The 57,671-nt window shown below is 58.2% G+C and carries 50 protein-coding genes and 1 pseudogene (1 of these 51 cut by a window edge); 25 read left to right on the forward strand and 26 right to left on the reverse strand.

Translation table 11 applies throughout. From position 1 onward, the window contains the following. Positions 1-102 precede the first annotated feature (102 nt). Together ISN39_RS18970 and ISN39_RS18975 are read right to left on the reverse strand one after the other, a co-directional pair. Positions 103-2,013: a propionyl-CoA synthetase gene (locus ISN39_RS18970; protein WP_194728502.1), complete on the reverse strand. Its 1,911-nt coding sequence runs from the start codon at positions 2,011-2,013 to the stop codon at positions 103-105. 83 nt (positions 2,014-2,096) lie between these two features. Further along, entirely contained in the window at positions 2,097-2,756 is a 660-nt protein-coding gene (locus tag ISN39_RS18975) for a YggS family pyridoxal phosphate-dependent enzyme (RefSeq protein ID WP_194728503.1), read from the reverse strand. A gap of 198 nt (positions 2,757-2,954) precedes the next feature. Here ISN39_RS18975 and leuS point away from each other — a divergent pair, with 198 nt between their 5' ends. The 3 genes from leuS to holA are packed head-to-tail and all read left to right on the forward strand — an operon-like array spanning position 2,955 to position 7,144. Beyond that, the gene (leuS, locus tag ISN39_RS18980; protein ID WP_194728504.1) at positions 2,955-5,585 is read left to right on the forward strand and encodes a leucine--tRNA ligase; all 2,631 of its coding nucleotides are present in this window, start codon (positions 2,955-2,957) and stop codon (positions 5,583-5,585) included. Further along, on the forward strand, positions 5,575-6,096 hold the full coding sequence (gene lptE / locus ISN39_RS18985) for an LPS assembly lipoprotein LptE (RefSeq protein WP_194728505.1): 522 nt from the start codon (positions 5,575-5,577) through the stop codon (positions 6,094-6,096). Before leuS ends, lptE begins: the two co-directional genes overlap by 11 nt. Positions 6,097-6,106: 10 nt before the next feature. After that, complete coding sequence (gene holA / locus ISN39_RS18990) at positions 6,107-7,144, forward strand: DNA polymerase III subunit delta (protein ID WP_074070093.1); 1,038 nt, start codon at positions 6,107-6,109, stop codon at positions 7,142-7,144. A 3-nt stretch (positions 7,145-7,147) separates the two neighbouring features. On the opposite strand, the gene ISN39_RS18995 is transcribed toward holA, so the two are convergent. From ISN39_RS18995 to hemE, 8 genes are all read right to left on the reverse strand, one after another. After that, positions 7,148-8,032 carry a ParB/RepB/Spo0J family partition protein gene (locus ISN39_RS18995; protein WP_194728506.1) on the reverse strand — a complete coding sequence of 295 codons (885 nt, stop codon included), beginning with the start codon at positions 8,030-8,032 and terminating at the stop codon, positions 7,148-7,150. Positions 8,033-8,051: 19 nt separating this feature from the next. After that, on the reverse strand, positions 8,052-8,846 hold the full coding sequence (locus ISN39_RS19000) for a ParA family protein (protein WP_194728507.1): 795 nt from the start codon (positions 8,844-8,846) through the stop codon (positions 8,052-8,054). Between the two features lie 19 nt (positions 8,847-8,865). After that, complete coding sequence (rsmG, locus tag ISN39_RS19005) at positions 8,866-9,483, reverse strand: 16S rRNA (guanine(527)-N(7))-methyltransferase RsmG (protein WP_194728508.1); 618 nt, start codon at positions 9,481-9,483, stop codon at positions 8,866-8,868. Between the two features lie 21 nt (positions 9,484-9,504). Then, on the reverse strand, positions 9,505-11,379 hold the full coding sequence (gene mnmG, locus ISN39_RS19010) for a tRNA uridine-5-carboxymethylaminomethyl(34) synthesis enzyme MnmG (protein WP_194728509.1): 1,875 nt from the start codon (positions 11,377-11,379) through the stop codon (positions 9,505-9,507). Positions 11,380-11,416: 37 nt separating this feature from the next. Next, positions 11,417-12,733: a tRNA uridine-5-carboxymethylaminomethyl(34) synthesis GTPase MnmE gene (gene mnmE / locus ISN39_RS19015; protein ID WP_194728510.1), complete on the reverse strand. Its 1,317-nt coding sequence runs from the start codon at positions 12,731-12,733 to the stop codon at positions 11,417-11,419. A gap of 90 nt (positions 12,734-12,823) precedes the next feature. Then, the gene (rho, locus tag ISN39_RS19020; RefSeq protein WP_022718404.1) at positions 12,824-14,089 is read right to left on the reverse strand and encodes a transcription termination factor Rho; all 1,266 of its coding nucleotides are present in this window, start codon (positions 14,087-14,089) and stop codon (positions 12,824-12,826) included. Positions 14,090-14,282: 193 nt separating this feature from the next. Then, positions 14,283-14,819, reverse strand: coding sequence for a protoporphyrinogen oxidase HemJ (gene hemJ, locus ISN39_RS19025; RefSeq protein ID WP_074070477.1), 537 nt, complete (start codon positions 14,817-14,819; stop codon positions 14,283-14,285). Positions 14,820-14,822: 3 nt separating this feature from the next. Next, the gene (gene hemE / locus ISN39_RS19030) at positions 14,823-15,857 is read right to left on the reverse strand and encodes a uroporphyrinogen decarboxylase (RefSeq protein WP_194728511.1); all 1,035 of its coding nucleotides are present in this window, start codon (positions 15,855-15,857) and stop codon (positions 14,823-14,825) included. Between the two features lie 402 nt (positions 15,858-16,259). Here hemE and ISN39_RS19035 point away from each other — a divergent pair, with 402 nt between their 5' ends. From ISN39_RS19035 to dnaQ, 5 genes are read left to right on the forward strand one after another with little or no spacing between them, the layout of a single operon-like run. Beyond that, positions 16,260-17,081 carry a pyruvate, water dikinase regulatory protein gene (locus ISN39_RS19035; RefSeq protein WP_074066108.1) on the forward strand — a complete coding sequence of 274 codons (822 nt, stop codon included), beginning with the start codon at positions 16,260-16,262 and terminating at the stop codon, positions 17,079-17,081. A 34-nt stretch (positions 17,082-17,115) separates the two neighbouring features. Beyond that, positions 17,116-17,715: a Maf-like protein gene (locus ISN39_RS19040; RefSeq protein WP_194728512.1), complete on the forward strand. Its 600-nt coding sequence runs from the start codon at positions 17,116-17,118 to the stop codon at positions 17,713-17,715. Beyond that, the gene (locus ISN39_RS19045) at positions 17,708-18,568 is read left to right on the forward strand and encodes a shikimate dehydrogenase (RefSeq protein WP_074066110.1); all 861 of its coding nucleotides are present in this window, start codon (positions 17,708-17,710) and stop codon (positions 18,566-18,568) included. The genes ISN39_RS19040 and ISN39_RS19045 overlap by 8 nt, the downstream gene beginning before the upstream one ends. Beyond that, complete coding sequence (gene coaE / locus ISN39_RS19050; RefSeq protein WP_194728513.1) at positions 18,565-19,176, forward strand: dephospho-CoA kinase; 612 nt, start codon at positions 18,565-18,567, stop codon at positions 19,174-19,176. Before ISN39_RS19045 ends, coaE begins: the two co-directional genes overlap by 4 nt. Further along, the gene (dnaQ, locus tag ISN39_RS19055) at positions 19,169-19,882 is read left to right on the forward strand and encodes a DNA polymerase III subunit epsilon (protein WP_074066112.1); all 714 of its coding nucleotides are present in this window, start codon (positions 19,169-19,171) and stop codon (positions 19,880-19,882) included. The genes coaE and dnaQ overlap by 8 nt, the downstream gene beginning before the upstream one ends. A gap of 50 nt (positions 19,883-19,932) precedes the next feature. On the opposite strand, the gene secB is transcribed toward dnaQ, so the two are convergent. Together secB and ISN39_RS19065 are read right to left on the reverse strand one after the other, a co-directional pair. Then, positions 19,933-20,409 carry a protein-export chaperone SecB gene (gene secB, locus ISN39_RS19060; RefSeq protein ID WP_074066113.1) on the reverse strand — a complete coding sequence of 159 codons (477 nt, stop codon included), beginning with the start codon at positions 20,407-20,409 and terminating at the stop codon, positions 19,933-19,935. An 81-nt stretch (positions 20,410-20,490) separates the two neighbouring features. Continuing rightward, positions 20,491-21,000, reverse strand: a complete 510-nt coding sequence (locus ISN39_RS19065) for an FxsA family protein (RefSeq protein ID WP_074066114.1) — start codon at positions 20,998-21,000, stop codon at positions 20,491-20,493. A 126-nt stretch (positions 21,001-21,126) separates the two neighbouring features. On the opposite strand from ISN39_RS19065, the gene ISN39_RS19070 reads away from it, so the two are divergent. The 5 genes from ISN39_RS19070 to gyrB all read left to right on the forward strand — a co-directional run bounded on the left by ISN39_RS19070 (position 21,127) and on the right by gyrB (position 26,449). Next, a complete protein-coding gene (locus ISN39_RS19070; RefSeq protein WP_028740146.1) occupies positions 21,127-21,828 on the forward strand; it encodes a Tim44/TimA family putative adaptor protein in 702 nt (233 codons plus the stop codon). After that, positions 21,825-22,946, forward strand: coding sequence for a murein transglycosylase A (locus ISN39_RS19075; protein WP_194728514.1), 1,122 nt, complete (start codon positions 21,825-21,827; stop codon positions 22,944-22,946). The genes ISN39_RS19070 and ISN39_RS19075 overlap by 4 nt, the downstream gene beginning before the upstream one ends. After that, on the forward strand, positions 22,943-23,506 hold the full coding sequence (locus ISN39_RS19080; protein WP_194728515.1) for a Smr/MutS family protein: 564 nt from the start codon (positions 22,943-22,945) through the stop codon (positions 23,504-23,506). The genes ISN39_RS19075 and ISN39_RS19080 overlap by 4 nt, the downstream gene beginning before the upstream one ends. Continuing rightward, positions 23,503-23,880 carry a helix-turn-helix domain-containing protein gene (locus ISN39_RS19085; RefSeq protein ID WP_194728516.1) on the forward strand — a complete coding sequence of 126 codons (378 nt, stop codon included), beginning with the start codon at positions 23,503-23,505 and terminating at the stop codon, positions 23,878-23,880. The genes ISN39_RS19080 and ISN39_RS19085 overlap by 4 nt, the downstream gene beginning before the upstream one ends. A 133-nt stretch (positions 23,881-24,013) precedes the next feature. Then, entirely contained in the window at positions 24,014-26,449 is a 2,436-nt protein-coding gene (gene gyrB / locus ISN39_RS19090) for a DNA topoisomerase (ATP-hydrolyzing) subunit B (RefSeq protein ID WP_194728517.1), read from the forward strand. 53 nt (positions 26,450-26,502) lie between these two features. Here gyrB and ISN39_RS19095 read toward each other — a convergent pair whose 3' ends face one another. Further along, positions 26,503-27,096, reverse strand: coding sequence for a nitroreductase family protein (locus tag ISN39_RS19095; protein WP_074066118.1), 594 nt, complete (start codon positions 27,094-27,096; stop codon positions 26,503-26,505). 233 nt (positions 27,097-27,329) lie between these two features. Between ISN39_RS19095 and ISN39_RS19100 the strand changes: the two genes are divergently transcribed. From ISN39_RS19100 to ISN39_RS19140, 9 genes are all read left to right on the forward strand, one after another. Beyond that, positions 27,330-28,172: a fumarylacetoacetate hydrolase family protein gene (locus ISN39_RS19100; RefSeq protein ID WP_194728518.1), complete on the forward strand. Its 843-nt coding sequence runs from the start codon at positions 27,330-27,332 to the stop codon at positions 28,170-28,172. Between the two features lie 206 nt (positions 28,173-28,378). Further along, complete coding sequence (gene phaZ, locus ISN39_RS19105) at positions 28,379-29,650, forward strand: polyhydroxyalkanoate depolymerase (RefSeq protein ID WP_194728519.1); 1,272 nt, start codon at positions 28,379-28,381, stop codon at positions 29,648-29,650. A gap of 144 nt (positions 29,651-29,794) precedes the next feature. Further along, positions 29,795-30,229 (forward strand): DUF2852 domain-containing protein, encoded by a 435-nt coding sequence (locus ISN39_RS19110; protein ID WP_074066121.1) that lies wholly within the window; start codon positions 29,795-29,797, stop codon positions 30,227-30,229. Between the two features lie 88 nt (positions 30,230-30,317). Beyond that, on the forward strand, positions 30,318-31,082 hold the full coding sequence (locus ISN39_RS19115) for a SprT family zinc-dependent metalloprotease (RefSeq protein ID WP_194728520.1): 765 nt from the start codon (positions 30,318-30,320) through the stop codon (positions 31,080-31,082). A 76-nt stretch (positions 31,083-31,158) separates the two neighbouring features. Next, positions 31,159-31,827 carry a phosphoribosylanthranilate isomerase gene (locus ISN39_RS19120; RefSeq protein WP_194728521.1) on the forward strand — a complete coding sequence of 223 codons (669 nt, stop codon included), beginning with the start codon at positions 31,159-31,161 and terminating at the stop codon, positions 31,825-31,827. A gap of 2 nt (positions 31,828-31,829) precedes the next feature. Next, positions 31,830-33,050: a tryptophan synthase subunit beta gene (gene trpB / locus ISN39_RS19125; protein WP_194728522.1), complete on the forward strand. Its 1,221-nt coding sequence runs from the start codon at positions 31,830-31,832 to the stop codon at positions 33,048-33,050. A 3-nt stretch (positions 33,051-33,053) separates the two neighbouring features. Continuing rightward, complete coding sequence (trpA, locus tag ISN39_RS19130; protein WP_074066124.1) at positions 33,054-33,893, forward strand: tryptophan synthase subunit alpha; 840 nt, start codon at positions 33,054-33,056, stop codon at positions 33,891-33,893. A gap of 39 nt (positions 33,894-33,932) precedes the next feature. Continuing rightward, a complete protein-coding gene (gene accD / locus ISN39_RS19135; protein ID WP_074066125.1) occupies positions 33,933-34,835 on the forward strand; it encodes an acetyl-CoA carboxylase, carboxyltransferase subunit beta in 903 nt (300 codons plus the stop codon). Between the two features lie 31 nt (positions 34,836-34,866). Beyond that, complete coding sequence (locus ISN39_RS19140) at positions 34,867-36,219, forward strand: folylpolyglutamate synthase/dihydrofolate synthase family protein (protein ID WP_194728523.1); 1,353 nt, start codon at positions 34,867-34,869, stop codon at positions 36,217-36,219. 151 nt (positions 36,220-36,370) lie between these two features. Here the strand turns inward: ISN39_RS19140 and ISN39_RS19145 are convergent, their stop codons facing one another. Further along, positions 36,371-37,837, reverse strand: coding sequence for an MFS transporter (locus ISN39_RS19145; protein WP_194728524.1), 1,467 nt, complete (start codon positions 37,835-37,837; stop codon positions 36,371-36,373). 128 nt (positions 37,838-37,965) lie between these two features. Between ISN39_RS19145 and ISN39_RS19150 the strand changes: the two genes are divergently transcribed. After that, positions 37,966-38,583: a TetR/AcrR family transcriptional regulator gene (locus ISN39_RS19150; protein ID WP_194728525.1), complete on the forward strand. Its 618-nt coding sequence runs from the start codon at positions 37,966-37,968 to the stop codon at positions 38,581-38,583. Between the two features lie 59 nt (positions 38,584-38,642). Then, positions 38,643-39,046, forward strand: a pseudogene (locus ISN39_RS19155) (hypothetical protein); the annotation flags it as partial. A 47-nt stretch (positions 39,047-39,093) separates the two neighbouring features. Here ISN39_RS19155 and trxA read toward each other — a convergent pair. From trxA to ISN39_RS19215, 12 genes are all read right to left on the reverse strand, one after another. Continuing rightward, positions 39,094-39,414: a thioredoxin gene (gene trxA, locus ISN39_RS19160; protein ID WP_022718427.1), complete on the reverse strand. Its 321-nt coding sequence runs from the start codon at positions 39,412-39,414 to the stop codon at positions 39,094-39,096. A gap of 75 nt (positions 39,415-39,489) precedes the next feature. Then, on the reverse strand, positions 39,490-43,041 hold the full coding sequence (gene addA, locus ISN39_RS19165; RefSeq protein ID WP_194728526.1) for a double-strand break repair helicase AddA: 3,552 nt from the start codon (positions 43,039-43,041) through the stop codon (positions 39,490-39,492). After that, entirely contained in the window at positions 43,034-46,228 is a 3,195-nt protein-coding gene (gene addB, locus ISN39_RS19170) for a double-strand break repair protein AddB (RefSeq protein ID WP_194728527.1), read from the reverse strand. Before addB ends, addA begins: the two co-directional genes overlap by 8 nt. 3 nt (positions 46,229-46,231) lie before the next feature. After that, the gene (locus ISN39_RS19175) at positions 46,232-46,966 is read right to left on the reverse strand and encodes a nucleotidyltransferase family protein (protein WP_194728528.1); all 735 of its coding nucleotides are present in this window, start codon (positions 46,964-46,966) and stop codon (positions 46,232-46,234) included. A gap of 24 nt (positions 46,967-46,990) precedes the next feature. Continuing rightward, entirely contained in the window at positions 46,991-48,493 is a 1,503-nt protein-coding gene (gene tsaE / locus ISN39_RS19180; RefSeq protein ID WP_194728529.1) for a tRNA (adenosine(37)-N6)-threonylcarbamoyltransferase complex ATPase subunit type 1 TsaE, read from the reverse strand. Then, positions 48,490-51,069 (reverse strand): PAS domain-containing sensor histidine kinase, encoded by a 2,580-nt coding sequence (locus ISN39_RS19185; RefSeq protein WP_194728530.1) that lies wholly within the window; start codon positions 51,067-51,069, stop codon positions 48,490-48,492. The genes tsaE and ISN39_RS19185 overlap by 4 nt, the downstream gene beginning before the upstream one ends. A 202-nt stretch (positions 51,070-51,271) precedes the next feature. After that, positions 51,272-52,672 carry an adenosylhomocysteinase gene (ahcY, locus tag ISN39_RS19190; RefSeq protein ID WP_194728531.1) on the reverse strand — a complete coding sequence of 467 codons (1,401 nt, stop codon included), beginning with the start codon at positions 52,670-52,672 and terminating at the stop codon, positions 51,272-51,274. A 164-nt stretch (positions 52,673-52,836) separates the two neighbouring features. Next, complete coding sequence (locus ISN39_RS19195; protein ID WP_194730256.1) at positions 52,837-53,112, reverse strand: HPr family phosphocarrier protein; 276 nt, start codon at positions 53,110-53,112, stop codon at positions 52,837-52,839. A 17-nt stretch (positions 53,113-53,129) separates the two neighbouring features. Then, positions 53,130-53,531 carry a PTS sugar transporter subunit IIA gene (locus tag ISN39_RS19200; protein WP_074066135.1) on the reverse strand — a complete coding sequence of 134 codons (402 nt, stop codon included), beginning with the start codon at positions 53,529-53,531 and terminating at the stop codon, positions 53,130-53,132. A 152-nt stretch (positions 53,532-53,683) separates the two neighbouring features. Further along, on the reverse strand, positions 53,684-54,136 hold the full coding sequence (locus tag ISN39_RS19205; protein ID WP_194728532.1) for a serine/threonine protein kinase: 453 nt from the start codon (positions 54,134-54,136) through the stop codon (positions 53,684-53,686). Continuing rightward, a complete protein-coding gene (locus tag ISN39_RS19210) occupies positions 54,133-55,926 on the reverse strand; it encodes a sensor histidine kinase (RefSeq protein ID WP_074066137.1) in 1,794 nt (597 codons plus the stop codon). The genes ISN39_RS19205 and ISN39_RS19210 overlap by 4 nt, the downstream gene beginning before the upstream one ends. A gap of 77 nt (positions 55,927-56,003) precedes the next feature. Further along, positions 56,004-56,735 carry a response regulator transcription factor gene (locus tag ISN39_RS19215; protein WP_194730257.1) on the reverse strand — a complete coding sequence of 244 codons (732 nt, stop codon included), beginning with the start codon at positions 56,733-56,735 and terminating at the stop codon, positions 56,004-56,006. A 342-nt stretch (positions 56,736-57,077) separates the two neighbouring features. Here ISN39_RS19215 and ISN39_RS19220 point away from each other — a divergent pair, with 342 nt between their 5' ends. Then, on the forward strand, positions 57,078-57,671 hold the 5' portion of the coding sequence (locus ISN39_RS19220) for a phosphoenolpyruvate carboxykinase (RefSeq protein WP_194728533.1). The gene runs 1,017 nt beyond the window's last position; the window shows 594 of its 1,611 coding nt (coding positions 1-594); it begins with the start codon at positions 57,078-57,080; its stop codon lies off the right edge, out of view.

Genomic DNA, 57,671 nt, shown 5'->3' on the forward strand with positions numbered 1-57,671 from the left:
CCTGCAACAGGTGTCCGTGCGCCGAACCTAGCGAAAACATGGTTAACAACTCGTCAACGCTGGTTACATCTCGTCAACGAATCTTACCGAATAGGTAATTTCCTACATTGGAAGCGAGCCAAAACCCCTGCTGCGCAAGGCCTCCGCGATTTCATGCAGAATGGCCGGATCGTCGATGGTCGCCGGCATTTTCCATGGTTCGCCGTCCGCGATCTTCTGCATTGTGCCACGCAGGATCTTGCCCGAACGGGTCTTCGGCAGACGTTTGACGACAATCGCCGTCTTGAATGCGGCCACCGGACCGATCTGGTCGCGAATCAGTTTGACGACCTCTGCTTCAATCGTTGCCTTCGCCTTCGTGACGTTCTTCTTGAGCACAAGGAAGCCGCAAGGCACCTGCCCCTTGAGCGGATCGGCAATACCGACGACGGCGCACTCTGCAACATCCGGATGCTTTGCGCAGACCTCTTCCATTGCTCCTGTCGAAAGCCTGTGGCCCGCACAATTGATGATGTCGTCCGTGCGCGACATGATGAACAGATAGCCGTCGTCATCCACATAACCGGCGTCCGCTGTCTTGTAGTATCCCGGAAATTCCTCGAGATATGCCGTGCGAAAACGCTCGTCTGCCTTCCAGAGTGTCGGCAGACAGCCCGGCGGCAAGGGCAGCTTGGCGACGATGTTGCCGAGCGTGCCGGGTGGCACCTGATGTCCTGCGTCGTCGAGAACCTGGATCTCGTAACCAGGCACCGGCACGGACGCTGATCCGTGCTTTACTGGAAGCCCACCGAGACCGAGTGGATTTGCAGCGACCGGCCAGCCGGTTTCCGTCTGCCACCAATGATCGACGACGGGAACCTTAAGCATCTTTTCCGCCCATTTGAGAGTTTCGGGATCGGCTCGCTCACCCGCAAGAAAAAGCGCCCGGAAATGCGGGTTCGAATAGTGGCGCACGAACTCGCCATCGGCATCTTCCCGGCGAATTGCGCGGAAGGCTGTCGGAGCGGTAAAGAGAACACGCACATCGTATTCGCAAATCACGCGCCAGAACGCGCCGGCGTCGGGTGTGCCGACGGGTTTGCCCTCAAAGATTACAGTCGCCACACCCGCAAGCAACGGCGCATAGACGATATAGGAATGACCAACCACCCAGCCGATATCGGAGGCTGCCCAGAAAACTTCGCCGGGTTTCATTGCGTAGATGTTCGCCATCGACCAGTGCAGCGCGACCATATGCCCGCCATTGTCGCGGACGACGCCTTTCGGCTGACCGGTGGTGCCGGATGTGTAAAGGATATAGAGCGGATCGATCGCTTTGACGGCTACGCAAGGAATGCTCCTGCCATGGTGAAGCGCTACGGCCTCTTGGAAAGCATGATCGCGCCCAGGCACAAGTTCGGCCGTCAGTTGCGGCCTTTGCAGAACGAGGCAATGTGCGGGCTTTGATTTCGCCGCAGCGATGGCCTGATCGACAAGCGGCTTGTAAGCCACGACACGGCCGGGCTCCAATCCGCAGCTGGCAGTGACCACGAGCTTTGCGCCTGAATCATCGATGCGAGCCGCAAGTTCGTTGGCAGCAAACCCTCCAAAAACCACGGAGTGGATGGCGCCGATGCGAGCGCAGGCAAGCATGGAGAAAATGGCTTCGGGCACCATCGGCATGTAGATGATGACACGATCGCCTTTGCCGATGCCGAACGCTTGAAAGGTCGCCGCGATTGCCTGCACTTCGCCAAGCGCTTCCTCGTAACTAAAACGTGCCTTGGCGCCACTCATGGCACTGTCGAAGATGATGGCTGTTTCCGTGCCGCGGCCTGCCAACACATGGCGGTCCAGGCAATTGTAACAGGTGTTGGTCTCACCGTCTGCGAACCAGCGGCCGTAAACGCCCTGTGATGGCGAGAAGACCCGCTGCGGCTCCTTGAACCAGGTGATCGCTCTTGAAGCATCGCGCCAGAATGCTTCCGGATCGCTCTTCCAGCTCGCATAGACCTGATGATAGCTGCTCTGCATTTGCTCCTCCCCAGGACATGCACGCCGTGTGGCGAGTTTAGGCGAGGGGAGGCTGGACCGGAAGCCCGACGAAAGCAGAAGGACTAACGCGCGCCGAAAATGGCGGACCCGACGCGCACGCTCGTCGCACCGAAGGCCACGGCCGTTTCGTAGTCCCCGGACATGCCCATGGAGAGTTTTTCTACACCGCATTTTCCTGCGATCTTAGCCAGCAGAGCAAAATGCGGACCGGGATTTTCCTCGGCTGGGGGAATGCACATCAGGCCTTCGATCGAAAGGCCGAGCTCATTCCGGCAGAAATCGACGAATGCGGGTGTATCGGCGGGCGCAATACCGGCCTTTTGCGGTTCTAAACCGCTATTAACCTGGACATAGAGCCGAACGGTCTTGCCTTGCCGTTTCATTTCCCCGGCGATTGCGCGGGCGATCTTTTCACGATCGACGGTTTCTATGACATCAAAGAGCGCAACGGCATCGGTTGCCTTATTCGATTGCAGCGGCCCGATAAGGTGCAGCTCGATGCCGGGCGTCTCGGTCTTGAGTTCCGGCCATTTGCCTTGGCTTTCCTGAACGCGGTTCTCGCCGAAAATGCGCTGACCAGCCGCAATCGCGGGGCGGATGGCCTCCGCATCGAAGGTCTTCGACACGGCAACGAGTTGAACCGATCCGGCAGGACGCTGAGACTGACGCTCGGCTGCCGAAATGCGCGCGCGAACATCGTTCAACCGCTCTTGAAGTTCCATTATCTTATCCCGACATGTCCGCATAAGGCGGATGGCATGCACTAACCGCGCCTGACATTCTTGCCAAGGCCCTGTCTGCCAAAAAGCAGTTTGCTGCGAGGGAGGGACGCTTGTAGTACCCGCAAAACTTGACGCTACAGCGGTTTCATGGTGAAGGTCACCACCAACCTCCCCTGATTTTCCGGAAATTCGAATACCATGGCTACCGAACGTTATAATCCGCGCGATGCCGAGCCCCGCTGGCAGCAAAAATGGAACGAGGCGAAGGTCTTTGAGACCGACAACGCCGATCCGCGCGAAAAATACTATGTCCTTGAAATGTTTCCCTATCCGTCGGGCCGAATTCACATGGGCCATGTGCGCAACTACGCCATGGGTGACGTCGTGGCCCGTTACAAGCGGGCCCGGGGTTTCAATGTCCTGCACCCGATGGGCTGGGATGCCTTCGGGATGCCGGCGGAAAACGCTGCCATGGAGCGCGGCGTCCATCCGGCGTCCTGGACCTACCAGAATATCGACTCGATGAAATCGCAGTTGAAGGCCATGGGGCTTTCGCTCGATTGGAGCCGGGAATTTGCCACCTGCGACGTGGAATACTACCAGCATCAGCAGCATCTTTTCCTGGATTTCCTGGAGAAAGGCCTGGTCTACCGGAAGCAGTCGAAAGTCAATTGGGACCCGGTCGACAATACCGTGCTTGCCAATGAACAGGTTATCGACGGCCGCGGCTGGCGTTCGGGTGCTCTGGTCGAGCAGCGGGAACTCACGCAGTGGTTCTTCAAGATAACCGATTTCAGCCAGGATCTGCTTGACGCTCTGGATACACTCGACCAGTGGCCCGAGAAAGTTCGTCTGATGCAGAAGAACTGGATCGGCCGCTCCGAGGGTCTGATGATCCGCTGGGAAATCGTGCCGCAGACGGCGCCTGCCGGCGAAACCGAGGTGACGGTTTATACCACACGTCCCGACACGCTGTTTGGCGCCTCGTTCCTTGCGATCGCAGCTGACCACCCCCTGGCAAAGGATGCTGCCGCGGCAAATCCAGCTCTCGAAGCCTTCTGCGAAGAATGCCGCCGGGCTGGCACCTCGCTGGCAGCTCTTGAGACGGCCGAGAAGAAGGGCATGGATACCGGTATCCGGGTCAAACATCCGCTTGATTCATCGTGGGAACTTCCGGTCTATATCGCGAATTTCGTGCTGATGGACTATGGCACGGGCGCTATTTTCGGCTGCCCGTCCGGCGACCAGCGAGACCTCGATTTCGCGCGCAAATATGGTTTGCCCATTGTTCCGGTGGTCATGCCGAAGGACGGCGATGCCGCAACCTTCACGATCGGTGACACCGCCTACGACGGCGACGGCGTGATGATCAACTCCCGCTTCCTTGACGGCAAACCGACGGACGAAGCCTTCAGGATCGTTGCCGACCGCCTGTCGGGCACGATGCTCGGCAATGTGCCACAGGGCGAACGCAAGGTGAATTTCCGCCTGCGCGACTGGGGCATTTCGCGCCAGCGCTATTGGGGCTGCCCGATCCCGGTCATCCATTGCGATGCCTGCGGTGTCGTGCCGGTTCCGAAGAAGGACCTGCCCGTGAAGCTGCCGGCAGACGTAACCTTCGATCAGCCAGGCAATCCGCTCGACCGCCACCCGACCTGGCGGCATGTCGCCTGCCCAACCTGCGGCAAGGACGCACGGCGCGAAACGGACACGATGGACACCTTCGTCGATTCGAGTTGGTACTTCACGCGCTTTACGGCACCTTGGGAAGGTGTCCCCTCCAATCCGGCCGTCGCAAACCGTTGGCTTCCCGTCGATCAGTATATCGGCGGCATCGAACATGCCATTCTGCATCTGCTCTATTCGCGTTTCTTCACGCGTGCGATGCGCGAGACCGGCCATGTTGACGTCAAGGAGCCATTCAAGGGCCTCTTTACCCAGGGCATGGTCGTCCATGAGACTTACAGCCGCGGTTCGGGCATGATCCGCGACTGGGTGGCGCCTGCAGATATCCGTATCGAAGAGATCGAGGGCAAACGTCGCGCCTTCCTGCTGGAAGGGGGCGAGGAGGTCTCAATTGGATCGATCGAGAAAATGTCGAAGTCCAAGAAGAACGTCGTCGATCCGGATGACATCATAGCTTCCTACGGCGCTGACACGGCGCGGTTCTTCGTTCTCTCGGATTCACCGCCCGAGCGTGATGTGATCTGGTCAGAAGCAGGTGTCGAAGGGGCACATCGCTTCACGCAGCGCCTCTGGCGCTTGATTTCCGAAGCATCCGAAGCCCTGGCTTCCATATCGCCGAATCCGGCTAAGGATGGAGATGCGCTTTCGATCTCCCAGGCAGCCCATAAAACCTTGAAGGCTGTCCAGAACGACTACGACAAGCTTTGGTTCAACAAGGCCGTCGCGCGCATCTATGAACTCGTGAATATTTTGTCAGGCCCGCTGGCGAAAGTAGCCGCAGGCGAGGGCGACGTCGCCTATTGCGCCGCTGTTCGTAACGCGGCGGAAATTCTGGTTCAGCTCGTTGCACCCATGACGCCGCACCTGGCGGAAGAATGCTGGGCGGCGCTTGGCAACAGCGAGATGCTCGCCCGCACCCCTTGGCCCGTCTATGACGAAGCTCTGGTCGTGGAGAATGACGTCGTGTTGCCGGTCCAGATCAATGGCAAGAAACGCGCCGAATTGACAATTTCTAAAGACGCAGATCAGAATGCCGTGACACAGGCGGTCTTGAAACTCGACGCCGTCATCAATGCGATGAACGGTCAGGCGCCGAAGAAAATTATTGTGGTTCCGCAAAGGATTGTGAACATTGTCGTTTGATATCGCTCCCAGGCTCGCACGCGGCGCCGCAATCACCGCCGTCCTTGCGTTTGCGGCCTTGCTCTCCGCCTGCCAGGTTCGTCCCCTTTACTCGGAAACGTCAGGAGTTGCCGGGAAGCTCGCTTCCGTCGGTTTTTCGGACGCAACGACTCGTGTCGAACAGGAAGTTCGCAACCGACTGATCTTCCTTGCTACGCGCGGCGCCGGCGAGCCCGTCAAGCCGGCCTACGAGGTAGAGCTTCATGTGCGGTCTGATGTCGTTGACGCACTTCTTGTCGAATCTTCCGACGAGTCGCGCGCCGGTCGCGTGACCGTCAGCGTGGATTACACGCTGCAGGCGACGGCGGACGGCCAGGTCATCAAGTCGGGTAACCGCTACGCCACGGCGCTTGTCGATTTCCCGATCCAACAGTTTGCCAAGCAGCGCGCAATCCGCGATGCCGAGAACCGCGCGGCACGCGAGGCTGCCGAGCTTGTCGGCTTGGATATTGCCGGCGCGCTCGGTCGCTGAGGAAAAGGGTGTGGCGGAAATTAAATCTCACGAATTTGAAGGCTTTCTTCAACGTTCGGTTTCCGCCTACCGCATCTTCGTCATCTACGGGCCGGATCGTGGCCTGGTTTCCGAACGGGCGGGGCAAATAGCCGGTAAAAGCAGCGTTGCTCTGGATGATCCTTTTTCGCTTGTCAAACTCGACATCGGCGACCTACAGAAGGATCCCGGGCGCCTGCTGGATGAGGCGGGTACTATCGGGCTTTTCGGAGGAGAAAAACTCCTTTGGGTACGGGGCGCGGCGAATGAAAAATATCTGGTCGACGCCCTCGACCACCTTTCCCAAAAGCCGCTCGACGCAACGTCCATCATCGTCGAAGCCGGAGATCTGAAGAAGGGCTCTCTTCTTCGCAAGCTTGCCGAAGGCACGCGCAGCATCGTTGCGATCCCCTGTTATTCGGATGATGCACGCGCCTTGAATGGTTTGATCGACAATGAGTTGGCATCGGAAGGCCTGCGCATCACGCCTGCCGCACGGCAGGCTTTGATCGGACTAATCGGCGGTGATCGCATCGCTTCACGCAATGAGGTCAGAAAACTCGCCCTCTACTGCCGCGGCATGGAGACGATCGAGGAACATCATGTGACCGAGATTATCGGCGACGCCAGCGCCATTTCGGTCGACGACGCCGTGGACGCCATTTTAAGCGGAAACACCGGGAATTTCCTGCATGCCATGCAGAAGATCACGACATCCAAGACGGCTGTCTTCCTCGTCATCCAAGCTTGCCTGAAACAGTTTCAGCTTCTGGACGCGATGCGCGCAGAAATGGACGAAAAGCGGCTTCAGACAGCTCAGGTTATGCAGACCCATGGTCGCCATCTACATTTCCGGCGCAAACCGATTATCGAACAGGCGCTACGCACCTGGAATGCCGACGCCATCAGCCGTGAAACAAGCAGGCTGCAGTCGGCGATCCTGCAGACAAGAAGGCGTCAGAGCCTGGAGGACAGCATCGCGCTGCAAACATTGCTGTCCACAACGCTTCAAAGCGGGCGAAAAGGCTAAGGTTTACCGCCGCTCAAGGAGCCGGCAGATTTCTTCAAGCTGCTCCAGCGATTTATAGGCAATGCGGATCTGGCCCCCGCTGGACTTGTGATTGATGGTAACATCAAGGCCAAGTGTATCGGAAAGCGTGCGCTCGAGCGCCAGTGTATCAGAATCCTTCTGATCACGTGGAGCAGCCGCACGCTGCGGCTCGGATTGCGCCTTGATATCGTTCTGCGCGAGCTTTTCGGCATCGCGGACGGACATTCCCTTCGAGACGATCGTGCGGGCAAGGGCCGTCGGATCCGATGTTGGAACCAGTGCACGTGCATGCCCCGCCGACAGACTGCCGGCGGCAAGAAAGTCACGGACAGGCTCTGGAAGCTTGAGCAGGCGCAGAGAATTTGCGACATGGCTTCGGCTTTTGCCGATGATCTCGCCCAGGTCGTTCTGAGTATAGCCGTATTCGGCGATAAGCTGCTCGTAACCCAACGCCTCTTCGAGGGGGTTGAGATCCGATCGCTGAACATTCTCGACGATCGCAATCTCTAGCGCCGTCTTGTCGTCGACATCGCGGATGATCACCGGAATTTCGACAAGGCCCGCGAGCTGGGCAGCGCGCCATCTTCTTTCGCCGGCTATTATTTCATATTGGTTTGTTGCAAGCGTACGAACAACGATTGGCTGGACGATGCCATGCTGGCGAATAGAGCTGGCAAGATCGTGCAACTCGCTATCATCAAAAAAGCGCCGCGGATTGCGCGGGTTCCGGCTGACAAATTCGATCGGGATGAGACGGTCTGCACTTACACCGCTCTTTTCACCATCGACAGGCACCGGCTGATCCATTTCGCCGATCAGCGCAGCAAGTCCGCGACCTAAACGTCTCTTCGATATATCGTCATTCATTGCAATACTCACTTGAAGCTTAAGCGGCGAGACGCTGGCGTTCACGCTGGATGACCTCGGAGGCCAGCTGAAGATATGCCTGGCTACCGGCGCATTTCAAATCATAAAGGATCGCAGGCTTACCATATGAGGGCGCTTCGGAAACCCGGACATTGCGCGGGATAAGCGTGTGATAAACTTTCTCGCCGAGATGCGTCCGAACGTCGCTCACCACCTGCTGGGCAAGATTGTTTCGCGCATCGAACATCGTCAGCACGATACCCTGGATTTCCAAACGCGGATTTACCGTTCGCCGCACCTGATCAACCGTCTCCAAGAGCTGACTTAACCCCTCCAATGCGAAGAATTCGCATTGTAACGGAACCAAAACGGAATGTGCCGCAGCCATTGCGTTCATCGTCAACAGGTTGAAAGAAGGCGGGCAGTCCAACAATATATAAGTAAATTCAAAGGCTTGAGGAGTTGTGAGTGCCTTGCGGAGCTTGAATACCCGATCGCTCTGCTGAGCGATTTCCATTTCGATACCGAGCAAATCCATTGTCGATGGCACGATCGAAAGATTTGGGACAGCTGTGGGCAAAGACGCCTCCGTCACCCCGGCCTCGCCAATCAGCAAATCATAAGAAGAGAGTTTGCGATCTTTCCGATCGATCCCGAGACCAGTGCTTGCGTTACCTTGCGGGTCCAGGTCGACGATCAGGACTCGTTCGCCGATGGCAGCCAACGCGGTCGCCAGATTAATGGCGGTGGTCGTCTTTCCAACACCACCTTTTTGATTTGCTATTGTAATAATCCGGTTTCGTTCAAAGGCCATGGCCGCATCATCCGAACTGTTAAACCAAGCGTTGGAGATTGAAGATCTCGAGAATGACCGAATCTCGCTCGACAACGCTTCGGTGTTCTAGCAGATCAAAACGCCATCGACCACGTGCCTTGGCAATTTCAGCAGCGTAATCCCGGCCTTTATGAAAAAATGCACGGGTATTTCTATTGCGAAGCATCCAGGGCTCCGCAAAGTCGCATAGTTTATCGAGATCGGCGAGGGCCCGTGCGGAGATAGCCTCGCAGGACGGGACAATATCCGGTCCATCCTCAATGCGGATCGAATGCACAGAACCGCGTGCGCCCGTCTCGCGAAGGGCCAACCTGAGGAAAGACGCTTTCTTGTTGTTGCTTTCAATAAGATGAGCCCATCCATCACCAAGCTCGGCCAGAAAGATAGCGGTGATCACGCCGGGAAATCCGCCGCCGCTACCCATATCCACCCACCGTTTTGGGCCGGGACTCAATTGAAAGATTTGAGCGCTGTCGGCGACGTGTCTTTGCCATGCATCATTCAACGTCGAGGGAGCGGCGAGATTGATGGATTTGGACCACTTGCTAAAGAGAGCAACAAAATGCTCCAGTCTGTCTTGTGTTTCACGTGAAACACTTTGACCGTTCAACTCCATGGAAGACTCTCAAAACGTGTGTTAGGCGACCGACCGCTGTGCAGCCTCTATCTTTCGCAAATGAACGAGCAGAAGAGAGATAGCCGCGGGCGTCATACCATCAATCTTTGCAGCTTGAGCGACACTGAACGGTCGCTGCCTGCCAAGCTTCTGCTTGAGCTCATTCGAAAGGCCAGCAAGCGTGGAGTAGTCGAAATCGTCTGGGATGAGGCGATTCTCGTCACGTTGGATATCAATAATATCCGAAGACTGCCGGCGCATATAGACGGCATATGAAGCTTCGATCTCAACGGCCCGCGCGATCGGCTTGCTCAACGCTTGAAGTTCGGGCCATACATTTGACAGCAGCCCCATGTCGAAATCGGGGTAGGCGAGGAGCTCGTAGGCCGAACGCCTCTGCCCATCCAAATTGATCTTCAAGCCATACTGCCGGGCATCATTCGGCGTAATATGCAATGCCCTCAGCTGTTCTCGCGCACCATCAAGGGCTCCTTTGTATTCGTGGAATTTGGTGCGACGAGCCTCTCCCAGGCATCCGATCTCGTCCGCAATCGGAGTGAGCCGCATATCTGCGTTGTCCGCACGCAGAGAAAGGCGGTATTCCGCGCGTGAGGTGAACATGCGATAGGGCTCGGCAACGCCCCTAGACGTCAGATCGTCAATCATGACGCCGATGTAGGAGTTCGTGCGGCTCAGATAGACCGGTGTTTGGTTGCCTGCCCGGCGCGCGGCATTAAGACCCGCCACGAGCCCTTGGGCCGCTGCCTCCTCGTAACCAGTCGTTCCGTTGATCTGCCCTGCGAGGTAAAGCCCCGGCATTCGCTTCGCTTCGAGAGCAGGCGTCAGCTCACGCGGATCGACGTGATCATATTCGATCGCATAGCCAGGTTGGATGATAGAAACCTTTTCAAGGCCCGGTATCGTACGGATGAAAGCATCCTGCACCTCTGCCGGCAGCGACGTCGAAATGCCATTGGGATAGACGGTATCGTCGTCCAAGCCTTCTGGCTCGAGGAAAATTTGATGCCCGTCCCGCTCGCCGAACTTCACGATTTTGTCTTCGATTGACGGACAATAACGCGGTCCAACGCCCTCGATCTGCCCGGAATACATTGCCGAACGATGCAGGTTGTCCTGAATGAGTTTATGTGTGGCAGCCGTGGTGCGCGTTACCCCACATTCAATCTGGGGATTCGTAATTGCACCGGTCATGAATGAGAATGGCGTTACCTCTTCATCTGCGCCCTGTCGGCCGACAGATGCCCAATCAATCGTTTTTGTGTCAAGACGGGCTGGCGTGCCTGTCTTGAGGCGGCCGAGCCGAAGCCCCAGGCGCGACAATGTTCCAGACAAACCGAGAGACGGATCTTCGCCGACACGGCCCGCCGGGATCTTCTTATCCCCGATATGAATAAGCCCGCGCAAGAAGGTACCTGTCGTAAGAACGACGGCGCCGCAGCTTAGAATCCGGCTATCTTTCATGACGACGCCCGTGATGCGGCCGTCTGATATATCAAGATCAAAGGCATCACCTTCGATAACCTCGATATTATCAATAGCTTCGATTGCTGCTTGCATTGCGGCCCGATAGAGCTTCCGATCGGCTTGGGTGCGCGGGCCGCGGACTGCCGGGCCTTTTTTGCGATTCAGCATCCGGAACTGGATACCCGCGGCATCGGCCATACGACCCATGAGACCGTCCAGCGCATCCACCTCCCGGACCAGGTGGCCTTTACCAAGACCGCCAATCGCAGGGTTGCAGGACATGACCCCGATCGTGTCGCGCCGATGCGTCACCAGGGCAGTGCGCGCGCCGACGCGGGCTGCTGCGCTGGCCGCTTCGCAACCTGCGTGACCACCTCCGATCACAACGACGTCGTATTGATAGACACTCATTTCGCTTTCTCGCACGCTTCCAGATGTTTCACGTGAATCATTTTCCAATGCAAAACTCTGAGAAGATCACATCGAGCAAATTCTCAACATCGACGCGCCCTGTAATCCTGCCCAAGGCGTTGCCTGCGATACGAAGGTTCTCGGCTCTAATATCGAGCTCCGCCGACGGATCCGCCAAAGCTGCCTCGATCGCCTTCAGACATTCCGCAAGCGAATCCTTTTGCCGCTTGCGGCTGGGGATCGCTAGGCTTTGGCTGCTGACCTGCCGCTCCAGCCGCTCGGCGATGGCGGCGCGAAGCGCGACCAATCCCGCATCCGTGACGGCAGATATCGTCAGATCGTAGGCGTCCGGACCATTTCCCGCGGATATATCGGCCTTTGTCCCGACTCGCAAGACTTCCGTATTGGCGATTGGCGGAAGCGCATTCGTACCTTCGGCCATATCCTCGAGATAGAGGACAAGACTCGCTTCAGAGATGACCTGCTCCGCGCGCCGGATACCCTCCCGCTCCACGAGTTCATGTGCTTCCCGCAAACCTGCCGTGTCATAAAGCTTTACGAGGAAGCCATTGATATCGAGATCGACGTGAAGAACATCACGCGTGGTTCCCGCGATGTCCGTCACGATGGCAACCTCTCGCCGAGCAAGCGCATTCATCAGGGTCGATTTTCCGGCATTCGGCGCGCCCGCGATAACGACCTTGAAGCCATCGCGAATAATCTCGCCGGCCTTCGCGTGGGCGAGATGGTTTGCTATCTCTGCCTGTAGGCCGCCAACATCATCCCAGACCAGATCCGATGCCGAACCGGGTACGTCATCTTCATCGGCAAAGTCGAGTTCGGCTTCGATCAGGGCGCGAGCCCGCGTCAATCGTTCCGCCCACGAATCGTATAGTTGGGAAAGCTTTCCCTGGCTATGCTCGACCGCCAGACGTCTTTGCATCTCCGTTTCTGCGGCTATGAGATCGGCCAGACCCTCGATCTCGACGAGGTCGAGTTTGCCGTTTTCAAAAGCCCGACGCGAGAATTCACCTTCGGCCGCCATGCGCACGCCGTCGATCGTCTCCAGTTCCTCGAATAGCGCATTAATGACGGCTCGGCTGCCATGCAGCTGGAGCTCGGCGCAGTCTTCGCCTGTAAAAGACGCCGGAGATGGAAAGAAGAGCACTAAACCGCTATCGATGATTGAACCGTTACGCAAACGAATCGTTCGCAGCGACGCCTTGCGCGGCGGTGGAACGTCGCCGGTCAACAACTGCAGAGCATCGCGCGTCTTCACACCACTGAGGCGGATAACCGCAACGCCGGAGGGGACTGCTCCGCTCGACAGTGCATAGATGGTTTCGTTCGACATCCTCGGTTACTCTGGCCGCGCGGATTCCTCAAAAACCGAAAGCCGGCCACGGAGAATGACCGGCTTCATTATCAGACATCCGGCTATCTATTATGTGTTCATCGACTCGAAGAAATCCGGATTACTCTTCGTCTGCTTCAGCTTGTCGATGAGAAACTCGATCGCGTCGGTCGTTCCCATGGGGGCAAGAATACGTCGAAGCACGAAGATCTTCTGCAGGTCTTGACGCGGGACAAGCAGGTCCTCCTTGCGCGTGCCGGACTTCAGAATATCCATCGCCGGGAAGATGCGCTTGTCCGCTACCTTACGATCGAGAACGATTTCCGAGTTACCGGTGCCCTTGAATTCTTCGAAAATGACTTCATCCATACGGCTGCCGGTATCAATGAGCGCCGTCGCGATAATCGTCAGGGAGCCGCCTTCTTCGATGTTACGGGCAGCGCCGAAGAAGCGCTTCGGCCGTTGCAGAGCGTTTGCATCGACACCACCAGTCAGAACCTTACCGGAGGACGGCACCACGGTGTTGTAGGCGCGTCCGAGGCGCGTGATCGAATCAAGCAGGATGACGACATCGCGCCCGTGTTCGACAAGCCGCTTTGCCTTTTCGATCACCATCTCGGCGACCTGCACGTGACGCACAGCTGGCTCGTCGAATGTGGAAGATATCACTTCGCCGCGCACCGAACGCTGCATGTCCGTCACTTCCTCAGGACGTTCATCGATCAGCAGAACGATAAGGTAGCATTCCGGATGATTTGCAGTGATCGAGTGCGCAATATTCTGCAGAAGAACGGTCTTACCGGTTCTGGGCGGCGCGACGATGAGACCACGCTGGCCCTTACCAAGCGGCGCCACGAGATCGATGACGCGCGAAGACAGATCCTTCGATGTCGGAACGTCGAGTTCCATCTTGAATCGTTCATTCGGATAAAGCGGCGTCAGATTGTCGAAGTGAACCTTATGACGGATCTTTTCCGGATCGTCGAAATTGATCGTGTTCACCTTGAGAAGAGCAAAATAGCGCTCGCCTTCCTTCGGACCGCGGATCGGTCCCTCGACCGTATCGCCAGTTTTAAGCGAGAAGCGGCGGATCTGCGAAGGGGAAATATAGATATCGTCCGGACCCGGCAGATAGTTGGCGTTTGGCGAACGCAGGAAGCCGAAACCATCCTGCAGGACTTCCACGACGCCTTCGCCGATGATCTCGACATCCTGGCTCGCGAGAACCTTCAGGATCGCAAACATCAGTTCTTGTTTGCGCATGGTGCTTGCATTTTCGACCTCGAGCGATTCGGCGAACGCCAGAAGATCGGTCGGGGATTTACTCTTAAGTTCCTGAAGCTTCATTTCAGCCATGAAGTGACCATTACTCTATATTTCGAAGGGGGGAAGGCTATGTTGCGTCGTTTCGGTGTTGCGAAAGGGCTCGCAGACGACTGAACTCAAAACACATGCCACGAAGATGAGATGGGCGGAAAATAGCGACTAAGATAAGACCCCGCAAGGGGGCTTCTAAAAATGAAGTAAATTTAAGCGGCGCCTATTCACGTCAAAACGGCTTAACGACGACAAGGATGACAATCAGGATCATCAGCAGCGTCGGCGCTTCGTTCATGAATCTCCAATACCGCGCTGAGCGTCGGTTTTCGTCACGGGCAAAAGCGGCGACCGCTCGGCTGAAAAACATGTGAACGGCCGTCAGGAGCACGACGAGGGCAAGCTTCACATGCAGCCAGCCGCCCTGAAAACCGTAGACAGACCAAGCCAGATACAAGCCGAAGACCCAAGTCAGCATCATCGCCGGGTTCATGATCACCTTCAGCAGACGTCGCTCCATGATCTTGAAGGTCTCCGACTGCAAGGAACCTGGCTCCGCATCCGTATGGTAGATGAACAGCCGCGGCATGTAGAACAGCCCGGCCATCCAGGAGATCACCGCGATGATGTGCAGCGCCTTGATCCAAAGGTAGAGGTCGTCCGGGTTCCATACGAACAGCCCGACAGCAAGCAGCACAAAGAGGGCGAGGGCAAAATGCGCTCGTCGCCGCGCGTAGCTACCGGGTCGCTGATCCGTCTGCCTTTCCATCATTCAATTCCCGCCGCGGCGAACGCGCTCGACAAGCAGGCGAACATTTTCCGGATCGGCCTGCGGCGTGATTCCATGACCGAGGTTGAAGATCAGCGGCCCGCCACCGAGATGCGCCAAGATTTCGTCGATACCCTCCTCAAGCGCCCGCCCGCCGGCAACAACCCTCATCGGATCAAGGTTACCTTGAACCGCTCCCTCCTTTTGAAGCTCAGCAGCAAATTCAAGCGGCACCGACCAATCAAGGCCAATCGCGTCAGCACCGGTCTTCTGCCTGTAGGTCTTCAAAAGATAGCCCGCACCCTTGGCAAACGAGATGACCCGCGCATTCGGACGCCGTGCCTTGATAGCGGCAATCATCCGAGCAACTGGCTTGACTGCAAAAGCCTCGAATTCCTTTTCCCCAAGAACACCGGCCCAAGAATCGAAAATCTGCACGGCATCAGCACCGGCATCTATTTGCGTCAGCAGATACTCGGCGGAGATATCCGCAAGCAGCATCAACAGCCGTTCAAACGCTTTTGGATACTGGTAGGCGAAAAGCCTCGCAGGCGCGTGGTCAGGTGTTCCGTGGCCCGCAATCATGTAGGTTGCCACCGTCCAGGGCGCACCACAAAAGCCGAGAAGCGTCGTTTCTTCCGGGAGCTCGGCGCGCAACTGCCGCACTGTCTCAAAGACCGGCTTCAGATAGTCGATAACTCCCCCCGCATCCAGACGTGAAATTCCAGCCTCGTCGATCGGGTCCATCTCTGGACCATGGCCTTCCGTAAAACGCACATTGCGCTTCATGGCATCGGGAATGACGAGAATGTCAGAGAAGAGGATCGCCGCGTCGAAGCCGTAGCGGCGGATGGGCTGCAGTGTCACTTCGACAGCGTGTTCCGGTGAATAACAAAGATCGAGGAAGCTGCCGGCCTTTGCACGCGTTTCCCGGTATTCCGGCAGATAACGACCTGCCTGTCTCATAAGCCAGACCGGCGGAGGGGAGAGAGTTTCGCCGTCGAGAACTCTCATGATTTTCCGGCGTGTTTCGCTCAAGCGCTTCGTCCCTATAAAAATCTAAAGATATTTTAAAAGGTTTCTATTTCTTAGAGTCGGTGTCTATCAAGGATTAAAATCCATCCACTGGTGATGCCAAATGTCACGCGCATCAACAATATCGGGACAACATCCACAGCCTTCCATGGCATTTTTTGGAGAACCTCGAATCTAAAAGTGATTCCAAAAACTTGTCTCGAAGGCTGAGGCGTTTCTTTCTGTGGATATCTTGTGTAGTCTAGATGAGCTCTTCAGCGCGGACCACAAATCCACAGGCCGCCCTGCAGTACCCTCCAGAAAATCCGAAATGTGGATAAGGGGCCATGTTTTCCCTTGCCTCAAGCCATGCCGGTCCCTTAGCTCTTTCCCATCCAGTCTTTTCAACAGGCAGCAGAAAATAGCGTGGAGAACCGCACGAACTTCTTCCATCTGCATCTGATTTCTGACTCGACCGGTGAGACTCTGATCTCAGCCGGCCGCGCTGCATCCGCCCAGTTCAAATCTGCCCAAGCGGTCGAACACGTCTATCCGTTGATCCGCAACCGCAAGCAGCTGCTTGCGGTTCTCGATTCGATCGACAACGAGCCAGGCATTGTTCTTTACACCGTCGTCGATCGGGAACTCGCTGCGCTGATCGATGAGAGGTGCGTCGAGATGGGCGTCGCCTCAGTCAATGTGCTTGAGCCTGTGATGGCCGCTTTCCAGCTTTATCTCGGGGCTCCGCTGCGGCGTCGTGTCGGCGCTCAACATGTTATGAATGCCGGCTATTTCGCGCGCATCGAGGCGCTCAACTTCACCATGGATCACGACGACGGGCAAATGCCCGAGGACTACAACGACGCCGACGTCGTCATCATCGGTATCAGCCGTACGTCCAAAACGCCGACGAGCATCTATCTCGCCAATCGCGGCATCAAGACAGCGAACATTCCGATCGTCTATGACGTGCCTTTGCCAGAAGCGCTTTTCACTGCAACGAGGCCGTTGATCGTCTGCCTCATAGCAACGACGGATCGGATATCGCAAGTGCGTGAGAACCGGGTGCTGGGTGCGACGCCCGGCTTCGATCGTGGTCTATATACGGATCGAGCCGCGATCTCCGAAGAACTGAAATATGCCCGCTCGCTCTGTGCGCGGCATAATTGGCCGTTGATCGATGTGACCCGTCGCTCCATCGAAGAGACGGCGGCCGCGATCGTTGCCCTGCGCCCCAAGCTGCGCTAAGCGCTGACATTATGAACCACGAGCTATGAGACGCATGACATCGAAACTGATTCTTGCCTCCTCCAGTCCATTCCGGCGGATGCTGCTTAAAAATGCCGGCCTGGAGTTTGAAGCGCATGCGCCAAAGATAGACGAGCGCGCAATCGAAGCACCGCTCGAACGAGAGGGCGCATCTCCAGATACTGTAGCCTTGGTGCTTGCAAGGGCTAAAGCAGACGAGGTGAGCGGCCGGTTTCCGGACGCGCTCATCATCGGCTCGGACCAGACCATGTCGCTTGGCGATCGTGTGTTTCACAAGCCGCACGACATGGCTGACGCCGCCAATCATCTGAGATTACTCTCGGGACAAACACATCGTCTGAACAGTGCGATCGCCATCGTCCGAAATGGTGCACTTCTATGGGAGCATGTGTCACACGCGTCGCTGACGATGCGCGTTCTGTCGGCGGATTTCATATCGCGCCATCTTGCACGCGTTGGCAACACGGCGCTTGGCAGCGTTGGCGCCTATCAGCTGGAGGGCGAGGGAATTCAACTTTTCAGCCAGATCGACGGCGACTACTTCACGATCCTTGGCCTGCCGATGTTGCCGCTGCTCGCGAAACTAAGGGAATTGGGTGCGATTGATGGATGATTCACGTGAAACATTCGGCCCGAATGCCTTTGTCACCGGCTTCCCGGTGCGGCACTCACGTTCGCCCTTGATCCACGGATACTGGCTGAAAAAGCTTGGGCTTCGCGGAAGCTATCGCGCATACGAGGTTGCTCCCGCCGACTTTGCAGCATTCATTGGATCGCTCAAGGATCAAAGCTCGGGCTTTATCGGCGGCAATGTCACCATCCCGCACAAGGAGTTGGCCTGTCAGCTCGCCGACAGGCCGGACGAACTCTCCCAGGAACTCGGGGCATCCAACACGTTATGGCTGGAGGAAGGAAAACTCCATTCGACCAATACCGACGGTCACGGATTTACCGCCAACCTGAACGCGCGCCACCCTGGCTGGGATAAGCACGAGACCGCAATAATACTCGGTGCAGGCGGCGCCAGCCGGGCGGTCATACAGGCCGTGCGCGACCGCGGCTTCCGGGAGATCCATGTCGTCAACCGAACCGCGGCTCGCGCGCAGGAACTTGCCGATCGTTTTGGAGAAAAAGTCTATGCGCATCCGATGGGAGCGCTCGCGGAGGTTATGAAAGGTGCGGGTCTTTTCGTCAATACGACATCGCTCGGTATGGACGGCGAAACAGCACCGGCAATCGATTTTTCGCCGCTCGACGGTAACGCGGTCGTCACAGATATCGTCTATGTGCCGCTGAAGACACCCTTGCTGAAACAAGCCGAGGAGCAGGGTTTCGCGATCGTGGATGGACTTGGTATGCTGCTTCATCAGGCGGTGCCGGGCTTCGAGAAATGGTTCAGCAAGCGGCCGGTGGTCGATGACGAGCTTCGTGCACTCGTCGTCGCAGATATGGAAAAACACAGATGATCCGGATCGGTCTCACGGGTTCCATAGGGATGGGGAAATCAACTGCGGCAAAGCTCTTTGCCGAAGCCGGTATTCCCGTCAATGATTCCGATGCTGTGGTCCACGAGCTTTATGCCGGCGAGGCAGCGCAGTTGATCGAAGCCGAATTCCCGGGCACCGTTCGGAACGGCGTCGTCGACCGTCAGGAACTTGGCCGTCAGCTTTCGCGCCGACCAGATGGCTTCAAAACGCTCGAAGCAATCGTTCATCCGCTGGTTCGCCAGCGCGAAACGGAATTCGTGGAACGCGAAAAAGCGCGAGGATCGGAGATAATCCTGCTCGATATCCCGTTGCTTTTCGAAACTGGTGCCGAGACCAGAGTCGACATAGTCGTGGTCGTGAGCTGCGATCTACAGATTCAGCGCGATCGGGTGCTTGCGCGACCGGGCATGACCGAGGAAAAATTCAATATGATTCGCTCGCGCCAGACCCCGGACGCCGAAAAGCGGGAGCGTGCCGATTACGTCATCGACACGGGGCACGCCATCGAAATTACGCGGGCGAGGGTGAGTGAAATCATCGCGGTCTTGAAAGCGCGGATCGCGAAGGGAGATTTCCGGAATGCGTGAAATCATTTTCGACACGGAAACCACCGGTCTCGACAGCCGCATGGATCGCATCATCGAAATCGGCGGCGTCGAGCTTTTGAACCATTTCCCGACCGGCCGCACGATCCATATCTATATCAATCCGGGAGATCAGAAAGTTCATCCCGATGCGCTCGCCGTTCACGGCATTACCGACGAGTTTTTGAAGGACAAGAAGCCTTTCTCCGCAGTGGTTGAAGAGATCATCGAGTTCTTCGGTGACGCAAGGTGGATCGCGCACAACGCGACCTTCGATATGGGTTTTGTCAATGCCGAACTCGCTCGCCTTGGCATACCGCCGGTCCTGCCGGAGAGGGTCGTCGATACGCTTTCTCTCGCTCGGCGCAAACATCCGATGGGACCGAATTCGCTCGATGCCCTCTGCCGCCGCTACGGTATAGACAACTCACACCGCACAAAACACGGTGCACTTCTCGACTCCGAACTGCTTGCCGAGGTCTATATAGAGATGATCGGCGGGCGTCAGACCGCTCTCGGTTTGAGCGTTGCGGCAACAAGCGGGGCAGGCGACGCCGAGATTGTTCTGGAGGAGGCCGCTGACATCGGTTTGGAGCGGCCCCGGCCACTCGCACCGCGCCTTAGCGAAGCGGAAGCTCAGGCTCACGATGCGTTGATTGCCGCACTCGGCAGTAAAGGCATCTGGGCCAGATACGATCGCCCAAATTAAAAATGCCCGGGCTTTGACCCGGGCACCGCAGTCAAATCACGTGCTTCGAATCAATTTGTCTGCACCTTTGCGCGCGTCTGCTCTTCGGCGACGCGTTGCGCAAACATCTGTGCGAAGTCGATCGGGTCGATCATCAGCGGGGGGAAGCCGCCATTACGCGTAACATCGGCAACGATCTGGCGGGCAAACGGGAAGAGCATGCGCGGGCATTCGATGAAGAGAACCGGCAGCATGTGTTCTTGCGGGAAGCCGGCAACGCGGAAGACGCCGCCGTAAACGAGTTCGGCATGAAAGACCGTCTTGTCGCCATCCTTGGCCTCGGCGTTGAGCGACAGCACAACGTCGAAATCCGTATCCGAAAGCGGATTGGCATTGACGTTGACGTTGATATTGATCGCCGGAGCCTTGTCGCGCGCTTGAAGCGAACGCGGCGCACCCGGATTTTCGAAGGAAAGGTCCTTCGTGTACTGAGCGAGAATGGTGAGGCTCGGGCTTGTCGTGCCGCTGCCGTTGTTTTCATCAGCCATTGGATTTTCCTCGAGGGGCATTGGATGTTGCCGCCATCTAACATTTCGGGAAAAGGCTTACAACCCTGGGCGAATCCGTCTCTACTCGCCGAGCCGCTTGCCTGACCAGGGAGACTTGTTGTTAGGCTCGCGGCGATAATCGTCCTCGTCAAGATCAACAACTTTTGAATCCGGCTTGGATTGGTTGCTGAATCCGGACGATTGCGACGCGGTAGAGCCTCTCTTCGTCTCAACGATAACGAATCGTTTGCGGATGTAGTTCCAGGCAAGATCACGAACGGCCGGGATGAAAAGCGCGATGGCGATGATGTCTGAAATAAATCCCGGAACGATGAGAAGCAGCGACGCGATGACGAGCATGGCTGGCCGCAGAAGCTCCCGGCCAGGTAATACGCCGGTTCGCCCCTCGGTCGACATACGCTGCAGGATGCCTATACCCTGGCGACGAAGCAGAGCCATGCCGATTACAACACTCAGCACGACGAGACCAAGGGTCGCCAGCAGGCCGACTGCGCGCCCGACGATTACGAAGCCCGCTATCTCCGCCAGCGGCAGCAGCAGCACAAAACCTGGAAGCATTGCAAGTCGCATCGTCTCTCCAACCGGCGCTCGCCGGGCCTCAATGGCAATCGCAAGATTGCGGCTATTTGAATCATCTGTCTATGCGGACTATATGGGAGTACAAATCATAGATGTTAACGGTGGCTGCGGCACGATATGAGTTCAAACGACTTCATCACTTTGTTTTTCCTTGTGGCGGCGGTGCTGATTTTTTTCCAGCTCCGCAGTGTTCTGGGACGCCGCACGGGAAATGAGAAGCCGCCGCGCGATCTCTTTACGCCGCGCGATGCCGCCGGTCCTGAGCATTCCGATGCCGGCAAGGTCGTGACGCTTCCGCGCCGCGATACGCCTGCAGAAGAAGAAGGCCGCTTTGCAGTGGTCGACGCTTTTGCGCCCCCCGGTACGCCGCTCAATGAGCCTCTCCGTGCGCTCAGTAAAGCCGATCCATCCTTCGCCCCTAAGGAATTTTTGAACGGCGCGAAGATGGCCTACGAAATGATCGTCATGGCCTATGCCGACGGTGACAGAAAGACGTTGAAGAACCTTTTGTCCCGCGAGGTCTATGAAGGTTTTGATGCGGCCATCGCAGATCGCGAGGCCAAGGGCGAGAAAGTGAAATCCACCTTTGTCGGCATCGATAAGGCGGACATCACACAGGTGGAAGTCAAAGGCAGCGAGGCACAGATTACGATCCGTATCGCCAGCCAGCTGATCTCCGCGACCTACGACAAAGCGGACAAGCTGATAGAAGGCGATGTCGAGAACGTTGCCGAAGTCAACGACATCTGGACCTTTGCCCGCGATACGCGATCGCGCGATCCCAATTGGAAACTCGTGGCAACCGAATCGGAAACATGAGTGACGATAAAGCGGGCTTCGTTCTGCAAGCTGTCGGTTTCGATGAACTCAAGGGCTGGAAGGATGATGATCCCTCCAGCCTTTTTGAAGTCATGGAAGCGTGCCACAGCCAAATTACCGGCACGAAACCCTACCGCACCGGATCGCTCGGCCTGAGCACCGACGATCTTTTGCCTCTGCTCGACGCAGCCCGAAATGCGAAACCCGCATCTGCTTCTGATGCCCGATCCTTCTTCGAGCAGAACTGTCGGCCGTTTTTTATCAGAAAACTGGACGGCAGCCGGGGTTTCGTTACCGCTTATTACGAACCGGAAATCGCCGTTTCCGACAAGCTCGATTCTACTTATCGCTTCCCGTTTTACCGGCGACCCGATGATCTGATCGATCTCGACAATAGCAACCGCCCCGTAGGCCTCGATTCATCCTATGCCTTTGGTCGCCTCCGGGATGGAGAGATAAGCGCCTATCCCGACCGGCAGGCGATCGACCAAGGCCTCCTCGACGGTCGAGGCCTTGAAATCGCCTGGGCGAAATCCAAGGTCGATGTCTTCTTCGTGCATGTGCAGGGAGCGGCGCGACTGCGCTACCCGGATGGACGGACGGCGCGTATCACATATACGGCAAAGGCCGGGCATCCTTTCTCCGCTATCGGCAAGCTGTTGGTCGACCGCGGCGAAATCGACCGTGCGAACATTTCCATGCAGTCGATTCGCGCCTGGCTCGCAGCGCATCCAGAGCAGGTCGATGATGTTCTCTGGCACAATCGATCCTATATTTTCTTCCGCGAGGCGCCGGTTGCCGCTTCCAAAGCTGGACCAGTTGCTGCAGCGAAAGTGCCGTTAGTCGCCGGACGGTCGCTTGCCGTCGACCGCCTGATACATACCTTCGGTTTTCCCTTCTTCATCCGTTCCGAAAGCCTGACCCATCTTGATAAGGGTAGGCCATTCCAGCGTTTGATGCTTGCCTTGGACACTGGCTCTGCGATCGTCGGTCCTGCGCGTGGCGATATTTTTACGGGTTCCGGCGATGAAGCGGGCGAATTGGCGGGTACGGTGCGCAACGACGCAGACTTTGCCATCCTCATTCCGAACACTGCGGCTGGACGGTTCGGCCGATGACGAGAGACCGCAAGCTCAGCACAGACGAGAGAATCCTATGGGGCAAGGTTGCGCGCAGTACGCGGCCGCTCGCCGGCAAGAAGGGTGAGTTTACTGAACTCGATGCCTTTCTTGTGGAAACCGAAGCCGAGGTCGGGAATGCCGTCCAGAAATCGTCTGCTGAAACGGAAATACAAGCTGCAGCGCTGCGCGCGGCAGCGAAGCAGCCTTCCGGCACCCACCATCCACTGGAGCGACCCGTCAAACGCAAGATCGCCAAAGGCAGGCTGGCACTAGAGGCGCGTATCGATCTCCACGGCCTCGTGCAAAGCCAAGCCCATGTCATGCTTCTCGATTTCCTCATCCGCGCGCATGAGCGCGGCATGCGGCATGTGCTGGTGATCACCGGCAAGGGCAGTTCGATGGGGAGCGAAGGTGCGTTGAAACGGGCTGTACCGCTCTGGTTTTCGAAGCCGGAATTCCGCTATCTGATCTCGTCTTACGAAGCGGCTGCGCACCACCACGGCGGCGAGGGCGCGCTTTATATCCGGCTCTCCCGGCGGCAGGGGGACAGGTCATGACACCGTTCGGCGAAGCTGTTCGAAAACTTCGGGCGCGCAGAGGCGTGTCGCAGAAGCAGATGGCAGCGGCGCTCAACGTCTCGCCTGCCTATCTCTCCGCGCTCGAACATGGAAAACGCGGCTTGCCGACCTTCGACCTGCTTCAGCGGATCGCCGGCTATTTCAACATCATCTGGGATGAAGCTGAGGAACTCTTCCTGCTCGCCCGCGCATCGGACCCGCGCGTGGTGATTGATACCGCAGGTCTACCCCCCGAATATACGGCTTTTGCCAATCGTTTGGCGGGCCGGATTCGCAACCTTGACAGTGCAGCTTTGGCCGAGCTCGCGGCTACGCTTGAAAATCTCGGCAAAGCTGACGGAAAAGCGTCATAATCCCCTGCTTTATGCCGGATTCCCAGGCTCTGCCATTGGGAATGGCGTCCAAAAACCCTATATTCCGAAATGAAAAAGGCCGGTGATTCGCAAGGCTCTCCGGGCTCCTACAACAGGGAAATTCAAAGACAGCATGACCGATATACCAGCGACGGAAAACGGCGTTAACACCGAATATGGCGCGGATTCCATCAAGGTCCTCAAGGGACTTGATGCCGTGCGTAAGCGCCCCGGCATGTATATCGGTGACACCGACGACGGTTCCGGCCTGCATCACATGGTTTATGAAGTCGTCGACAACGCAATTGACGAGGCGCTGGCCGGCCATGCCGACATCGTCACCGTGGCGCTCAACCCCGACGGCTCGGTCACCGTGACCGACAACGGCCGCGGTATCCCAACGGATATACACACCGGCGAAGGTGTTTCCGCAGCCGAAGTCATCATGACGCAGCTTCATGCCGGCGGTAAGTTCGACCAGAATTCCTACAAAGTTTCCGGCGGCTTGCATGGTGTCGGCGTCTCGGTCGTCAACGCGCTTTCCGTCTGGCTGAAACTGAAGATCCGCCGGCAGGGTAAGATTCATGAAATGAGCTTCACGCATGGCGTTGCCGATGCGCCGCTCAAGGTGACGGGTGACGCGGGCAGCGACACAGGCACGGAAGTCAGCTTCATGCCGAGCACCGGAACCTTCACGATGACGGACTTCGATTACGGCACGCTGGAGCACCGCCTTCGCGAGCTTGCCTTCTTGAATTCCGGTGTCCGCATTTTGCTGACAGACAAGCGTCATTCGGACATCAAGCAGGAAGAAATGCGTTATGACGGCGGCCTTGAGGCCTTCGTTTCCTATCTCGATCGTGCCAAGAAACCTCTGGTCGACAAGCCTGTCTCTATCCGCGGCGAAAAGGATGGAATTACCGTCGAAGTCGCAATGTGGTGGAACGACAGCTATCATGAAAATGTGCTCTGCTTTACCAACAATATTCCACAACGCGACGGCGGCACGCATATGGCCGGCTTCCGCGCCGCGCTGACGCGCCAAGTTGTGTCCTATGCCGATAGCTCCGGTATTACCAAGAAGGAGAAAGTCACACTCCAGGGCGAAGACTGCCGCGAGGGCCTGACGGCTGTCCTTTCGGTGAAGGTGCCGGATCCGAAGTTCTCGTCGCAGACGAAGGACAAGCTGGTTTCCTCGGAAGTTCGTCCGGTCGTCGAAAGCCTCGTCAATGAAGCGCTCAGCACATGGTTTGAAGAGCATCCGAGCGAGGCCAAGGTGCTCGTCGGCAAGGTCGTAGAGGCCGCCGCGGCCCGCGAAGCGGCTCGTAAGGCCCGCGAACTGACGCGCCGCAAAGGTGCGCTCGATATCGCCTCGCTGCCCGGCAAGCTCGCCGATTGCTCCGAGCGCGACCCTGCGAAGTCTGAAGTGTTCCTCGTCGAGGGTGACTCCGCGGGTGGCTCTGCAAAACAGGGACGGTCCCGTGAAAACCAGGCGATCCTGCCTCTGCGAGGCAAGATTCTCAATGTCGAGCGTGCCCGCTTCGACAAGATGCTCTCCAGCCAGGAAATCGGCACGTTGATTACCGCGCTCGGCACGGGCATCGGCAAGGACGAGTTCAGCGCCGACAAGCTTCGCTACCACAAGATCATCATCATGACGGATGCCGACGTCGACGGTGCCCACATCCGCACGCTTCTGCTGACATTCTTCTTCCGTCAGATGCCGGAGCTGATCGAGCGCGGCCATCTCTACATCGCCCAGCCGCCACTCTACAAGGTTTCGCGCGGCAAGTCCGTTCAGTACGTGAAAGACGAAAAGGCGCTAGAAGATTATCTGATCGGCCAGGGCCTTGAGGATGCGGCGCTGAGGCTCGCAAGCGGCGAAGTCCGCACCGGTCAGGATCTGCGCGAAGTTATCCTCGATGCATTGCGCCTGCGTGCGTTGCTTGAAAACCTGCATTCCCGTTACAATCGCGCTGTCGTTGAGCAGGCGGCAATCGCCGGGGCACTGAACGCCGAAGCGGTCAGCGATCGTGCCAGGGCCGAACAGCTCGCGACTGATGTCGCCAAGCGACTAGACATCATCGCCGAGGAAACCGAGCGCGGCTGGGAAGGCGGCCTGACCAGCGAAGGCGGGTTGCGGCTTGAGCGAATGGTGCGCGGCGTCAAGGAAGTCGTCGTGCTCGACATGGCGCTGATTGGATCGCAGGACGCGCGTCACATTGATCAGCTCTCGTCACGCCTCAAAGAAATCTACCAGAGCCCACCGGCGCTATCGCGCCGCGACGGAGATACCGAGATTTCCGGTCCGCGCGCTCTCCTCGATGCAATTTTTGCCAGCGGCCGCAAGGGACTGACGATGCAGCGCTACAAGGGCCTTGGCGAAATGAATGCCGAGCAGCTCTGGGAGACGACGCTCGACCCGAACGCCCGTTCGCTGCTACAGGTCAAGGTAAACGACGCGACGGATGCCGATGGTCTTTTCGCCCGGCTGATGGGCGACGAAGTCGAGCCGCGCCGCGAATTCATTCAGGATAACGCGCTCAGCGTTGCAAATCTCGATATCTGATTGATGTCTTGTACAAAAAGGCGCGTTCATGGCGCCTTTTTCTTTCCACAGAATCAATTGGCAATGAATTTTCCGTTGAAAGCCACCTCCGCAAGCGGCATGCGTTGGCTTGGCACTTCGCGTGCCTGGTTGCGCTCTGACAGAACGCTCTTGTCGCCAAGGCGGCCGATGGCTATCCCGGCCTCGACGCGATAGCCTTCCGGAATGGCGAAGGCTAGCCTGATTTCATCATGTTTGATTCCGCCCATGCCATGGGCGTAGAAGCCTGAAAAGCGTGCCTGCAGGGCGAGATGCCCCCACGAGGCACCAGCGTCGAACGAATGCGTATAGCGCGGTTTGTTCTCCGAGAAAGCGCCACTGAAACTGCGTGAGACAACAAAGATCAGCGCGCAAGCATTCTTTGCCCATTCCTGGTTCGATTCGACGAGCAGGCTAAGATGCTTCTCGAAATGTTCCGTGCCCTTAAGGGCGTAGATGAAGCGCCAAGGCTGCTGGTTGCCGGAAGACGGCGCCCAATGAGCTGCGTCAAGGATCGTCAGCAATTGCTCTTCGGCTATGATTTCGCCGGTGAAAGCACGTGGCGACCAGCGATCGAGAAACATCGCATCGATCGGATATTCGGATGTGCGGCTATTGGCTTCGGTCATCTTATTTCCGGGTAGTGGTTGAGGGGCTGGAGCGAATGATATTGCCTGCCAATAGAACTTTGCAAGCAAACCCGTTGCCGCAGATGCTTCTCCCTTCATTCAATCCGGCGCGCCAATTCAGTTCCGGCGAAATTTTTAACAATGCGTACCGCTTCAGCAAAAAGCCGTAATGACACGCTTAGTCGACTGGTCCATAGGTGATGGTAGTCCGTTTTCGATGAGGAGGAGATTTTATGAAGCTGATGCGCGTTGGCGATCCGGGTCGTGAAAAACCGGCACTACTCGATTCCGATGGCAAGATCCGCGACCTTTCGGCGCATGTTTCCGACGTCGCTGGTGAGGCGATTTCGCCCGCCGGCCTGGCAAAAATCGCAGCGCTCGACGCGAAAAGCCTCCCGGAATTGGCTCCGGGCCGCATTGGTGCCTGTGTTGCAGGCACGGGCAAATTCATCTGTATTGGCCTGAATTTCTCTGATCACGCTGCCGAAACTGGCGCAACAGTTCCGCCGGAACCGATCATTTTCATGAAGGCCACCTCCGCGATCGTCGGTCCCAACGATAACGTCGTCATCCCGCGTGGTTCCGAAAAGACTGATTGGGAGGTCGAACTCGGCGTTGTGATCGGAAAGACCGCAAAATATGTCACCGAGGCCGAAGCGCTGGACTACGTTGCCGGCTATTGCGTCTCCAATGATGTCTCGGAGCGCGCATTCCAGACGGAACGCTCCGGCCAGTGGACGAAGGGCAAATCCTGCGACACCTTTGGGCCAATTGGGCCCTGGCTCGTTACCAAGGACGAGATCGCCGATCCGCAGAATCTCGGCATGTGGCTGAAGGTCAACGGCCAGATGATGCAGAACGGCTCGTCGAGGACGATGGTCTTTGGGGTCGCTTATCTGGTCTCCTATCTCAGCCAGTTCATGTCGCTGCAGCCTGGCGATGTCATTTCCACCGGTACGCCGCCGGGCGTGGGCATGGGTTTGAAGCCGCCGCGTTACCTCAAGGCTGGTGATGTCGTCGAACTTGGAATCGAAGGCCTCGGCACGCAGAAGCAGACCTTTGTCGCGGATCGCTGAAGCTGTCCGATCTTTAATAATTGTGAGCGTATCAGTTGCCGGGAATCACTTTTCCCGGCATTTCTTTTTTGCGATGCGGATGCCTGTGTTGCTATGCAACAAATAAGCCTGTTACTCTCAATTGAAGTGCCCGCAAACGATGGAAAGAAGTAGATGGCCTGCCTGACGGCGCTGTCCTTTCCGGCAAAAGAAAGGTGGCGCAACTCATGTTTTATCAGCTCTATGAATTGAACCATGCAGCGATGGCGCCGTTCCGCGCTGCCGCTGATGCGATGCGGCTTGTTTATGCCAATCCGCTTAATCCTTTTTCGCAGACGCCGTTTGGCCGCACGATCGCTGCAAGTCTAGAGATGTTCGAGCGGACGACGCGCCGCTACGGCAAGCCGGAGTTCGGACTGAAGGAAACGATCGTCGGCGACAGCAAGGTCGCAGTGCGTGAAGAGATCGTCTGGTCGCGCGCTTTCTGCAATCTTCTGCATTTTGCGCGCAACACGCCTTCCGGCCACCGCGATCCCCGAATCTTAATCGTTGCACCAATGTCCGGTCACTATGCAACGCTGCTTCGCGGTACGGTCGAAGCGCTGCTTCCGAGCGCCGATATCTACATCACCGACTGGGTTGATGCCCGCATGGTGCCGATGACGGAGGGCACCTTCGATTTCGATGACTATGTCGATTATGTCATCGAGATGCTGCATTTTCTCGGCCCCGATACGCACGTCATTGCCGTATGTCAGCCCTCCGTGCCTGTGCTGGCCGCCGCCGCCGTCATGGAAGAGGCAAACGACCCGTTGTCACCATCGTCGATGACACTGATGGGCGGACCGATCGATACGCGCATCAATCCGACAGCGGTCAATAAACTCGCAGAAGAGAGACCGCTGACGTGGTTTGCCGAAAACGTCATCATGAATGTGCCATGGCCACAACCAGGCTTCATGCGCCCGGTCTATCCGGGTTTCCTGCAGCTCTCGGGTTTCATGTCGATGAACCTCGACCGGCACGTGGTCGCCCACAAGGAGTTCTTCATGCATCTCGTGAAGAACGACGGTGAGCCTGAAAAGCACCGCGATTTCTACGACGAGTATCTTGCCGTGATGGACCTGACCGCGGAATTCTACCTGCAGACGGTCGATCAGGTGTTCATGAAGCACTCCCTGCCGAAGGGCGAGTTGATTCATCGTGGCAAGCGCGTCGATCCGGCCGCAATCCGCAATGTCGCGCTCCTGACAGTGGAGGGCGAGAACGACGACATCTCCGGTGTGGGCCAGACGAAGGCGGCGCAGACGATCTGCGTCAACATCCCCGACGACATGCGCATGCACTACCTTCAGCCCGACGTCGGCCACTACGGCGTCTTCAACGGATCGCGCTTCCGCCGCGAGATCGCGCCGCGTATCGTCAACTTCGTCCGCGAGCACTCTCGTTCTGGAAAACTCAGCGTAAAGCGCGTCATCAGGGGCGGCAAATCCGCCTGAGTTAGAGGATGCTGATTTAATCCTGCCTGTTCAAGGCCTTGTCCGATTTCGCGGGCAATCGTCTTGAAGGGTTGGCTGGCGGTAACCACATCGATTTTCAGCGTTCGGTATTCTGCCGGGCGCAGAAAGCGAGGATACCGCACGATGAACCAGTCAGCATTGCTTCGCCCGGATTGGACTCCGGCTACCGTTGCGTTGATGGTGCTCGGCTTCGTGGTCTTCTGGCCTCTGGGCCTGGCCATGCTTGCCTATATCATCTTCGGCGAGCGCCTTCGCGGTTTCAAGCGCGACGCGAATAACGCGACTGACGGCTTTTTTGCCGGCTGCCGCCGTTCGCATGGCCGCTACCGCCCGCATTTTTCGACCGGCAACGTCGCCTTTGACGATTGGCGGAAGGCCGAGCTTGACCGCCTCGAGGAAGAGCGCCGTAAGCTCGATGAAATGCGCGAGGAATTCGACACCTATATGCGCGAGCTTCGTCGCGCCAAGGATCAGGAAGAATTCGACCGTTTCATGCGCGACCGAAAGAATGCAAAGCGCGATGACAATGGCCCGGTTGCCGAATTTCAGACGCCTTAACGTGTCACTAGATGATCAGCAGACCGGCATCAGCGATGCCGGTTTTTCTTTGCCCGGATTTGTTGCGAATCGTATAGAAAAAGCGCTTATGTTTCCGCTCCTTTCCAATCCGCGACGAACTGCTGCACGAAAACCTGCTCCGCCCGAAACGCGGACGCTGGACGTCGCAGGCAGGCTGATGCCCCTCACTATCAAGCAGCATGATCGCGCAACGCGTATTACGCTTCGTATCGAGCCCGGCGGCAGGGCGCTTAAAATGACGGTTCCGAAGGGCCTTGCGCAGCGCGAGGTCAACGCCTTCCTCGACCGTCATCAGGGATGGCTGTTGACGAAACTGGCAAAGTTCTCCGTCGACAATACCCTTCACGATGGCGGCGAGATCCTGGTGCGCGGCATCAAGCACCGGATCGAACATACCGGCAGTCTGCGCGGCCTCACCGAGGCAGTCATGGTCGGCGACCGGCATGTGCTGAAGGTCAGTGGCCTACCGGAACATCTCGGCCGCCGGATCGCAACCTTTCTGAAGAAGGAGGCGCGCTCTGACCTCGTGCGGCTCGCGCACTTCCACGCGCGTTCGATCAAGGCACCGATCAAGTCGATTTCCATGAAAGACACGCGCAGCCGTTGGGGCTCATGCTCGTCGGAGGGAAATTTGAGCTTTTCCTGGCGCGTCGTCATGGCGCCGGCCTCGGTGATCGATTATCTAGCGGCCCACGAAGTGGCGCATCTCAGAGAAATGAATCACGGCCCGCATTTCTGGGCGCTTTGCCAAAAGCTCTGCCCGCATATGGAAGATGCGAAATCCTGGCTGAAACGCTACGGAAGCCAGCTTCACGCAATCGACTTTGATTGAGCGTTTAGCCGCGGTAAATTAAGCCTTAGTCGCAAATTGGCTCGACTCTTTTGCCTTTTCGTGTCACTTCGCTGCCATGAAACCCGATATCAAAATCTGCGGCCTGAAGAGCGCTGAAGCGATCGAGCGCGCGGTCAATCGCGGCGCGAACCATATCGGTTTTATCTTCTTCGAGAAAAGTCCTCGTTATATCGAGCCGGACGTTGCCGGAAAGCTTGCGGACGCTGTCCGCGGCAATGCCAAGATCGTCGCCGTCACGGTCGATCCGACTAATGACGAACTCGATGAAATCGTTTCGCTTTTGAAGCCGGACATGCTCCAGCTTCACGGCAACGAGAGCCCGGAACGCGTCTTGACGATAAAGGCTGTCTACGGTCTCGCGATCATGAAGGTCTTCTCTGTTCGCAGCGCCGATGATCTGAAGCGGGTTGAGGCTTATATTGGGATAGCCGACCGGTTTCTCTTCGACGCCAAGCCGCCGAAGGGGTCGGAATTGCCGGGCGGCAACGGGGTTTCCTTCGATTGGAGCCTGCTCGGCCAGCTTGACGATAGCGTGGATTACATGCTTTCCGGTGGGCTGAACAAGGACAACATCGCCGAAGCGCTGACGATCACCAAGGCGCCGGGCATCGACGTATCCTCCGGCGTCGAAAGTGCACCCGGCGTGAAGAGCGTCGCCATGATCGATGATTTTTTCGATGCGGTCGAGAAGGCTTGCGAGCCTGAAACGGTCTCAGGGAGTTGAGAGTGAACCAGACGCTAAAACCGAATTCCTTCCGTTCCGGTCCCGATGAGGATGGCCGTTTCGGCATCTATGGCGGCCGTTTCGTCGCCGAAACGCTGATGCCGCTGATCCTCGATCTGCAGGAGGAATGGAACAAGGCGAAGGACGATCTCGAATTCCAGGCGCAATTGAAACATCTTGGCAGCCACTACATCGGCCGCCCGAGTCCGCTTTATTTCGCTGAGCGCCTGACTGCCGAGCTTGGCGGCGCGAAGATCTATTTCAAGCGCGAAGAGCTGAACCACACGGGTTCGCACAAGATCAACAACTGCATCGGCCAGATCCTGCTTGCCAAGCGCATGGGCAAAACGCGCATCATCGCTGAAACCGGTGCGGGCCAGCATGGGGTTGCCTCTGCAACGGTCGCCGCCCGCTTTGGCCTTCCCTGCGTCGTCTATATGGGCGCGACGGATGTCGAGCGCCAGGCGCCGAACGTTTTCCGCATGAAGCTGCTTGGCGCCGAGGTGAAGCCGGTGACGGCAGGTCACGGCACGCTGAAGGATGCGATGAACGAAGCCCTGCGCGACTGGGTCACCAATGTCGATGACACCTATTATCTGATCGGCACCGCAGCCGGCCCGCATCCCTATCCGGAAATGGTTCGCGATTTCCAGGCGGTCATCGGCACGGAAGCCAAGGCGCAGATGCTGGAAGCCGAAGGACGACTGCCGGATCTTGTCATCGCTGCGGTTGGCGGCGGTTCGAATGCAATCGGCATCTTCCATCCGTTCCTGGATGACGAAGGCGTAAAGATCGTCGGCGTCGAAGCCGGCGGCAAGGGTCTGCAAGGCGATGAGCATTGCGCTTCGATCACGGCCGGCTCGCCGGGCGTCCTTCACGGCAATCGCACGTATCTGCTCCAGGACGGCGATGGTCAGATCAAGGAGGGCCACTCGATTTCGGCCGGCCTCGATTATCCCGGCATCGGCCCCGAGCATTCCTATCTGAACGATATTGGCCGCGTCGAATACGTGCCGATCATGGATCACGAGGCGCTCGATGCCTTCCAGACGCTGACCCGCCTCGAAGGCATTATTCCGGCGCTTGAGCCGTCGCATGCGCTGGCCGAAGTCATCAAGCGCGCGCCGAAAATGGGCAAGGACGAGATCATCCTGATGAACCTCTCCGGCCGCGGCGACAAGGACATCTTCACCGTCGGCAAGATTCTGGGAATGGGTGTGTAAGTCATGACCGCACGTATGGATAAACGCTTTGCCGATCTGAAGGCTGAAGGCCGCCCGGCGCTCGTGACCTATTTCATGGGCGGCGACCCGGACTACGAGACCTCGCTCGGCATCATGAAGGCGTTACCGGAAGCCGGTTCTGACGTCATCGAACTCGGCATGCCGTTCTCCGATCCGATGGCCGATGGCCCGGCAATCCAGATGGCTGGCCAGCGCGCGCTAAAGGGCGGACAGACGCTTAAGAAGACGCTGCAGCTGGCAGCCGATTTCCGTAAGAGTGACAACGCGACGCCGATCGTGATGATGGGCTATTACAATCCCATCTACATCTACGGCGTCGAGACGTTCCTGGACGATGCGCTCGCATCAGGCATCGATGGCTTGATCGTCGTCGATCTTCCGCCGGAAATGGATGACGAGCTTTGCATTCCAGCGATCAGGAAGGGCATCAATTTCATCCGTCTGGCAACGCCGACGACCGATGACAAGCGCCTTCCGACGGTACTGAAGAACACGTCTGGCTTTGTCTACTACGTTTCGATGAACGGCATCACCGGTTCGGCTCTGCCTGATCCATCGCTGGTCGCCGGGGCCGTGAAGCGCATCAAGCAGCATACCAATCTGCCCGTTTGCGTCGGTTTCGGCGTCAAGACTGCCGATCACGCCAAGGTCATCGGCAGCTCCGCCGATGGCGTCGTGGTTGGTACGGCCATCGTCAATCAGGTGGCGACAAGCCTGAGCAGCGAAGGAAAGGCCACAGCAGATACAGTCCAGGCCGTGGCCACCCTCGTTCGCGGTCTTTCATCCGGAACGCGTTCGGCGCGCCTTGTTGCTGCCGAATAGCGTCCCCACATTGGCTGTAGTCAATCAGGAGTTTTCGACTTGAACTGGATCACCAACTACGTTCGCCCGCGCATCAATTCCATGCTGGGCCGTCGCGAAGTGCCGGAGAACCTCTGGATCAAGTGCCCGGAAACGGGCGAGATGGTCTTCCACAAGGATTTGGAAGACAACAAGTGGGTTATTCCGGCTTCGGGCTATCACATGAAGATGCCGGCAAAGGCACGCCTTGCCGACCTTTTCGACAACGGTGAATACGAGTCGCTGCCGCAGCCGAAGGTCGCGCAGGATCCGCTGAAATTCCGTGATTCCAAGAAATACACGGATCGCCTGAAGGACAGCCGCCTCAAGACAGAACAGGAAGACACGATCCTCGCTGGCGTTGGCAAGGTTCGCGGCCTGAAGCTCGTCGCCGTCGTGCACGAGTTCAACTTCATGGGAGGCTCGCTCGGCATTGCTGCCGGTGAGGCGATCGTCAGAGCCTTCGAGCGTGCGATTTCCGAAAAGTGCCCGCTCGTCATGTTCCCGGCTTCCGGCGGCGCGCGCATGCAGGAAGGCATCCTTTCGCTGATGCAACTGCCGCGCACCACCGTTGCCGTTGATATGCTGAAGGAAGCTGGCCAGCCCTATATCGTCGTTCTCACTAACCCGACCACGGGCGGCGTAACGGCCTCCTACGCTATGCTGGGCGATCTTCATCTGGCAGAGCCGGGCGCTGAAATCTGCTTCGCCGGCAAGCGCGTCATCGAACAGACGATCCGCGAGAAGCTGCCGGAAGGTTTCCAGACCTCGGAATACCTGCTCGAGCACGGCATGGTCGACATGGTCGTCAAACGGCACGATATTCCGGAAACGCTTGCGCGTGTCCTGAGCATCCTGACCCGGAAGCCCGCCAACTCGGTTACGGTGAATGGCGGCACGATCGCAATCGCAGCGAGCGCGTGATTGACATAAACCTGCTTGGGCGGGGTGCTGAATGATACCCAGAGGCCAGACCGCAGTGAGTGAAGCAGCGCAGGAGATCGACAAACTCATGGGATTGCATCCCAAGGGTTTCGATCTTTCGCTCGATCGCATCACCCGCCTTCTCGAAGTTCTCGGCAATCCGCAGAACCGGCTGCCGCGGGTCATTCATGTTGCCGGAACAAATGGCAAGGGTTCGGTTACAGCCTTTTGCCGCGCATTGCTGGAAGCCGGTGGCTACGGCGTCCATGTCCATACCTCGCCACATCTGGTCAACTGGCATGAGCGCTATCGGATCGGTCTTAAGGGCGGCCGGGGTCAGTTTGTCGACGATGCGGTTTTTGCAGAAGCGCTTCGACGCGTTGCTGAAGCGAATGCCGGCCAGAAAATCACGGTCTTTGAAATCCTGACGGCGGTGACTTTCCTTCTCTTTTCCGAGCACCCGGCCGATGCGGCAATCATTGAGGTCGGTCTCGGCGGACGGTTTGATGCGACAAACGTCATCTCCGATCCGGCCGTTTCGGTCATCATGCCGATCTCGCTCGATCATCAGCCCTATCTCGGCGACCGCGTCGAACTGATCGCGGCTGAAAAAGCCGGCATCATGAAGCCCGGCTATGCCGTGGTGATCGGCCATCAGGAATATGACGCAGTCCTGGATGTCCTGATGTCGACTGCCGAGCGCTTGCATTGCCCGACCGCTGTCTTCGGCCAGGATTACATGGCGCATGAGGAGTATGGCCGCCTCGTCTATCAGGACGAATTCGGTCTCGCCGATCTGCCGTTGCCGCGCCTTCCCGGCCGCCATCAATATGCCAACGCTGCGGCAGCGATCCGCGCCGTCAAGGCAGCAGGTTTCGTTGTCACCGAAGCGATGATGGAAAAGGCTATGAATTCCGTCGAATGGCCCGGTCGCCTTCAGCGGCTGACCGAGGGCCGCCTTATCGCACACGCCCCGGCCGGTGCCGAAATCTGGGTCGATGGGGGCCATAATCCCGGTGCTGGCGAAGTTATCGCCGAGGCCATGGCGAATTTCGAGGAAAAGCATCCGCGGCCACTCTACCTCATAACCGGCATGATCAATACCAAGGACCCGGTCGGCTATTTCAGGGCCTTTGTCGGGCTTGCGGAAAAGGTCTTCTGCGTACCGATCCGTGGCAGCGAGGCGATGATCGATCCGGTGATCCTGTCAAATTCTGCCTATGATGCAGGCCTAGTCGCAGAGCCGAGGGCCACAGTCGGTGAAGCGTTGGAGGCGATCCAGGAGATCCTTGATCCGCAAGCTCCGGCGCCCAGGATCCTGATCGGCGGGTCACTCTATCTCGTCGGCGATGTTCTTGCTGACAACGAAACACCCCCGAAATGAAAGAAGCCCGGTCGAAGCCCAGCCTCTAACCGAAATGTGGAAGCATTCTGCAGACTCAATTGTCGCAGAATGCCTATTTTTGGGACGTCGTAAACTAAGTCGCAAAACTGTCGCTTCGATCGGGGATTTTCGCGGCACCGCTTTCGGATCGCTATTCCGGCAGCGTTCTTGGCAGCCAGAGCCACGCAATGATTCCGACGACAAGCATGAGCAACCCTCCGACTCCGACTGCGACATGCAACCCGATAAGGAAGGCTTCTTTGGCCTGTGCGACGGTCTCAGGGGGAAGGCCCGGCCGATCCAGGGTCTCGTTGAGCGTGCCCGCTACGCCGGGACCAAGCAGGCGGAAGCTCAGGGCGGCCAGCGATCCGAGCAGAGTGATGCCGAGCGCATTTCCCAGCTCGTTGCTGGTTTCCGCGATGGATCCGGCCGCGCCGGCTCGTTCGGGCGAAACCGCCGAGACAGCGACCTCGGCCACGAGGCTGAACGACAGTCCGTAGCCGATGCCGGCGATGAGCGTTGATGCGATGAAGGCCGCGCCACCAACGTCGGTGCTCGTAAGCAGCAGCAAAAAGACGCCCGCACCTATCAGTAGATGCGTCGCCACAAGAGCAGTCTTGCGGCCGATCCACTCCACGATGCGCGCGGTGCCCATGCACGTCGCGGTCAGCACGATGGCCCCCGGCAGGGTCAGCAGCGCCGTGGTAAAAACATCGAAGCCAAGCACCGATTGCAGATAGATCCCGGACAGGTAGCCGGCGACAGACCAGACGACGAGGGATAAAAGCCCGGTCAGGATTGCGATGGAGAAAATGCGATCTCGAAATAGGCTGAGATCGAGCAGCGGATAGTCGATGCGGGTCTGTCGGCGCAGGAACAGCGCGAGGGCAAGAATGCCGATGATCCCGCCGCCGGACTGCGCCGCCGTAAAGCCCTCCGCTGCGGCGATCTTGAGAGACCAGGTGAACAGCAGGATGCCGACGAACGACAGCAGGAGACTCGGCAGGTCGATCCGACCATAGGTCGTCGAGCGGACCTCGCGAAGCAGGATCGGCGCTACGATCAGGAAGGCGAGCACGACGGGGACATTGATGAGGAACACGACGCCCCACTCGAACTGCCTGAGCAACATGCCGCCGATCAGGGGGCCAATGGCGAAGCCGGCTGCGAATGTCGCGGCGAAGATGCCGATGGCCCGCGCGCGCAGCCGCGGATCGGGAAACAGGGCGCTGACGATTGCCAGCCCGGACGGCAGCAATGTCGCACCGCCCAGCCCCATGAGCGCCCGTGCGGCTATCAGCATCAATGGAGATTGCGAATAGGCCGCGCCGAGCGATCCCGCACCGAATACCACCGCGCCCACCATAATCAGCTTGAGCCGCCCATAGCGGTCACCGATATTGCCGAAGACGATGAGCAACGAGCCGACCACGAAGCCGTAGATGTCGAGAATCCAGAGCGCCTGGTCGGCTGTCGGCGTCAGGGCGGACGTGACGTGCGGCATGGTGAGGTAGAGAATCGAGCCGTCCATTGCGACGAGCAGGACCAGCGGCAGCACGGCCATGAGGCCGAGCCATGCCTTTCGGTTCACCGAGCTTGGAAGTGCCATATCGGTCATCGGGCAAGTCCTTTTGCGAACGGCGCGCGCAGGCGTCCCGCTTCGGCCGCTGACGGAAGACCAGCGGATGGTTGCGTTGGAAGGGTTGTATCTATATACTTTAAGTAAGTTACATTTGGTATATAGAGATGTCAAGCACACCCGATGACACGCAGATTGCCCCGAAGCGAGTCCGTTTGAGCCGTGAACAGCGGCTACGCCAGCTTCTCGACGTGGCGTGGCGGCTCGCGCGCGAAGAAGGCGCCGATGCGCTGACGCTGCCGCGCATGGCGGACGAGGCCGGTGTTACAAAGCCGGTAATCTACAACCATTTCGGTACCCGCAACGGCCTGTTGACGGCTCTCTATCAGGACTTCGACGCGCGCCAAACGGAGGTGATCGACGCCGCGCTTGAAGCCTGCGCCCCGATCTTGGAAAGAACCGCAAGGGTGATCGCTTCGTCCTACGTCGAATGCGTGCTGGCCCAGGGCCGTGAGATTCCAGGCGTGTTGGCCGGGCTTGCCGGCTCCCCCGAACTGGAGGCCGTCAGACGCGACTATCAACTGGCGTTCATCGAGAAATGCCGAAAGGCGTTGGCTTCGTTCACGGGCCCAAAGGGCATCATGCAGTCCAGCTTCTGGGCGGTGCTCGGGGCGGCCGATTCGTTATCTCATGCCGCTGCGACGGGAGAGATCACCATCGAACAGGCTCAAGGCGAACTCTATGAGATCATCGTTGCAATGGTGAGCAGGAGCTTTCACACTTAACGGGCGGCAGGCAATCGCAGGACTCCGGCAGTTTCGCGACGAAGCTATTCGGCTCATGCAATTGCCCGACCGCTGTCTTCGGCCAGGATTACATGGCATGAGAAATATGGCCGCGTCGTCCATCAGGGCGAATTCGGTCTCGCCGATCTGCCGTTGCCGCGCCTTCCCGGCCGCCATCAATATGCCAACGCCGCCGCAGCGATCCGCGCCGTCAAGGCAGCAGGTTTCGTCGTCACCGAAGCGATGATGGAAAAGGCTATGAATTCCGTCGAATGGCCCGGCCGCCTTATCGCACACGCCCCGGCCGGTGCCGAAATCTGGGTCGATGGGGGCCAGTGGTGAAGCGTTGGACACGATCGAGGAGATCCTTGATCCGCAGGCTCTGGCGCCCAGAATCCTGATCGGCGGGTCGCTCTATCTCGTCGGCGATTTCTTGCTGGCAACGAAATACCCCCCGAAATGAAAAAAGCCCGGTCAGAGCCGGGCTTTTCATATCATTGTGCAATGAAATTAAGCGGCGTTCGAAATCCAGCTCGAAAGAGCAGTCTTCGGAGCAGCGCCAACCTTGATATCGGCAACTTCACCAGCCTTGAAAATGGCAAGCGTGGGAATCGAGCGGACGCCAAACTGGGCTGCCAGTTCCGGGTTTTCATCGATATTAAGCTTCGCGACCTTAACCTTGCCTGCGAGTTCGGTTGCAATTTCCTCAAGGCTCGGAGCGATCATCTTGCACGGACCGCACCACTCGGCCCAAAAATCAACGACGACGGGTTCTGCAGATTCCAGAACTTCCGACTGGAAGTTGTTGATATCGACTTTCACGGTAGCCATAGGCTGCTCCTTTAGCGGAATTTACTGTTGATCCACATGTGATGGTGCGGTGCCGAACTTTCAATGTCCGGTATTTCACTTTGTTTTGAGTCCTGCAAGCGCCATTTCGAGCTCGCGCTCGGTCAAGGTATAAACAGTGGCGTTCTCGGTATAGACCAGCACGCAATCGATGTGCTTGCCGGGATAGAGCGGCGTCAGGATTTCGCGGTAGATCGCAAGCTGCGCCTGATGCGCAAAGGGAATGTCCTTTTGGGTCGCGGGCGGCACGCGATTGGTTTTATAGTCGAGAACGACGACGCGATCGTCGAATACGGCCAAGCGATCGACACGGCCGGAAATGGCATAGTGGCCCCCCTTCAAGGTGAGCGTCCCCATGATCGAGACTTCCGGCTGCGTGTGCACTGCAAAAATCGCCTGAAGGCTGTCCTCCGCCAATAGTTTCAGCACCGAATCGATCAGTCGCTGCCGTTCGGTTTCCGGCCAGAAACGTGCAGCACGGCTTGCGTAACGGGCCGCCGCGTCCGCTCTCTCGGCTGGAGTGATGTCCGGTAAAGTCTGCAGCATGCGATGGATCAGACGCCCCTTTTCCAACGACCGGTCGGAGCGTGTTTTTTCCGCAAAGAGCGGCGAATTGATCAAGAGGTCATCCGCCTCCTCATCGATGATGGTTCCGGCGCCGGATGGGCTGAGAGGTCTCGGCAACTGCCTTTGCGGCGGGAGCGGCCCGAGAATGCTGGAGGGCAAGGCCTCGCGCTCGTTCCGATCTTCCAGCTTCTCGGAGCGCTCGAACGTGCGGCCCACTTGCGGCACGCGCCATTTCACGCCCTGCCATTCACCGTCCGGTCCTTCGAAGGTTGCCGGTGTAACATGCGGGTGACTGTCTGCCATCGCCGATGAAATCATCATGTGCCACGTATCGCTGTTTGCCCTGACACCGCGATAACCGCAAACAATCAACCGGTCGGCGGCGCGTGTCATCGCTACGTAGAGCAGCCGCCGGTATTCCTCTTCGGCCAATTTCTGAAGTCGTGCCGCATCGGCTTGCGTCATCGAATTGGCAAGGTCGCTGACCGGAACCCAGACAGGTATTGGAGGGGTTTCTGCATTTGTTTCGAGCAGGCGCAGTTTCGGCATGTGGGTATGCGTGAAAGCTTTGGAGCCGCCGTCGACAAGAAAAACGATCGGTGCTTCCAGCCCCTTAGAAGCATGCACGGTCATGATCCGAACCTCGTTGCGGCCCTTGTCCTGCTCACGCTTCACTTCGGGCGCTTCGAGTTCCAGCGTGGAGATGAAGGATTGCAGGCCGGGCAACCCCGAGCTTTCGTGATCAAACGTGAATGTGAGGAACTCGTCCAGAATATCGCTGACCTCGGTGCCGAGACGCGCGAGAAATTGCCGCCGGCCGCCGTGAACGCCAAGCAGACGCGAGTAAAAGTCGTGGACGGAGAGGTTTCGCGATTGATGAAGAAGTAGCGTGAGCTTTTCTGTCACGGTCGCATATCGCTCGTGACCGTCGAGTGCGAATTGTTGCAGGTGAGCCCACACGCTTGCATGGTCGCTACGCAGTGCAGCGAGTGCGAAGATATCGTCTTCCGATAGGTCGACCAGCGGGCTCTTGAGCACCGCCGCCAGTGAAAGATCATCCTGCGGCAACAAGAGGAAGCGGCCAAGCGCCAGCAAGTCCTGAACGGCGATATGGCTGGTCAGCCTGAGGCGGTCTGCGCCTGCGACCGGAATATTGTTGCGCCGTTTCAGTGCGCGGGTCAGGGCATTGACGAAGGCATCGCGCTTACGGACCAGCACAAGGATATCGCCCGCCCGAATAAGACGCTCCTTGCCCTTCTCGACGATCGTCTCGTGGCCGACAAGCCGCTCGATCGTATGGGCCATACGCCGGGCAAGAATAGCAGCTGGCGCGCTTTCGGGCGTCGCGTCAAAGGGCGCTGTCCAGTCTTCGTCCTTAACGGTGGCTTCAGGGGCGATCATCTCCCAGAGATCGACGGCACCTGGGTGACCGATGCGGCTAGAGCGGTGAACGACCGGTTCTTCGACGGCGCTGAGGCCTCGCGCGTTTTCGGATGATGTGAAGATATGGTCGACCGCAGCGAGAACGTCGGATGTCGAGCGAAAGGAAAGGGGCAGACGCACCGACGAAAACATTTGACCGCTTGCCGAGACCCGCCTCCTTGTACGTTCGCTCTCCTCGGAGAAACGTTCCGGGCGCGCGCCCTGGAAGGAATAGATCGATTGCTTCTCGTCGCCGACGGCAAACAGCGTCCGCACGAGCGGCCGCGCACTTTCGCCGGAAAAGAAATCTTCCGCCAGCGACTGGATCACGCTCCATTGGATTGGGCTCGTATCCTGCGCTTCATCGACCAGAATGTGATCGATACCCTGGTCGAGCTTATAGTGAATCCAAGGCCCGACGCCGCTTTTCGTCAGCAGATCCGCGGTGCGCGTGATGAGATCTTCGAAATCCAGCTGACTGCGCTGCTTTTTCAGCTCGTCATAGTCCCGGTTCAGCCGGTCAGCGAGGATAATCGCTGCATGCGTGGCATTGAACATCCGCATGATCTTGAGACGGTCGCGGCAGGCGACGATATGCGCGCGCGCTTCAGCGATCGCATCTGCAAGCTCAGGTGCATCGGAGAGCATGGCTTTGACGGTGAATTGCGAATCCGACTTAGGTTCGCCCTTCGCCGTCAGGAAAATCTTTTCCAGCAATTCGGCGCGCTTTGTCGCATTCCGCTCATTGGAAGCCTGCCGCAAGCCATAGGCGACTTCCTGCGCTTTCGCGCCACCCTTTTGGGCTGTCAATGTCAGGTAAAGATCGAACGTCAGGCCGAAGAGACCCGGTAGCGGCCAGTATCGCGAGGTGATCTGGGCCTCTGTTTCGTCGGCGGATAGTTGCAGTTGCCTGCGCAGCGTGGTCGCAATCCCGCCTCGTTGCTCAGCCGCGGAAATGAAGCGGCGAATGGCGTTACGGCTGGCGACGATCTCGCCAAGTAGTGTCTCCAGCCCGGTCTCGTCACCGAGATTGAGAATATAGGAGAAGGCATCGGCAAGGTCTGGATCCTGCTCGGGTGTCGTCGCGGTCAACAGCGAGCGGCGGGCATCGGCGAGCAATGTCGCTGCGGCGCGATCGTCGAGAACCGAGAAGTGTCCGGCGACATTGGCCTCCAGTGGAAACTGATGCAGCAAGGCCTCGCAAAAGGCATGGATGGTCTGGATTTTCAACCCGCCCGGCGTTTCCAGCGCCTTGGCAAAAAGCCGTCTCGCTTCGGCAAGCTTGAGTCGATCCGGCGCTTCGCCTTCGATCTGCGTTATCCGGTTCTTGAGTTCCTCGTCCGGCAGCACCGCCCACTCGGCCAAACGTGCGAAGACACGATTCGACATTTCGGATGCGGCGGCCTTGGTATAAGTGAGGCAGAGGATGGCCGAGGGCCGCGCACCGGAAAGCAGAAGGCGGATGACGCGCTGCGTCAGCACGTGCGTCTTGCCGGAACCGGCATTGGCCGAAACCCAGGCTGACCGCGACGGGTCGGAGGCAATCGACTGCTGGATCGTCGTCCAGCTTATCCACATGCCCGGATCGTCGCCTTCCGGAAGTGCGGTCGGATCACTCATCGCCGCCCCCTTCTTCGTTTTCGGCCGTCGACCATTCGGAAACGCGCGCAAGGTGATCGTAATCACCACCGAAATCGAACTGCTGCGCCGGAATTAACCGTGAAGTGAAGCCACGTTCGCCGGATTGCAGAAGAGACACGAATTTGACCAATTGATCGATCGATTCCTCTGCCAGATCGAGGGCCGATTTTGCCTTGTCGCTTCGAGTGGAAGTTTCATTGTTGACTACATCGGTGTCGAAACGGCTGCCGGGGCGAAGGCGCACATAGATGAGATCCTGCGGTGTCAGACTTCCGACGTCGCGAAAGGCGCCGGCGCTGAGCGCGGCGGCCTCAAGCGCCAACTGCGGGTCGAGCAGCGCGCGCGCCTGTGCGGGCGATGGATTGTATCCGGTCTTGTAGTCGATGATGTCGGCAGCGTTCGGCCCCGTCACATCGATGCGATCCGCAACGCCTGTCAACCGGATATTGATCGGTTCGAGTTCCACGCCGCCGCGCACTTCCGTATAAGTCTTGCGGATCGCCGGTCGGCGTTCGGCTTCCCATTCGAGGAATGCGCGCGCCACCTCCCTGAAACGCGGACGCCACACTGCATCAATGTGCGACGGCAGGCGCTCCATGTCGAAGAGCTCCATCAGGATGGTTTCCATTGCTTGCGCGGCTTCCGGCGTACCTGCAGCATGTCCTTCACGGACAAAGCGGTCGATGATCGTGTGATAGAGCGTCCCGCGTTCCGCAGCACCTGGATCGCGATTGAAGGGATCCACGGGGTCAAGCCGCAAGATGCGCCGGGCATAGATGGCATAAGGATCGCGCCGCAGGCGGCCAACTTCGCTGAAGGAATAGGATTTCGGCTGCAATTCAAGGGGCGGTGTAGGCGAGGGGCGTTGTGCGGGTGCTTGGCTCTTGCTCTCGTCCAGCAGGCTTACCCAATGCACGAAGCGGTCGCCGCGTGCTTTCAGTTCCCTTTCGAAAGCCTCGCCGCCCAGCGCCAGCAGCCGCTGAAGCCAGCGCGAAGCGACCGTCGGCGTCGAGCCTTGCCGCAGCGAGCGCGAATAGATCAGATGCCGTGTTCCGCTCGCCATTGCGAAGTCATGGGCCAGTTGGCCGATGCGCCGCTCCGGCGGCTCGAGGCCGATTTCCGTCTTCATCGTGCGCGAGATGAAGGGATTGTTAGCCGTTTGGCCGGGCCAGGAGCCTTCATTCAGTCCACCCAGGATCAGCGTGTCGACGCTTTGCAGACGCGCCTCCAACGTGCCGAAAATGAAGACTCTTGGATGGCTGAGCGCGCGCGGTTTGACCGCCTGGCCGGCCGAAAGCGCCGCCATGATATCGATCCATTGCGGTCCATCGGCTTCGATCTGGCCCTCCGTCTCGATCACCTCTCCGAGCAGGCTTGCAAGTGAATCCCCCGCTTCACCAGCCCAGAGATTGGCGAGGTTGCCGCGTTCATCGACTGCCACAGCTTCGAGTGCCCGTCCGGTCCGCTCCGCCCAATCGGAAAGAGTGAAGCTGGCCGTCAGTCCACGGCCATCCGGCCGGTGCCGGACGAGCGCGGATGCCAGCGGTTCGGTCGCATTCGACATCCGCCGGGCAAGATTGCGCGCTTGCTCCACCGCTTCCGGTGGCAGCGACCTGCGCCAATTCGGCGCGTGTCTGTCCCTTGCCTGCTCTGAAAGTTGATGCTCCAGCAAAGGCTCCAACGCGCTGATATCAACCGCGGCAACACCGCCACGCAGGGCGAGCAGTTCGAGTGCTTCGACGGCTTGCGTGAGCGCGCCGCGTTCGAGGCCGAAGCGGGCCAGCGGATGCTTGAGCAATGCTACGATTGTGACCGGATCGCCGGGCCGGAGTGTTGCCTCGAGGAGCAGTTGAAGGAGTGTTCCCTGCAGCATAGCCGCAAGTGGCGTACCGGCCGAGTCGTCGGCCAGGATGCCGAAACGGGAGAGCTCTGCCATGACGCGCCGGGCCAGATTTCGGTCCGGTGTGATAAGCGCTGTCTGGCTGTCGCCGTTTCGTCCCGGCTGCTCCAGTGCCAGCCGCAAGGCTATGGCGATCGCCGTCGCTTCTTCACGTTCGTTTGTGGCTTCGATCAGCGAGACATCGGCAAAGGCAGCCGCCAATGCCTCGTCCGGGAGTTCCTTCTTCCATTCGCCCCAATTGCTCGTCGCTTCCGCTGGAGCGAGCGCACGGGAAAGAATTTCTGCGCGGCGATGTAGATCTTGTTCCGCCTCCTCGATCGCAACGACGTCGCCGCGCGTGAAGTTCAGCCGTTTGAGGAGGGACGAAAGGCCATATTGCGGGTGGCTTCGGCTGGCGGGGTTGGTCCGCTCCCCAGCGGTAATCTCTGGCGCAACCAGCTGCCAATGCGCATCCGGCATGGATAGATCGAGGCCCGGAAGGACGATCACGCCCTCAGGCAGATTGGCGACGGCAGCGATGAGGTCGGCCGTTGCCGGCATCGAGCCAGTGGACCCGGCAATAATAATCGGTCCGGCAGGTTTTGCCGTTGCGAGCCGGTGGGCTTCCGCACGTAGGATTGCATTGCGATGGCGTGCCGGTGACGATTTTCCGAGTTCGGCAAGCCGTTCCGGCCAGAAAGCGATGGCGATCTGCAGAAATTCGGCCGTCAACTGCCACCACAGAGCGTGATCTTCGGCATCGAGTTTCGTGAGTTCCGACCACTCGCGATCCTCGGTCTCGATGGAATCGATCAGTTCGGCAAGATTGCGTGCGAGCCAGATCGCGTCTGCCGGGCTCGCCGGCGCGGCCAAGGGCGAATCGGCGTGGATACGCCGCACGATCTCTGGCAGCCTGTTGCGCCAGGCGAGGATGAGGCGGGCAAGCTCCAGCAAGCGCGCCGTGTTCGAAAGCGGCTGCGCGAGATCGAGGGTTGCAGGCAGCGCCTCCTCGAAATAGCCGCTGTCGTCATCCGTCTCGCCGAGCGGCCGGATAACCGGCAGGATCGCCGAACGGCCGCCGAGAAGATCGACGAACTCCGAACGCAGCACGCGGGCGGCGCGTCGCGTTGGCAGGTAGATCGTTACTTTGGAGAGCGAAAGCGGATCATCCGGATCATGCCGGAAGAGCGGCGTCAGTCCTCCGTCGCAGAGCGTTGCGGCAAGCGTCTTCAGGAAAGGCAGACCTGCCGGGATCGTTAGAACGCGAGGCTGGTGCCGTTCGGTCATCCGTTACACAAACGTCCGGAAGCGCCGGATCGTTTCCTCCGCTTCGCCGATCGCCTCCGGCGTGCCGACTGTCAGCCAATGGCCTTCGAGCATCATGCCCAAAAGCCGCCCGCGCTCGATCGCCTTGTCGAAATAGATATTGAGATTGAACGGGTCATCGGCGGGAGCATCGTCCAAAAACGATGTGTCTATGACGATTGCACCGGCATAGACGACCGGGTTCGGACCCCTTTCACGATAGCGGGTAAGCCTGCCATCCGGGGCGAGGTTGAAATCATTCTTGCCATTGTGGCCGGTCGTATCCGCGAGTTTGACGCAGAGCATGGCCATATCCATGCGGTCTGCATCGAAGAATCCGGCTAAACGACGAAGGTTGCTCGGCCGGTCAGGCCGTTCACCGATCCAGAAAAGATCGGCATTGGTGACGAAAATCGTGCCGCGACCAAGGAGCTTGAGGCCCTTTGCCAGGCCGCCGCCATTGTTCATCAGTCGGTCGCGCTCGTCGGAAATGATGATATCGAGCGCTTTGTAAGAATTCAGATGTGCGAGCATCTGATCGGCGAGATGATGGACGTTGACGACCGCCTTCTCAACGCCTGCCTCCGCAAGCGAATCCAGTGCATAGTCGATCATTGGCTTGCCGTCGATTTTCACCAGCGGCTTCGGGATTGTATCGGTGATTGGGCGCATGCGGGTGCCAAGGCCGGCAGCCAGCACCATGGCTTGTTTGATGGTCATCTGATCCGGAACTTATGATTCGCTTTAACCTATTCCAGCCCTTGCGCACCAATCGCGCAAGGGGGCAAGCGCTTCATGGTCAAGCGCCACCTTAAGATAGGAGAGCGTGCGGGGCATGTGTTTCGTATAGCCGGGCTTTCCGTCGCGCTGCAACAGCCGCACCCAGAGACCGGCAAGCTTGCAGTTACGCTGAGCCGACATGATCGCCCAGCTTTTCAGGAAGCCGGCTTCGTCAAAATTGCCCTGTGCGCGGCGAAAAGCCAAATAGTCGTCCATGAGCTGCCTGAACAGGGCAGGTTCGATGGTGACGCGCGCATCCTGCACGATGGATGCAAGATCATAGGCGGTCGGGCCAATCATGGCGTCCTGAAAATCGATGAGGCCGATCTTCTGAATGCCTTTTTGTCCTTCGCGCCAGATGATGTTTGGTGAATGGAAGTCCCGGAGCAACAGATTTTTTTCTGCCGATGCGAGTTCATCGATGAGCCTATCCCAGATCGCCAGATATTCATCACGCTCGGCATCGCTGGCAGCTGTACCGCGCTTCCACGGGAGATACCAGTCGAGAACAAGGCGCACTTCCATCTTCATGGCGGTGCGGTCAAAATCGGGAATGTGGTGGATGTGGCTATCGGTGACGCGGATATCCTGCGGAATCTTCATCCCGTGCAAATGCGCAAGACAGGCGACACTTTGTCGGTAACGCGATGCGATGGGCTTGCCGCCCTCATCAAGCACGCCATCGCTGCCGAGATCTTCGATCAGCAGAATGCCCTCGGCATAGTCGACCTCATAGATCTCGGGCGTTGCAAAGCCTCTTTCGCGCAGCGCATTGGCAATTGCAACGAAGGGATAGGCATTCTCGGCAATATGGGCAACCTTCGGATAAGGCTTTCCGTCGAGTACCGCCGGTCCCTCGGGAAGCGGCGGCCAATCCATCAGTATCTTGCGGTCCTGGCGATCCGGATAGACCGCTTCGTAGGCGCGCAGCGACGCATCACCCGTCAGGAAGCGGCGTTTTGCCATCGGGTGCCCGGCTTTCGCGAGAAAAGCGCGGATTGCAAGAACGCGGCGGATTCTCTGCATCTGTGCGGGCGGTGCGCAAATCGTTGCGCGCCGGCCCCTGCCTTCATGCTCAAGTTTCATCACGATACGATCGGCGGGCAATTCGTCTTCTGCCATTTCCGGCCATTCGACAAGGCAGATACCGTTCTGAAGCGCTTCGTCGAAGCCGAGTTCCTCCAACTCCGCACCGTCAGCGAGGCGGTAGAGATCGAAATGCGAAACCGGAAACCGCAAATCGTAGGATTGAACCAGCGTAAATGTCGGGCTCGGGACCTCAAGCCGCTCGTCATCCGCCATGGCGCGCAGAAACGCACGGGCAAGGGATGATTTTCCAGCGCCGAGATCTCCCGAAAGTGCCAGGCAATCGCCAGTCTTCAGCGCGAGCGCCAAATCTTCCCCAAGGCGGATTGTTGCCGCCTCGTCTTCCAGGAAAAGGGAGATTGTGCCGCCCTTCGTGATCATTCTGCTGCTGCGACTGAATGCGGCAGGTTGACCGAGGGAATCCGGCAAATAACCTTCGTGCCTTTGCCCGGCTGGCTATCGATCGAAACCCTGCCGTTATGTAGGCTGACGAAACTGTCAACAATCGAAAGGCCGAGGCCTGCACCGCCGCGCTTGCCGCTTTTTGCGCCCGTGGCAAAACGATCGAAGACTGTCGCGATCATGTCCTGCGGAATACCGGGGCCTCGGTCGCTGACGGAGAAGACGAAATCCGTGCCCTCGCGATGGCATTCGAGAGAGATTGCCGCACCTTCCGGTGAAAAATTCGCAGCATTGGAAAGTAGCTTCAATAGGATTTGTTTCAAGCGCTGGGGATCGGCGACGATCGAGCCAAGATAGGCGGGCGCTGTGATCTCCAGCGTCACGCCGCTTTCCTGCAGCCGGTCGGCAATCTGCATGGAAACATCATCAAGAAGATCGTTGAGGTCGATTTCCGAATAGTTGAGCCTCATAATGCCGGCATCGACGGTGGCAAGATCGAGAATATCGTTTACCAGCGTCAGCAGCACGGACGAGGACGTCGAAATGTGGTCGATATATTCGGCCTGACGTTCGTTCAGCGGTCCGACACTCGGGGTGCGCAGCAGGTCGGCAAAACCGATGATATTGGTCAGTGGTGAGCGCAGCTCATAGGAGACATGCTGGACGAAATCGTTCTTCAGCTCGTCGGCCTTGCGCAGCGCCTCGTTCTTCTCAGTCAGCGCACGCTCAGCGCGGACGCTGTCGGTCATGTTGACGAAAGTCAGCATCGTCTGGGCATTCGGCAGCGGAATGACGGCGTAATCCAGCACAAGGCCAGAGAGCAATTCCAGTGTTCCCTGACTGGAACGGCGTTCGTCATCGAAGCTGGTAATCAGCTCCGCAAAGGTCTTCCAGCCGTCCGGCCGGTCATAGGACTGTAAGCACGTTTCGCCAACCGCACGAATATGCGTTCCCGGCTTGGCCTCGGCTTCGGTAATGCCCCAGAGCATACGGAAGGCCGGGTTCGAAAGGCGAATACGGCCGTCGGCTCCGAAAACGGCGACGCCTTCGGAGAGATGGTCGATCGTTTCGCCTTGGACCTTGACCAGTGTGTTGTATCTCGTTTCGAGAGCGACCTGTTCGGTTAAATTCTCGAAAACCCAGGTTGCGCCGCCTTGTGGATGTGCCGTCGCAAAGACCCGCAGCGTCTGACCGTTCGGCAGATGCCAGAGGTCCGTTTGCGTATCGAGTGCCCGATAGACGGAAAGTGCGGTTTCTTTCCAGCTTTTCCAGTTGAGCTGATCTGGAAGCTTCTTTGCGGCGCGCAATCGCTCCAGCAACTCGGCGTTGTCGGGCTTACTTTCGAGGAAAGCGATATCGAGTTCCCAGAGCGCGACGAAGGCCTGATTATAAAACTGCAAGCGGCGCTCGCCATCGAAGATCGCTACGGGCGTCGCAAGATGGTCAAGTGTCTCGGCATGGCTCTTCAGCGTCCGCTCAAGCTCGGCGCGGACGGATGCGGCTTCAGAAACGTCGATCGCTATTCCCGCGGAACCGCTTGGCAACTTCACGTCAACGACGTCGAAAAAGGTGCGATTGCCGCGGACGACCGTCGAAATCTTGTCGTGGAAGGGTGATTCGGGCGTCGCCGCAACGCGGATGTGTTCGCGGGCGACCGTCGTCAGGAATTCCCGCCCCTCATTGATCGCGTGCTGGGGCGACGTCGCCTCGACCGCATCGCCATAGGCCTGATTGACCCAGGTGAGGCGCCCCTCGGTATCGCGCTGCCAGGCGGGCAGGTCGATCGCATCGAGCAGGTTCTGGAAGGCCGAGATCGAGGACATCAGCCGGTCGCGCTCGATCTTCAGTTCGGCAAGCTCGGCGCGGAGATTGTTGAGCGCCACGAAACGCACGAAGGCGCGGCCACCGGAAACCCGGCCTTGCGCCTCGAGGATTTCTTCGCGACTGGTTTCGACAACCATATCGAAGCTCTGTGCAACACCACGTAGACGATCAATCGCTCTTTCGAGCTCTGTAGCGGAACGGGGTTTCAGCCAGAGGCCGAACGCCAGGAATTCGCCGTCCTGCGGCGCACCGGTTTCGGCTGGAAGCTGGCCAAGCAGTTCCGGCCGCTCATTGCCGTCCCAGACAACGATGCGGCGATTCTTGTCGGCGATCAGCGCCTGGTATTGCGAAATGCGCTGATGCGCATCGGAAAGGGCGGAGCGGATTTCACGGCTTTCGTTTTCAAGATTACCGCGCTGGCGCACGAGCCAGAGAGTCGAAAGCAGGGCTGCGGAAATGACGCCGATCACGACGGAAAAGCCGACGACCTGCGAAGACGTGAAAAGTTGTGCGGATGCTGCTGCTTCGGATTCGACTTGGGCCAGCACCGGCCGCGCCAATGCTGCGATTGCCGTTCCGCCTGCGCAAATCCTCGCGAGCCGCGTCAGTGACCCCGAGCTTTGCTTCACGGCTTTTTTGGCCGTATGTTCTCGGCCTGCCTCGTGTGAACGGATGTCAGGCCAAGCGCCCTCGTCCGCCTGTCCCGGCAGGCTGTGATTCATTTCCGACATCAGCGGTATGTCTCCGTCCTTCAATGTGCCGCATCACGACAAGACATCCCATTTTCGGGCAAACCGGATACCTCCGCGCCACGAATCGAGTTCTAGAACAATACTTCGGAAGGGAATCGGCGGGAAGGTGGGATCCAAAAAATAGGGATGCCGCATTTGTCAATGCGGCATCCCCAAGATGTTGTGGATATTGTTGCCGAGGTTAATATCTGTAGTGGTCGGACTTGAAAGGACCCTTCGGCGAGACGCCGATATAGGCGGCCTGTTCTTCAGAAAGCTGCGTCAGTTTCACGCCAAGCTTGTCGAGGTGCAGGCGGGCAACCTTCTCGTCGAGATGCTTCGGCAGAATATAGACCTTGTTTTCATACTGACCGGGCTTGGTGAAGAGCTCGATCTGCGCCAGCGTCTGGTTGGTGAAGGAGGCCGACATCACGAAGGACGGATGGCCTGTCGCGTTGCCGAGATTGAGCAGGCGGCCTTCCGAGAGAAGGATAATGCGATTGCCCTTCGGGAACTCGATCAGATCGACCTGCGGCTTTACATTCGTCCACTTGAGGTTACGGAGTGCCGCGACTTCGATTTCATTGTCGAAGTGGCCGATATTGCCGACGATCGCCATGTCCTTCATCTGACGCATATGGTCGATGCGGATGACATCCTTGTTTCCGGTCGTGGTGACGAAGATATCAGCCGACGGGACGACGTCCTCGAGCAGCACGACTTCGTAACCGTCCATCGCTGCCTGCAGCGCGCAGATCGGATCGGCTTCCGTGACCTTGACGCGGGCGCCGGCGCCGGAAAGCGATGCCGCTGAACCCTTGCCGACGTCGCCATAGCCGCAGACGACGGCAACCTTACCGGCCATCATGACGTCGGTGGCGCGGCGGATGCCGTCAACCAGCGATTCCTTGCAGCCATACTTGTTGTCGAATTTCGACTTGGTGACCGAGTCGTTGACGTTGATCGCCGGGAAAGGCAGCAGACCCTTCTGGCTGAGCTGGTAGAGGCGGTTGACGCCGGTGGTGGTTTCTTCCGTGACGCCCTTGACCGCATCACGCTGCTTCGTGAACCAGCCCGGTGAAGCGGCAAGCCGCTTCTTGATCTGTGCGAAGAGGATCTCTTCTTCTTCGGAATGCGGGTGCGAGAGTACATCTTCGCCGGCTTCGGCACGCGCGCCGAGCAGGATGTACATGGTGGCATCGCCACCATCGTCGAGAATCATGTTGGAGAGGCCGCCATCGGCCCACTGGAAGATCCTGTCGGTGTAGACCCAGTAATCTTCGAGCGACTCGCCCTTGACGGCAAAAACCGGTACGCCGGATGCGGCGATTGCGGCAGCGGCATGGTCCTGGGTCGAAAAGATGTTGCAGGAAGCCCAGCGGACTTCTGCGCCGAGCGCGGCGAGCGTTTCGATCAGAACGGCCGTCTGGATCGTCATGTGCAGCGAGCCGGTGATGCGCGCGCCCTTCAGCGGCTTTGACGGGCCGAATTCGGCGCGACAAGACATGAGGCCCGGCATTTCAGTTTCGGCGATCGAAATTTCCTTGCGGCCGAAATCCGCCAGACCGATATCGGCGACGACATAATCTCTTTCAGTGCTCATCGAGGTCTCCAGCTGAATAGCGTCTCATAAGCGCGCAGTTGACGGCGCGATAGCTCGAACGCGTGCATTGACGCACGGCCATGCTCGCCGTGTAGCAGGCTTCGCAGGCGATGGCAATAAAGATATAAAGAAGTCTTTATATGTTTATATGAAGCCCGGAAGGCTTACATTTCTTCGCCGAACTTGTCCTGGATCAATCGATCCAATGCGTTCAGCGCTTCGGCGGCCTGGTTGCCGCTCGCGGAAACGAGAACGGTCGTGCCCGGACTCGCGGCAAGCATCATCAAGCCCATGATCGAGGTGCCGCCGACCGTCATTCCGTCCTTGGAGACAGTAACGGCAGCGTCGAATGTTTCGACCATTTGGACGAATTTGGCGGAGGCGCGCGCATGAAGGCCGCGCTTGTTGACGATGAGCAGTTCCCGGGAAAACGAGGTCATGGCGGGACTTGTTTTCATCATTTGCCACTCAGAACGCGGCTGGCGACGTTGATGTATTTCCGCCCGGCCTCCGACGCTTCGATGAGCGCCTTTTCCATGTTGTTTTCGCCCCGCACGCCAGCAAGCTTGATCAGCATCGGCAAGTTCATGCCGGCAATCACTTCGGTATGACCGCTGCTCATGACCGAAATAGCGAGATTGGAAGGAGTACCCCCGAACATATCGGTCAGGATGACGACGCCGTGGCCATCGTCCGCGCTAGAGACCGCCTGCAAGATATCCTGCCGTCTCTGATCCATATCGTCTTCGGGGCCGATGCAGACCGTCTCGATAAATTTCTGAGGACCGACGACATGCTCCACAGCATGACGAAACTCTTCAGCCAGCTTGCCATGAGTGACAAGCACAAGTCCGATCATGATTCAACTGCTCCCAATGGCATATAAACGGTGGCCCCAATATCGCAACGCAGCAATCGCGTCCACCGGTGGGGGCACATCTTGGCCATCAAAAGCCGAAGTGCAAGATAAAAATGCAGACATATGCGGCGAATGCGCCTATGCGGCAGGCATTATCGGCCGATGTCCGGTGCCATGGCCATCAAAATCGCGAGAGGTACTGGAGCGTTTGGCAGCAAGCGCAGAGCCGGCAGCGAAAAGCCTTCTGCGAATTGCGCGACGTCGTTGTCGGGCGGCAGACGATTTTCGCCCGACGTACTGCCGGGCAGCACGGCATAATGCATCGGGGCGAGCGGAACGCTTTCGCACTTGACGATGCCGGTACCGCGCAGCTCGATCAAACCAGAGATTGCGGGAGGTCGTTCAGCGATCATCTGTCCATCGCGTTTCGACAGAAATACCTGATCGTCGGCGACCAGTGAGGCGGGCAGCCCCATCCGTTTGGCTTCCGTGATGCACGTGAATGCCAGCATGGATTTACCCCAGCCGGAGGGGCCGACAAAGAGCAGGCCGGTCTTGTTGACGACGATCGCCGTGGCGTTGATGTTGAAAGTTGCGCCCGTCATGATGACACCGAGACTGCCGGCAGGGCGAGAATGAAGCGGGCGCCAAGCACTTCTGCCGTTTCTGCATCGATGATGTTTTCGGCACGCAACGAGCCGCCATGTGCCTCCGCGATCTGACGGCTGATCGACAGGCCAAGACCGGAATTTTGCCCGAACCCTTCTGACTCGGGCCGGTCGGTATAGAAGCGCTCAAAGATGCGGTCGATATTTTCAGCCTGGATGCCCGGACCGTTGTCTTCGATATAGACAATGCAGCGTGACCGTGTGCGGAACAGCCGGACGGTGATCTTGCCGCCTTCATCCGGAACGAAGGAGCGGGCATTCTCGATGAGGTTGGTGATGATCTGGCCGATACGGAGATCATGACCATTGACGACGAAACGCGTCTTGACGCCGGGCTTGCGTTCGATCGCGAGCTCGATCTGTACCTCTTTGTTCTTGTGGCGAATCTGCCTTGAAACCTCCACCAGATCGCTGAGGAATACCTCGAGATCGACGGATCGGGCATCGACACGGGCAAGTTCGGCATCGAGGCGCGAGGCGTCGGAGATATCGCTGATGAGGCGATCGAGGCGGCGGACGTCGTGCTGGATCACATCCATCAACCGCTTCTTGGAATCGTCCGACTTGGCTAGCGGCAGCGTTTCCACGGCGCTGCGAAGCGAGGTCAGTGGGTTCTTGAGCTCATGGCTGACATCGGCGGCAAAGCTCTCGATCGCATCGATACGGTCATAAAGTGCGGTTGTCATCTCGCGGAGCGCGATCGAAAGGTTGCCGATCTCGTCCTGGCGGGCCGAGAAATCCGGGATTTCCTCGCGCTCCTTTGCGCCGCGCCGGACGCGGATCGCCGCAGCCGAGAGACGGCGAAGCGGATTGGCGATGGTCGACGAAAGGACCAGCGACAACAGAACGTTGACGAGTGTCGCCACACCGAAGACGCGCATGATCGCCAAGCGTTCGGCATGAACGATGTTGTCGATGTCACCGGCCTGCGTCGAAAGCAGCAGAACGCCGAGAACGGCACGAAAACGCTGGATCGGGACAGCTACAGAGACGATGAGTGCGCCCTTGTCAGTGGTGCGTACAACGGCGCCGCGCACTCCCGTCAACGCATTCATCACTTCCGGATAGATCGACCCGTCGCCACCCGGCGCTTCCTTGTAGACCGGCAGATTCCCAGGCTGGAGCGCCTTGTTGAAAAGCGTTGTAAGCCATTCAGCCCAAGTCTGCTTCTCTTCCTCCACCGGCGGCAGGTCGAAGCGCAAGACCTGACCTCGCGAATAGAGATGGCGCGAATCGAGAAGCAAGTTGGCATCGGCATCAAAGATGCGGGCACGCGTCCGCGTGGGCGAGATCAGCCGTCTGAGAACCGGTGCTACCTTTTCCGGATCGATCGGGAATTCAAGATCCTCATCATTCGGGACGGGCGTAATGCTCTGCCCGGCCTGCAGTTCGAGAAGCTTCTGCGGATCGATGGTGATCGAGTTCGTATCGACGGAGGCCGATGCCGAAACCGCACCGGCGATGATTTCGCCCTGCGTGAGCAAGCTCTCGACGCGGGCGTCGATCAGGCCCTCGCGAAACTGGTTGAGGTAAAGAATGCCGCCGACCAGGACGAGCAGTGCTGCGAGATTGAAGAAGAGGATGCGGCGCGTCAGGCTCGAAAAGACCGCATTGCCGAAGATGCGGCGAATGATGGTGAAGGGATGCGACCAGCGCCTTCCCCTGACACGGCGGCCGCTCAAGCCTTCCGCGTCATCCAAATCCCTTTCCTGCACCAACTGTGCCAACGACAGGCCCTTTCGGAGGGCGTGGCGGTCTCCCGCCTCCAGCCCTCGACAATACTCATGCGCCGCGCCGACAGGCGTCAGGCTGCTTCGCGGAAGCGGTATCCCACTCCGTAAAGCGTTTCAATCATATCAAAGTCGGTATCGACCATCTTGAATTTCTTGCGAAGCCGCTTGATGTGGCTGTCGATGGTACGGTCGTCGACATAGACCTGTTCGTCATAGGCCGCGTCCATCAACGCGTCGCGGCTTTTCACCACGCCCGGCCGCTGTGCGAGCGAGTGAAGGATCAGGAACTCGGTTACCGTCAGCGTCACCGGTTCGCTCTTCCATGTGCAGGTATGGCGTTCCTGGTCCATCACCAGCTGGCCGCGTTCGAGTGAGCGCGCGAGCTGGGCAGCGCCTGTTTTTGGCGCGGCGCCAGCGCCAGCAACCGTCGTTGTTTCCCGGCTGGAAGCGCGGCGAAGCACGGCGCGGACCCGTTCCACGAGCAGTCGCTGGGAGAATGGCTTGGTGATGAAGTCATCGGCGCCCATCTTCAGGCCGAACAGTTCGTCGATCTCCTCGTCCTTGGAAGTGAGGAAAATCACCGGCATATCGGATTTCTGCCGCAACCGGCGCAAGAGCTCCATTCCATCCATGCGCGGCATCTTGATATCGAAGATAGCGAGTTGCGGAGGGCGCGCGATAAGGCCATCGAGGGCCGAGGCGCCATCCGTATAGGTTTCGACCTTGTATCCTTCGGCTTCCAGTGCGATCGACACGGAAGTCAGGATGTTGCGGTCGTCGTCAACGAGCGCGATTGTCGCCATGGTGTTCGTCTCCGTCATCTATGCGCATCTCCCGGAATTTCTGATGTCCCCAGGCCGGCCCAACGACCGGATGCGCTTATGGAGGATAAAGGTGGAACAAATTGTGGCAAAGATAAAGGGCAGGCATTGCTGCAATGTGCAAATGGTGGACGCACGTGGCGCGGCAAAAACCAATCCAAAACGCTTAATTCAAACGATTTAAAATACGCGAAGGAAATTTAAATCGATTAATTATTTGATATCATTATATTTTCGCCATTTCGCACTATTGCTTTTTAAAATTGGCCACCTTAGTTTTCCTCTTAGTTTTAACGGCGGGAGCCTTGGACGAAAGGAAAAGCCATGGAGACGTTCGGAATTCACAACCCGGCGATAACGCTGGCGACGATTGGTTTGGGCCGCGCAAAAAGCGTCCACTATAACCTCACCGCCGCCTCCCTTTATGAAGAAGCGATTCGCCGCGGTGAAGCCGAACTGACGGCCCAAGGCGCCCTTCGTGCATTGACGGGACAACATACCGGCCGCTCGCCACGCGACAAATTCGTCGTTCGCGATGCCAATACGGACGGCGAAATCTGGTGGGACAACAACAAGCCGATGTCGCCGGAGCATTTTGACTTGCTGCATCAGGATATGCTGGCGCATGCCGCCGGCAAGGAGCTTTTCGCCGAGGACCTGATCGGCGGCGCCGACAAGAACTACTCGCTGCCGACGCGTGTCGTGACGGAGTTTGCCTGGCACTCGCTTTTCATCCGCAATCTTCTGATCCGTCCGGAGCTTTCTGCCCTTGCATCCTTCGTGCCGAAACTGACGATCATCGATCTGCCGAGCTTCAAGGCCGATCCGAAGCGTCACGGCTGCCGCAGCGAGACGGTAATTGCATGTGACCTCACGAACGGTCTCGTGCTGATCGGCGGCACATCCTATGCTGGAGAG

Source organism: Rhizobium sp. 007 (assembly GCF_015353075.1).
Taxonomy (GTDB): domain Bacteria; phylum Pseudomonadota; class Alphaproteobacteria; order Rhizobiales; family Rhizobiaceae; genus Rhizobium.

Excerpts from the sequence above, each read along its gene's own strand:
- ISN39_RS19000 (WP_194728507.1), bottom strand. The coding sequence starts at position 8,846 with ATGGCCTTTGAACGAAACCGGATTATTACAATAGCAAATCAAAAAGGT.
- phaZ (WP_194728519.1), top strand. The coding sequence starts at position 28,379 with ATGTTTTATCAGCTCTATGAATTGAACCATGCAGCGATGGCGCCGTTC.
- mnmG (WP_194728509.1), bottom strand. The coding sequence starts at position 11,379 with ATGAGTGTCTATCAATACGACGTCGTTGTGATCGGAGGTGGTCACGCA.
- ISN39_RS18975 (WP_194728503.1), bottom strand. The coding sequence starts at position 2,756 with ATGGAACTTCAAGAGCGGTTGAACGATGTTCGCGCGCGCATTTCGGCA.
- dnaQ (WP_074066112.1), top strand. The coding sequence starts at position 19,169 with ATGCGTGAAATCATTTTCGACACGGAAACCACCGGTCTCGACAGCCGC.
- addB (WP_194728527.1), bottom strand. The coding sequence starts at position 46,228 with ATGACCGAACGGCACCAGCCTCGCGTTCTAACGATCCCGGCAGGTCTG.
- trxA (WP_022718427.1), bottom strand. The coding sequence starts at position 39,414 with ATGGCTACCGTGAAAGTCGATATCAACAACTTCCAGTCGGAAGTTCTG.
- gyrB (WP_194728517.1), top strand. The coding sequence starts at position 24,014 with ATGACCGATATACCAGCGACGGAAAACGGCGTTAACACCGAATATGGC.
- ISN39_RS19085 (WP_194728516.1), top strand. The coding sequence starts at position 23,503 with ATGACACCGTTCGGCGAAGCTGTTCGAAAACTTCGGGCGCGCAGAGGC.
- coaE (WP_194728513.1), top strand. The coding sequence starts at position 18,565 with ATGATCCGGATCGGTCTCACGGGTTCCATAGGGATGGGGAAATCAACT.
- rho (WP_022718404.1), bottom strand. The coding sequence starts at position 14,089 with ATGGCTGAAATGAAGCTTCAGGAACTTAAGAGTAAATCCCCGACCGAT.
- ahcY (WP_194728531.1), bottom strand. The coding sequence starts at position 52,672 with ATGAGCACTGAAAGAGATTATGTCGTCGCCGATATCGGTCTGGCGGAT.
- ISN39_RS19045 (WP_074066110.1), top strand. The coding sequence starts at position 17,708 with ATGGATGATTCACGTGAAACATTCGGCCCGAATGCCTTTGTCACCGGC.
- hemJ (WP_074070477.1), bottom strand. The coding sequence starts at position 14,819 with ATGGAAAGGCAGACGGATCAGCGACCCGGTAGCTACGCGCGGCGACGA.
- ISN39_RS19200 (WP_074066135.1), bottom strand. The coding sequence starts at position 53,531 with ATGATCGGACTTGTGCTTGTCACTCATGGCAAGCTGGCTGAAGAGTTT.
- ISN39_RS19070 (WP_028740146.1), top strand. The coding sequence starts at position 21,127 with ATGAGTTCAAACGACTTCATCACTTTGTTTTTCCTTGTGGCGGCGGTG.
- ISN39_RS19195 (WP_194730256.1), bottom strand. The coding sequence starts at position 53,112 with ATGACCTCGTTTTCCCGGGAACTGCTCATCGTCAACAAGCGCGGCCTT.
- ISN39_RS19185 (WP_194728530.1), bottom strand. The coding sequence starts at position 51,069 with ATGTCGGAAATGAATCACAGCCTGCCGGGACAGGCGGACGAGGGCGCT.
- ISN39_RS19205 (WP_194728532.1), bottom strand. The coding sequence starts at position 54,136 with ATGACGGGCGCAACTTTCAACATCAACGCCACGGCGATCGTCGTCAAC.
- ISN39_RS18970 (WP_194728502.1), bottom strand. The coding sequence starts at position 2,013 with ATGCAGAGCAGCTATCATCAGGTCTATGCGAGCTGGAAGAGCGATCCG.
- secB (WP_074066113.1), bottom strand. The coding sequence starts at position 20,409 with ATGGCTGATGAAAACAACGGCAGCGGCACGACAAGCCCGAGCCTCACC.
- addA (WP_194728526.1), bottom strand. The coding sequence starts at position 43,041 with ATGAGTGATCCGACCGCACTTCCGGAAGGCGACGATCCGGGCATGTGG.
- ISN39_RS19110 (WP_074066121.1), top strand. The coding sequence starts at position 29,795 with ATGAACCAGTCAGCATTGCTTCGCCCGGATTGGACTCCGGCTACCGTT.
- ISN39_RS19065 (WP_074066114.1), bottom strand. The coding sequence starts at position 21,000 with ATGCGACTTGCAATGCTTCCAGGTTTTGTGCTGCTGCTGCCGCTGGCG.
- ISN39_RS19080 (WP_194728515.1), top strand. The coding sequence starts at position 22,943 with ATGACGAGAGACCGCAAGCTCAGCACAGACGAGAGAATCCTATGGGGC.
- ISN39_RS19145 (WP_194728524.1), bottom strand. The coding sequence starts at position 37,837 with ATGACCGATATGGCACTTCCAAGCTCGGTGAACCGAAAGGCATGGCTC.
- mnmE (WP_194728510.1), bottom strand. The coding sequence starts at position 12,733 with ATGTCGAACGAAACCATCTATGCACTGTCGAGCGGAGCAGTCCCCTCC.
- ISN39_RS19075 (WP_194728514.1), top strand. The coding sequence starts at position 21,825 with ATGAGTGACGATAAAGCGGGCTTCGTTCTGCAAGCTGTCGGTTTCGAT.
- ISN39_RS19100 (WP_194728518.1), top strand. The coding sequence starts at position 27,330 with ATGAAGCTGATGCGCGTTGGCGATCCGGGTCGTGAAAAACCGGCACTA.
- ISN39_RS19115 (WP_194728520.1), top strand. The coding sequence starts at position 30,318 with ATGTTTCCGCTCCTTTCCAATCCGCGACGAACTGCTGCACGAAAACCT.
- ISN39_RS19150 (WP_194728525.1), top strand. The coding sequence starts at position 37,966 with ATGTCAAGCACACCCGATGACACGCAGATTGCCCCGAAGCGAGTCCGT.
- ISN39_RS19175 (WP_194728528.1), bottom strand. The coding sequence starts at position 46,966 with ATGACCATCAAACAAGCCATGGTGCTGGCTGCCGGCCTTGGCACCCGC.
- rsmG (WP_194728508.1), bottom strand. The coding sequence starts at position 9,483 with ATGGAGTTGAACGGTCAAAGTGTTTCACGTGAAACACAAGACAGACTG.
- ISN39_RS19040 (WP_194728512.1), top strand. The coding sequence starts at position 17,116 with ATGACATCGAAACTGATTCTTGCCTCCTCCAGTCCATTCCGGCGGATG.
- ISN39_RS19120 (WP_194728521.1), top strand. The coding sequence starts at position 31,159 with ATGAAACCCGATATCAAAATCTGCGGCCTGAAGAGCGCTGAAGCGATC.
- leuS (WP_194728504.1), top strand. The coding sequence starts at position 2,955 with ATGGCTACCGAACGTTATAATCCGCGCGATGCCGAGCCCCGCTGGCAG.
- trpA (WP_074066124.1), top strand. The coding sequence starts at position 33,054 with ATGACCGCACGTATGGATAAACGCTTTGCCGATCTGAAGGCTGAAGGC.
- ISN39_RS19140 (WP_194728523.1), top strand. The coding sequence starts at position 34,867 with ATGATACCCAGAGGCCAGACCGCAGTGAGTGAAGCAGCGCAGGAGATC.
- ISN39_RS18995 (WP_194728506.1), bottom strand. The coding sequence starts at position 8,032 with ATGAATGACGATATATCGAAGAGACGTTTAGGTCGCGGACTTGCTGCG.
- ISN39_RS19095 (WP_074066118.1), bottom strand. The coding sequence starts at position 27,096 with ATGACCGAAGCCAATAGCCGCACATCCGAATATCCGATCGATGCGATG.
- tsaE (WP_194728529.1), bottom strand. The coding sequence starts at position 48,493 with ATGATCACGAAGGGCGGCACAATCTCCCTTTTCCTGGAAGACGAGGCG.
- ISN39_RS19215 (WP_194730257.1), bottom strand. The coding sequence starts at position 56,735 with ATGGCGACAATCGCGCTCGTTGACGACGACCGCAACATCCTGACTTCC.